This is a genomic window from Formosa sejongensis, from assembly GCF_033447105.1.
Taxonomy (GTDB): Bacteria; Bacteroidota; Bacteroidia; order Flavobacteriales; family Flavobacteriaceae; genus Formosa.
Genome location: NZ_JAWQUN010000014.1, coordinates 1 through 57,671 on the forward strand (window position 1 = coordinate 1; position 57,671 = coordinate 57,671).

Consider the following 57,671-nt stretch of genomic DNA (forward strand, 5'->3'; position numbering starts at 1 on the left):
TGTTTGTTAACAGATCATGTCACTTCGAGTGAATTTGTGGAGCGGAGTGGAACACATTTTTATCGAGAAGTTGTTATTGGTGTAGGTTCTCGATACACCTTCTTCGTCGGCACTCGAACTGACGTACGGTTGTTTTAGATTTATGTTGTGGCTTGATGGTTTTGGCTATCGCGTGTTGTTTGTTAACAGATCATGTTACTTCGAGTGAATTTGTGGAGAGAAGCGAAACACATTTGTATCGAGAAGTATTGGTTGGTGTAGGTTCTCGATACACCTCCTGCGTCGGCACTCGAACTGACGTACGTTTATTTTAGATTTATGTTGTGGCTTGATGGTTTTGGCTATCGTGTGTTGTTTGTTAACAGATTATGTCACTTCGAGTGAATTTGTGGAGCGGAGTGGAACACATTTTTATCGAGAAGTTGTTATTGGTGTAGGTTCTCGATACACCTTCTTCGTCGGCACTCGAACTGACATACGGTTGTTTTAGATTTATGCTGTGGCTTGTTGGTTGTAATTAAGTTCGAAGTACCTGATTGAAGAACCATTGGTACATTAAAAAAAGGCTACCAATATGGCAGCCTTCGTTTTTATATGATAGTATATCTTAGATTATGCTCGGACATGTCCGTCTCCAAAAATATAATATTTATTGGTAACCAATTCTTTCAGTCCTAACGGACCTCTATGGTGTAATTTATCTGTACTAATCGCAAGTTCTGCGCCCACTCCCATTTTTCCACCATCGGTGAAGCGGGTAGAGGCATTTTGATATACAGCAGCACAATCTACGTTTTCCATAAATTGAAGTGCTTCTTCTTTGCTACTCGTCATAATAGTTGCTGAGTGTCCGCCTGAATAGATATTGATTTTTTCAATAGCTTCATCTAAGTTGTTCACAGTACCTATGCAACATTTTAAAGCAAGAAACTCTTCGTGCCAAACGTCTTCATTCGGAATTAAAGGTTCGTCTTTAAGAGTTTTTTGAGTTTCAGAATCTACCAAGATAGAGACCCCTTTATCTTTAAGAATAGCTTCTAAATCTTTCAATTTTGCTTCGTAATTTGGAATGTCTTTATGAACCAAAATCTTATCTAAAGCATTACAAGCAGATATTTTTTCAGTTTTAGCATTTAAAATCACCTTTATGGTTTTATCCCAATCGGCAGTTTTATCAACCAAAAGGAAATTGTTTCCTCGTCCGCTAACCAAAACTGCGCAACGTGCATGCTCCTTTACAAACTGAATTAAACGTTCGCCACCACGAGGTACCACTAAGTCTAATTTTTCTGAAGGGTTTTTAAGGAAATCCTGAGTTTCCTGTCTGTTTAAAGTTAATAGCTGAATGTAACTGGTGTCTAAGCCATTTTCTATTAACGCTTTGTGCCAAAATTCGACTAATACTTTATTGCTGTGAATGGCTTCTTTTCCACCTTTTAAAAATATTTTATTATTGGCTTTAAAGGCTAGCACAGCGGCTTCTATAGTGACATCTGGACGCGATTCATAAATAATCATAATCGTGCCAAATGGTGCCGTTTTATTGGTAATTTCTAACCCATCGTCTAAAACGCGATGCGAAATGGTTTGACCAATAGGGTCTTCTTGTTGCATAACTTCCGTCACAGCGGTTATCATGCCTTCTATCTTTTTGTCATCTACGATTAATCGATCGTACATGGCTTGGTCGTCTTTACTAAATGCTTCTAAATCTTTTTTGTTCGCGCTTAAAAGTTCTGCTCTATTAGTATCCAATAAATTAATCATGGATTGTAAAACATTATTTTTTAAGTCTGTTTTTAATAACTTCATCTGTGTTTTTTAAATTTCTACTTTTGTTCCTACAGCTTTACCGTCGATAATATCGATGATGGTATTTTCGCTTTTTCCGTTGGCAATAATCGTAGGTATATTTTTTCTAGCTGATTGTTTGGCATAGTTTAATTTCGATAACATACCACCTCGGCCTTCAGCTTCACCTTTAAGTCCATCACTTATAAAATGATTCACGTTTTCGTTAATACCTACTTCTTCAACTAAAGAAGAACCTGCGGCATCTGGATGTCCATCATACAATCCATCAATATCTGTTAAGATAATAAGTTTATCGGCATCAATCATTTCAGCAATTAAACAGGCTAACTCGTCGTTGTCTGAAAACATGGCGTGCGATAAGGATACGGTATCATCTTCGTTCGCTATAGGAATAACACCTTCTGCTAATAAATTTTCGTAACAATTTTGCATGTTTCTGCGATGTTCTCCCGGGTTGAAATCGTTCTTAGTCGGTAATACCTGGGCACATTTCATACCATAATCATGAAAAATGTTATAGTATAAACGCATCATTCTTGGTTGTCCAATGGCAGAATACACTTGCCTTCTAGACGCTTTATCCTTAATATCTGTATGTCCTAAAACTTCCATTCCTGCAATTACAGAACCGGAAGACACGAGTACAGTGATAATATCGCGCTCGTATAATTCGGCAATTTGCTTCACTAAACGATCTAATACAGGTCTTACAATTCTGTTATCTCTATTTGTCATTACGTTGGTACCAACTTTAATGACTATACGTTGTTTATATTTCTTATTTTTCTTTTCCAAGTTCTATAGCTCTATTGAAGGCGGCAAATGCAGCCTCTTTTATTAATTCACTTACATTATTGTCGTCCATACTATCTAAAGCAGCGCGTGTTGTTCCGCCTTTTGAAGCGACCAGTTCCATCCATTTGTTTGGCGAAATGTTGTCTTGATTAAACAAGTCTACTGCACCAGTAAACGTTTGGCTCACCAATACTTTCGAAACGCTTTCCGAGAAGCCCATTTGTAAAGCCGCTTCCATCATACTCTGCATAAAGTAGAAGACGTAAGCAGGACCACTACCTGAGATTCCTGTTGAGGCATCGATGAAGTTTTCGTTACTCACTTTAATCGATTTTCCAGTGGTGTTTAATAAATTTTCAATAGTTAAAAGTTCAATTCTAGACACGCTGTCTGATGCTGTATACGACGTTAATCCTTTCCCTACTTTGGCAGGTAAGTTTGGCATGGTACGCACTACTTTAGCTAAATCTAAAGCGGTTTGAATGTGGCTAATAGTGACTCCAGCCATTAAAGAGATTACAATTTGACCTTTAGTGACTAAAGGAGCCATTTTGCTAAATAAATCGTCTGCGTGATACGGTTTTACCGCTAAAAAAATTAAGTCTGCTTGAGGGACGCAGTCTTTTGGTTCTTTGAATACGTCGAAATGGGAGATTTTATTTAAACTCTCGATTTTCTCGTCGGAGCTGTCTAAAATCATAATGTTTCTTTTTTTAAGAAGTTTCGATTTCGACATCGCTTCGGCATAGGTTAATCCCATGTTTCCCGCTCCAATTACTAATAATTTCATTATGTTATTTTTATGATTAAAATAAATGATAGGTACAAACTAGTTAAATATATGAAATATCAAAATCTGAATAGTTTAATGTCTTTTTAAAGGCTGTTTTTATGTGATTCGTAATATCTATCTGATAAATTGTGAATTTTGTAATAGCCTATCTTTATAGTAGATATAAGTAAACTCTATTTTGGAGGGTGTTTTTTAGTTGAAAAATGACAGTTATTCAATGAATAATTAACAATGAAAAATTAATAATTTAGGTGGTTAAAAGGTGGGATTTTGATGCTTTTTTTAAGTTTCAGAGTTTCAGAGTTTCAGAGTTTCAGAGTTTCAGAGTTTCAGAGTTTTGAGGGAACTTGTAATGTTAAACTGAATTTAATTTAGCTTTTTCTAGTTTTAGGATTTTTTACTCTAATGTGACCCTGAAACACGTTCAGGGTGACGATTGGGGACTTAAAATATGATGGAATTCGCAACGTCATGTTGAACTCGTTTCAACATCACATAACCGTTGGTTTTTCATTCTGTAATTTGCTGGCCTGGAAGTTTAGCTTAGAGGCTTTGAAACTTTGCGTCTTAGAAACTAAAAAATGAAATTACAATTGATACAGAATAAGTTTCTCAAATAGTAGGTTTCTCTTACTCTAATGTGACCCTGAAACGCGTTCAGGGTGACGTACTCAGGGACTTTTCAATTGACAATTAATAATGAACAATTAATAATTTAGGAGTTGAAAACGTGGAATTTTGAAATAGGTTTGGAATGCTTCAACATCACATCACAGTGCATTTTTCATTCTGTAATTTGCTAGATTAAAAGTTTAGTTTTGAAACTTTGCGTCTTTGAAACTTAGAAGTAACCTTAAACAAAAAAATCCCCCACTACAAGTGTAGTGAGGGACTTCTTAAAAAACGGGTTGCTATTAATCAGTAATTAATTTTTTACAAACTTAAAGTTAGAGCTCTTATCGTTAGAAGTTGCTTTTACAAAGTAAACGCCGCTTGCTAATTTAGAAACATCTATTGCTGTAGTATTTACAGCCTCTACATCTGATTTAAGAATTAATTGTCCGTTAAGGTTATACAATTCGATAGTATCGATTTTAACACTAGCGGTAATGTTTAAGACATCCGACGCTGGGTTCGGGAATACATGTAATCCTAAAACATTATTATCGTTAATACTTAATGTCTGTCCTACATGAATGGTTATATCATTTTTAGTAACATTTCCAAAATCATCAGTAGCTACTAAATGTAAAGTTGTAGTTCCTTCTGCTATTGTTTGAAACACAAAAGTGTCTCCAGAAATATACAATGCTGCTAAAGAAGGATCTGCTATAGTCGCTTCAAACGTCATAGCGTCTCCGTCAGGATCCATAAAGAATTGACTGAAACTTTCGTTGTAATATGCATCAATATCTTCAAAATATATATCTTCTGTAACTATAGCTTCTGGCGCTCTGTTTGTGTCCATAACTTCAATAGTTAACATTTCTGAATGTGATGCTTCATTACTGTCTGTAAATATAGCTTCAACATTGTATACACCTTCACTATCGTAATCCGGAGACATTGTTAGTGTAAGTACATTGTTTTCTAAAGAGTGAGTTAACCAAACAGGAGCGTCTTTTAAAACAACAGTTATATCGTTGTTTTCGTCGTCTACTATCGTTAATTCAGAAGTTGATGTTTTTCCTTCTGTTGCAATAATTAACTCTGGTTTATCGCTAATACTTGGTGCTTTATTTACGTGTAGAGTAACAGGTATTTGTGCAAGAGTATTTAGCGGATCGTTAGTTTGAATAACTAATTTTGCATATTGATTTCCACGTTCTGCAAGTTCTGCAAAGAAATCTAATGATACATTTTGTGTTGCTCCAACCTCAACAGTTTTACCATCTAAATCTTGTAAAACGACCCAAGCACTAGAAGAATATGTTTCTTCCATAGCTCTAACCATCCAACCATTACCGTTGTAGATTTCTTGTAAATCTAACCACTCATTTTCAGCAAAAGTTGTGAATCTACCTACAGCAGTTTCAACACCTGTTGCGACACCTTGTGGGTATGTTAGTTCGAATGGGTAGGTTAAAATAATGTAGAAATTTTCGTTAGGATAGATTTCGTAAGTATCCATAAGCTCGAATGTAATAATTTGTTCTTCTAGCCCATTTGTTAGGTCATAAGTTACAGAACCAGAACCTAAAATTGTTGCATCTGCAATGCTTATACCTCCTGCACGAATTTCGTACTGAATGTCTCCTTCTAACAATTCAGTTGCTCTAATAGCTGTTTGCACATGAGAAAGTGAAAAGCCATTAGGACCTGCGTTAAATTTAGTTCCCGCATTAAAATCTGCAGTACCACCATATCCAATATATGTATCTGGTGCTTCCTTTTCGTCGTAGGCTAAAACAGAGTTAAAATCACTACTTGTTTGAATACTTAGCGATTCAGTGCTTGTTCCTTTTACAGTATGTAATGCCATATTTTTATGAGTTGCATAAGAACCCATAGTTTCTGTTACTGCACTTGTAGTTAAAGGTGCTCTTAGGTAGTCTAAACTTAATTCGAAAGTCAATTCTCCTTCACCATTCGTATTATTAAATGTAGCTGTTTGAGAATCTGTACCTGATGTTGTCGCAATACTACTATAAACTGCTTCCGTATCTACTGCAAATACAGGCGGTGCTGTTACATTAGCAGTTACAGGAATTACTAATGGATCTAAAGCACTTGTTACAATTACGTTATTAGATATTTCTCCAATAGTTTCTGGAGCATATGTAATTCTAAATTTAGCAACTCCGTTTGGCGCTAAGCTTGGCCATTCCCATAAGTAATCGATATTAGACCAATAATAAAATCCGAACCAACTGTCATAAACAAACATTTCGATCATGTATTCTTCTGGATTACTTTCCATTGCCATACCTGAAAGTTGTAAGGTTGAAACTCCAGTGTTTAAAACATCAAATTCGCGTAAATATGTTTTTTGAGCATCGTCTATTTTATAAGCCATTACATCCCCAAACTCGATAACCGCTATAGAAGAATCTATTGCAGGTTCGCCAACTACTGTTAAGGTTACGGGTTTTTCTAAAGCTTCTTTATTAGGCACATTAGTTCTTAATTTTAAAGCGCTAGCATATGTTCCTGCATAAACTGAACCTGCATCAATATTGATGTATGTCGTTAATGTTTGTCCAGCTTCGATAATTTGCTTTTCGGCAGGTGTTAATACATAAGCTAATCCTGCACCATGGTTTAAATTTATTTTATTCGAAATTAAAACATAATCTAAATGGTCTGTATCTGTAGAGTTCTGAATCCCAACTGTAGAAAACTGAGATGTTAAGTCTAAACCACCAATAACTTTATATTGGAATTTCATAGTTCCGTTATTGTAAAAAATAACTTGAGCAGATATTGGGTCGCCCATTGCTCCGAAATTATTTGTTAAATAATCCCAAGATATTACCGTTTTATTTTCGTCTGTGTATAAGAATATACCAGAATCATCAGGGAATAAATATGAGTTAGTACCTCCAAATGTCCAATACGGCGCAATGATTTTGTTATACAATTCAGAAGGAATGTCATCACTTGAAAACAATACTGAATCTGGTTTTTCTAACATAATAGCACCGTTTTCAGCAATGTAGATAACATCATATTCTTCGCCATAAAAACGAATAGGGTTTTCTAATAATGTTTCTCTGTAGTATTGTTCCGGATCGGTAACATCGTCTGTAATAAGAGGAATTTGTGTCCCCATTTCACTAATATCTAACCAGTCGTAATTTTCGCCAGTGTTATATGTTTCTACAGTATATGTAAAATTAGGAATATCGTCGCTAACTACTATTTGGTCTCCTAAAGACAACCATTCTGTTCCCGTAGCTACAATTTCTAAATCTGCTTTTCCAGTATTTTCAATAGTTAATTTATGAGACGCTGTTTCTCCGAAGTTAAGTGTTTCTTCGATAGCTGTTAAGTCTACTACAATTGCAGGTGGGGCTGTAACAGATCCTTTTAAGATCACTTCAAACATAGTACCTTCATCATTTGTAATAGTTACCAGGTCTTCAAAATCACCAATTACATCTGTAGGTAATTCTATATCGAATATTAAAGACGATCCAGCAGCGATTTCTCCATCTTTTTCACCCGTAATTACAAAACTATCCGTGCTTTGTTCGAAAGATGTTAGTGTACTTATAGCCGTTCCGTCGTTAGATAAGAAAAAACTTTTAGATGCTATCGCGCCTTGGAATACAGTTCCAAAATCTAATGCTGTAGTAGAAATTGATACATCTGTTGTTCCACCGTCGGTTACATTTAATTTAATTAATGCAATTTTTTGGCTGTTTTTAGGGTCGTTAGAAATAAAACTAATGTAACGATTAACTAAGCCTTCGTTAAGTAAGCTCCCGTCCATTTTAATTTCTAATTCTGCACTATCACCAGGTAATAAAATTCCACTTCCATTACTAATAGATGTAATGATATCTGGACCTGGATAATCGTACCCTATAGCCATTCCTGAATAAACAGGCTTTGTATCTGTATAGTCGTTATATAAAATGCCTTCTACTTGGTCGTAATCTTCGATAAGTATATTTAAGTATTTTGTATTAGATTCTGAGTACGTGATATTACTATAATAGAAACGAATATCTCCATTACTATGCAATACCATTTGTGCGCTTAAATTACCATTATAACCATCGGTAACGTTTTCGTATTGTACAATAACACGATCAGGTTGTACTTCATAATAAATGTTTCCACCGAGACTTAGATCCATATATGTTCCTAAAACAGAAATATAACCTTTTGGAGTATATGGTGCTCCGTTAATTTTTGGGAAATTAATAGGAGATACTTCGTCTGAGAAGGTAGTAAAACCACTTTTAGCGACATATAACTGATTGAAATCTCTTTTAAAGTAAGGGAAATTAAAGCCCATATCGACTTCTAAATAGCTATTGTCATTTTCCTTGAAAAATTGAGTGATTTGCGTACCACTTGCAGAAATATCTTGGTATGCATATTCAATAGGTTCTGTATCGCCTTTTTGGTTAGATCTGAACTTGTATCCAGAAGCATTATAACCGTCTTCCCAATTATCACTAATACCTTTAGTATCGTAACCTGGAATAAAATATTTTAAAGTAGTTGCTCCTGTGTTTTCAACTGTGATATTCGCAGAAATTTGGTCTCCAATAGTGATATTATCTACAGTTTGCGTTTCTGGAGTTATAGTAATTTCTGCAGGTGCTGTATTTACACCAAATAAAATAATATCTGCAGTTTCTTCATTACTTGAAGATGTAATAGCTAATATACCATTATCGTTTCCTATCGTTTCGCCTGGTGTATACAAAATTGTAACATCTACGGCATCTTGAGCAGAAATTTTCCAAGGTGCATATCCTACAATTTCGAATTGTGGATTTGAGCTTGTAACAGTAATATCGCTAAAGTTTCCGTAACCGATGTTAGATACGGTAAAGGTAAGTTCTTTAGATTTTCCTTGAAATACATTTCCGAAATTTAATTCTGAAATTGCACTTAAAATAGGTTGCTGATTTTCTACCGTTAACGTGACAGGTAACCTTAACTCTGGATTAGTACCATCGTTAGATTCTAAAATCACATTGGCGTTATACGTCCCATTTATTAAGGTTTCTGCATTAGCTGTTAATGTAGTTAGTGTTTGATCGTTTCCTGCAATTTCTCCAGACACTGGATCTAAAGTTAAATAGACTCCTAAATACTCGTTATAAGTAGAAGCAGATATACCCCAAACGTAATCTTCAGATTCAAGTAATTCAGGTAGAGATGCCCAAGAAGATCCCATATCGAAAGACATAAAGCAGTTTTGGTCTGAATTGTCTGTGGCATCCAGTTTCGGTCCTATTCCTAATGGATATAAATTCCCAGCAGGGACGTGAAATACTACAAAAAATGACTCTCCATTTTCGAAAAATAATTGTTCGTCTAAAGCAATATAAGCAAAGTGTTCTGTTGTACCCCAAGAGCTATAATTTTGAGTATACATTAGGTTTTCTTTGGTTAATTGGTTTTTGTAAATTTCAACAATAACCTCTCCTAAAGCAGGGTCGTGTTTTAAATATCCTTTTACATTGGTTAAGTTGAAACCTTCTTCTGTATTAACCGTAAATTTGGTGGCAGAAGAATTCGGAACTGACACATCTTCATCACCAATAATATTAGACATATACCAATAGTATTCTAACGTATTAGATTCAAAGCTCATAGGAGATGCAATTGCATTTGCTATAGATCCTGTTCCTGGCAAGTCTTGCATGATAATTTTAGCACTTGCAGTTGTTTTTGTATTACTTGTTGGGTAATTTGTAGTCACCGCTCTGTTGTAAGATAAAGATGTAGCTTTGTGTCTCGCTACAAATTCCCATCTTAAAATACCATCTGCTTCATTAAGAATGTTAAGGTCGTGAGTTTCTGTTACCGAGGTAATAGCATCAACATTAATGTTAATGTCTTTACTAGCTTCATCTACATTAATTGCTGGACCCGCATTTGTAGTTCCTATAGTAATATTAGAAAGCGAAGATATATTTCCCCATCGGTCTAAAGCGGTAACCGCGAAGTAATACGTTGTTAATCCATAAAGATCTTCTACATTAAAGGTAAATGTATCACCAGCATTCGCTGTGTTTTTTATTTCAATTTTATCTGCAGTATTAAAATTTTCAGTAGTGATTTCATTCTGGCTGTAATATACTGCGTAAGATACAGGAGTAGTATCGTCTTTATCAGTAGGTACAGACCAAGATAAATTAGCAAATTCTTGAGCCATTCCATCGACAGTTAAGTCTGAAATAGCTAAAGGAGCTATACCTTCATCGTTTTGAATCGCTAAGTAAGCATCAGAAAGCTCACCAAGTTTGCCTATATAGTCTGGGTTTAATTCATCTATATTAGTTGTACCTGTTAGTAATTTATTTAATAAAATTTCAGGCGTAATTTGAACAGGACTGTTAGCTAAAGCTAATGCACTAATACCAGAGACATGAGGACAGGCCATAGATGTACCGTTTAAATATCCGATTTTATCATTTGGTAAAGTACTCAATACACCATTATTGGTTCCGTATACTCCAGAATCTCCACCTGGTGCAGAAATATCTACCCATGTACCGTAATTTGAGTAAGTGGCTTTAATTCCTTCAGGTCCGATAGAACTTACCGTTAATACTTCAGGGTAATATCCAGGATACCATTCACCATCAGAATTAGAATTTCCAGAAGCAAATATCACAATACCACCTTTCATTGGGCTTCCAACATAGTCTCCAGCTTCTGCAATAAAATAGTTTATTGCATCGCGAACAGATTCTTCTGAATTCCCTGTAGAATTGTATCCCCAACTGTTTTGAGAAATTACCGCACCATTATCTGCTGCGTAAACATAAGAGTTCGCAGCGTTTTCGCTTCCACCAATAACTTTTAAAGACATTAATTTAGCTCCATCATTATTACCAGTTCCACCAGCAACTCCGGAAACACCAATACCATTATTATTAACGGCTGCAACAGTTCCTGCAACGTGTGTACCATGGGTCTCTGGATCGATTTCACCAGTACCTGTCGCATAATTCCATCCGTAAATGTCATCTACATATCCATTTCCGTCGTCATCTACGCCTGGCTCTCCATTTAATTCGGCATCGTTAGTCCACATGTTATCTGCTAAATCTTCATGCTCAACATCAATTCCTTCATCATGAATAGATACAATAACGTCACTACTACCAGCAGTAACTTTCCAAGCAGCATATAAATTAACATCTTTCCCATCAGGATATCCTGTCTGGCCAGTATTATTATAATGCCATTGATCTGGTAAATACGGGTCGTTAAAAGGCTCGCTTGCAAAAGTAGCCATACTTCCTAAAACCTCGATGGCTTGGTAATTAGAAATTACTTTTTGCAGTTGTGTTTCTGCAATAGTAACTTCACCAAGACCTTGATATTTTTTTGCTATACTAATAGCATCTTCGTTAGCGTTTACGGTAACCTCGTACCATAAATCTAAACCATGCTTTCGTAATTTTGCTTCTAATCTTTGATTAGGATTTTCAGGAAAAAGACGTGTAATATTTGTGGCCTGAAATTGGCTAGAAACAGCATCTATAGATGAAACTCCAGTAGTTATAACACCTCGTTTAGTTTTAAGTGAATTAGCCTTAAGGGTGTTCCCAACTGTTTTGGTGACCTTAATACGAACCACACCTTGTCTCTCGCCTCTTTCGTTAAAGGTTGCATTGCTTTGCCCATAAGTAAGAGCGGTGAAAAATAGTAGTACTGCAAAAATGCATACTCTAAAATTCGTTGTGTACTTGTCTGTCATATGTTTAATTGATTATTGATTATTCTTTTTAAGTTTTTCTAAAATCTTCTTTAGTGCAGAATTTTGATCTTCACGATCTTTAATAAAAGATTCTAATCTTTTATCTTCTAGCTTCGTTTTTGTAGTGTCTTTTTTTACATCATTTTTTCGCATTTTAATTAGAATTATAAAAGTTATAAGTGCTAATAAAGGACAAAGATGTGTAGTTAAGAAGTTTTGAGAGTTACAATGAAAGTACAAGCCTATGTAAGGTGCTTACATTTGTAATACAAGGAATCGCAAAACTCTGTTTTGTAGTGTTTTGTTGTGAAAATTTAATTATAAAAAAAGTAAGGTTCTGCTCTTAAAACAGAAGGGTTAGAGTCTTGTATATGTAAAAAGACTAGATATTTTCTAAAAAGGAAGTGAGATTTGTGTCTGTATTATTAAGTCCAAGTTTCTTTCTTAAACGTGTTCTTGCCACATTTAAACTGTTTGTAGATTGACGTGTTAAAGTACAAATTTCTTTAGAGGTCATATTCAGTTTTAAGAAGGCGCAAACCTTTCTTTCGTTAATAGTAAGATTGGGAAATTGATCGTTTAAACGTTCATAGAAATCGTTGTAAACTTGATTAAAACGGACTTCAAATTCATCCCAAATAGCATCGTCTTTTCCCGTTTGTAAATCTATTATTATCTTTTGAATGTCTTTCTGATTTTCCTTCTTTGCAGATTTTTTTACGGTAATAAGTCGCAGTGAAATTTCACTAATCAGTTCATTCTTTTTAATAAGGTACATTACATTAGTCGTTAAATCTTTACTCCTTGTTTCCAATTCGTTTTCTAAAGATTGCTTTCTAAGCGATAATTCTATGTTTTCTAAATCGACTTTATCTTTGGCAAGTTGTTGATTTTTCGATTTCGTCTTAAGAAGCGAGTATAACGTGATAATAATTAAAATACCTAAGATTAAAACAATACCTATAAAAATTGTGACGTATTGTTTTTTCTGTTGTTTAGCTTCTTTTGCTTGAGTTTCCTTATCGAACTTAAACTGCATTTCGGCTTCTGTAATTTTACGTTGCGTTTCGCTATTCGATAAACTATCGTTTATAGATGTAAACGCGAGGTGTTGCTCGTAAGCCTTTTGGTAATCTCCAGAAAGTGCATAGGTTTGGCTAAGTATTTCAATAACTTGAGCTTGAGGTTCGCTAACATTAGCTTCTTCACATTTAGACAAACCGAGTAGTAAAGTCTCTTCGGCTAATTTTAATTGACCCCGTTCTTTATATAATTTCCCTAAATGTTGATACGATTTACATTGTCCGAATGCATCGTTTTCTGCAATTCGAATTTCTAAAGCTTCATTTAAATAGCTTTCAGATAAATCGAATTTATCCATTTTTAAATACACCAAACCCATATTAGAATACAAAGAGGAAAGTGTTTTTAAATCTTCGGCAGCTTTACTATGTGTTAACCCTCTGCTATAAAATTCTAAAGCTTTATTTAGATCTCCCTCAACATCGTAAATAATTCCAATATTATTTAAAATTTTGCCTTTATTGGCTTCATTTTCTGATGATAGCGGTAAGCTTTCTCTTTCTAAAGCATCGAGTGTTTTGTTGAAATTTAATAAAGCTTCATCATGTTTTTTTTGATGCATAAATATTATCCCAATGTTATGTCGTATTTTTATAGCTTTAGTATCATGATTTGTATTTTCATATATTTTTAGAGCTTTAAGAAAATAATCCATGGAGAGATCTAGTCTACCTTTCATTAAATAATCTGTTGCGATACTGGAAGCGCTTGATGCAATTAGCGTGTCAATATTTGCATCTGTTGCAACTTTTAGAGCTTTTTTGTTGTAAAGTAGGGCTGAATCTAAATTTTGACTGGTGTAGTAGTCACCTATTTCTAACAATGCACCAACTTTATTCTCTGAAGTTTTGGTGTTTTCATACTTCAACTTTAAACTATCTAATTGTTGTGAGAAGCCAAAAGAAGTTATAATGAGAAAAAGCGTTAAAAAGACTTGTTTTATTAGGGAGGTGTTGCGTTTCATGTACGGGAGGGTAGAATACAAAGAAACGTTTTTTACATAATGTATGCAATTTTATGGCTTTTTTTAGTGTCTAGTTAATAAGGAACAACGGGTGATGAGTATATATTAAAATAAGCTCATTTTGGAGTGACATATTGTAGAATACGCAAATTTCTCACAATCTAATCGTTCTTTTATATTGAAGTTAACTTTCGTGTTGTTCTACTTTTACCACTTTTCCATTTTCAAAATAAATATCTAATACATCTGGGTCTATATTAAAAAGTCCAGGTGTAAAGCCCAAATTATATCCGATGTGATTGTCGTTATACACATAAAAGCCTGTGCCGAGTAAACCGGATATTTCTTCTTTAGTCTTTCCAATAAGCATGTTGCTTTCAATGATGTCTTTAGACATTGTATAACGCTCCTCTATATTCGTTTCCCAGTGAAATTTGCTGAATTGATGCGTAGGATAATAAGTAGATGAAGCAAACCACAACAACATAATACTTATATACAAAAACGGACTTATAATTAATGCAGGGAATACCGCAATATAGTTCCGGTTTTTATTCGTGCCAATATCTAGCCTTTTTAAAACCCATCGTGATATAAAAAAAGCGGGAATGGCTAGTATAAGGATGAATATGATGGTCATAAGTTGTTAGAAGGATTTGTTGTAAAGATTCATTATTTGGTTTGAGTCATTTAAAATATGTAAAATTATTACTAATATTTAAAATGAGATTTAATAAATTGATTTGTTGTTTTTTTAAGCCTTAAATTTAACTTAGGAAGTCTAAAATGCTGTTAATTAAAATAATTAATTACAAAAACAGGATGTAGTGCCGACCATAAAACAGTAAAACAAAATGGCCTTATGTGGTTCCTTTTTCAATATTTAATAAAAGTTATAAGTCGATAATCAAGTAATATAATCTTAAAAAACAGGAGCTTAAAATCTGTTATATTGAAAAGAAAAATACTTTAAAAATGGTTTCGGATAAAGGTTTGAGCTAGAGTGAAATAGGATGGTGTAATTGTGAAATATTATCTAAAAATTTAGAACAGGCTAAAGATTCGGAAACTATTTTAAAGAGAAATTAAGAAATTAGAGTTACCGGTTTTAATCATGTTTTGTAAATTCGGGACTTGTAATTAGAATTTTGAGATTAATTAGACTGAAGCTATTAAAAAGTGTTATTCTCAACTAAATGTCATTAAATATTTAAGTAAATAAGAAAAAATATAATTATGAAAAATGCAAAACAAATTATCAGTTTAACGGTGTTAGGAATTGTTTTAATTTCTGTAGTATCTTGTAAAGGAGACGCTAAAGAAACGGAAACGATAATAGAACAGGACGATATAACAGTAGTCGAAATACAACAAGCGAATCCAGAGTTTAAAGATGCAACTGTAGCGGCCACGTTTCAACACTATTTATATTTAAAAAATGCACTAGTAAAAACAGATGCCATAGAAGCAAAAAAAGGTGCAGAAATGATAGCAAACACTACCGAAAATTCGGAGATTAAAGCATTGGCTGTAGTCATAGCTTCAGAACCGGATATAGCGAAACAGCGTGAGCAGTTTTCTGATTTAACAACGCTATTAAAACCGATTTTAGTAGCTAGTTTATCGTCGGGTGAAATCTATGAGCAAAATTGCCCAATGGCGTTAAGCGGAGGTGCAAATTGGTTTGCTATAGAAAAGCAGATTAATAATCCGTATTACGGAGATAAAATGTTGCATTGTGGTCTTGTACAAAGCACCTTAAATTAATACAAAATACAAAGATAATTTATACAAACGAACCGTTTTATGGAACAACATATTTTTATAAAAAACATGGTTTGCGAACGCTGTAAACAGTCCGTGACAGAACTGCTTGCTGCTATGGATATTCCTTTGTATGGATTGACTTTAGGTGATGTTGTTATTGAAGAGATTGATACAGAAACCTATGCTAAATTAAAAAAGAATCTTCATGAAAAAGGTTTTGAATTAATTAAAAGTGAAGATGATATTATTATCGAGCATGTTAAAACGACACTTATAGAAGCGTTAGACACTCCGCTTGAAGTCACCATGACTATTTCTGAAGTGTTAACCACGCGCATCCCAAAAGATTATTCGGTTATTAGTAAATTGTTTAGTAAAACTATGGGGATCACCATCGAAAAATATTTCATTCAATTGAAAATTGAAAAGGTGAAGGAACTCATACAATTGGGGCAATTGCAGTTTACAGAAATCGCTCATGTTTTAGGATATACTAGTAGCAGCCATTTAGCGAGTCAGTTTAAAAATAATACAGGGTTGTCTATGAGTGCATTTAAAGCATTGCAACAATGGGATAGAAAAACTCTAGACAAAATAGTATAAGGATATCCCCGAATTGTGTAAATCAAATTCGTCTTTTAACAGTAATTTTGTAAGGTAAATAAACGATTATGAAACACAAATATATAATATCTGGAATGACTTGTAATGGCTGTCGTGGTCATGTAGAAACTATTTTAAGTCAGGTTGAAGGCGTTTTAAAAGCAGCTGTAGATTTAGAGAAATCGGAAGCTACAATAGACATGGAATATCATATTCCAATAGAAATATTTCAACAAGCATTAAAAGCAGATGGTGGGAGATATGGTATAAATCCCCGCTCAGCCTCCCCAAAGGGGAGGAGTTTAGATTCTGACATAGAAAAAAATGTAAGTAAAGTTTCTGGTTGTTGTTCTTCTAAAGCTGAGCCTCAAAAATTGTCTTATACGTATCATATTCATGGCATGACGTGTAACGGTTGTCGTGGTCACGTAGAAACTATTTTAAGTCAGGTTGAAGGCGTTTTAAAAGTATCGGTAGATTTAGAGAAATCGGAAGCTACAATAGACATGGAACATCATATTCCAATAGAAATATTTCAGCAAGCATTAAAAGCAGATGGTGGGAGATATAGTATAAATCCCCGGCCAACTTCACCAAAGGGGATGAGTTTAGATTCCGATAACGAAAATTTTGAAAGCAGAACAGATGCTTCTGAATGTTGTTCAAAGAAAGAATCAACTGGATTGATGTCTCATACGTTTCATATTGATGGAATGACTTGTAATGGTTGTCGTGGTCACGTAGAAACTGTGTTAAGTCAGGTTGAAGGCGTTTCTAAAGCATCGGTAGATTTAGAGAAATCGGAAGCTACAATAGATATGGAATATCATATTCCGATAGAAATATTTCAACAAGCATTAAAAGCAGATGGTGGGAGATATAGTATAAATCCCCGCCCAGCCTCCCCAAAGGGGAGGAGTTTAGATTCTGATAACGAAAATATTGAAAGCAGAACAGTTGCTTCTGGATGTTGTTCAAAGAAAGAATCAACTGGTTTGATGTCTCATACGTTTCATATTGATGGCATGACGTGTAACGGTTGTCGTGGTCACGTAGAAACTATTTTAAGTCAGGTTGAAGGCGTTTTAAAAGTATCGGTAGATTTAGAGAAATCGGAAGCTACAATAGACATGGAACATCATATTCCAATAGAAATATTTCAGCAAGCATTAAAAGCAGATGGTGGGAGATATAGTATAAATCCCCGCCCAGCCTCCCCAAAGGGGAGGAGTTTAGATTCTGATAACGAAAATATTGAAAGCAGAACAGTTGCTTCTGGATGTTGTTCAAAGAAAGAATCAACTGGTTTGATGTCTCATACGTTTCATATTGATGGCATGACGTGTAACGGTTGTCGTGGTCATGTGGAAAAGATTCTTAGCGCGGTTGAAGGCGTTTCAAAAGCAGCGGTAGATTTAGAAAAGTCTGAAGCGACTATTGAAATGAAGCATGATATTCCATTAGAAACCTTTCAGAAAGCATTAAAAGCAGATGGCGATACCTATACTATTCATCCGTTAGTCGTCAAAGAACACGAGTTGCCTATAAAAAAAGCAAAAGATACAGGCGCGGGAACATATTATTGTCCGATGCATTGCGAAGGCGAAAAGACGTATAATGCACATGGCGATTGTCCAGTTTGTGGGATGGATTTAGTGAAAGAGCAAAGTTTAAAAGCAACAAAAACGGAATATACTTGTCCGATGCATCCAGAAATTATTAAAGATGCGCCTGGAGATTGTCCTATTTGTGGGATGGATTTAGTGCCTTTAAAACCTGAAGCTTCTCCAGAAGAGCAAGCCTATAAAAAGCTAATAAGAAAACTAAAAATAGCAGCAGGATTTACCATTCCTATTTTTATAATCGCCATGTCCGAAATGATTGAAGGCAATCCTTTATATAACATTATGCCTTTAAAATATTGGAATTGGGTGCAGTTTGCATTTTCTATTCCTGTTGTGTTTTATGCGACTTGGATGTTCTTTGAACGTGCTTATAAAAGTATAAAAACTTGGAACTTAAATATGTTCACCTTAATAGGAATAGGTGCAGGAATTGCTTGGTTATTCAGTGTGTTTGGTTTGTTGTTTCCTGATGTTATTCCAGATCAATTTAAAACGGATTCTGGTACTGTACATGTGTATTTTGAAGCTGCAACTGTCATTTTAACTTTGGTGTTAATGGGGCAAGTTTTAGAAGCTAGAGCTCATAATAAAACGAACGATGCCGTTAAAGCACTCTTGAAATTAGCACCCAATGAAGCCATTCGTGTTAAAGATGGTAAGGAAGATATTATTGCTATAGATGATATTGTTTTAGGAGATTTGTTACGTGTTAAACCAGGAGATAAAATACCTGTAGATGGTTCTGTTTATGAAGGTGAAAGTAGTGTAGATGAATCTATGATTACGGGAGAGCCTATTCCTGTTAGGAAAACGGAGGGCGATACGGTGAGAGCAGGAACTATTAATGGGAAACAGTCTTTTATTATGACTGCCGAAAAAGTAGGAGAAGATACCTTGCTGTCTCAAATTATCGAAATGGTAAATACCGCAAGCCGAAGCCAAGCACCGATTCAAAAATTGGCCGATAAAATTTCAGGTTATTTTGTGCCCGTTGTTGTGGGTGTTTCTATCCTAACATTCATTTTATGGGTGATATTTGGTCCAGATCCAAAATATGCATTTGCGTTTATAAATGCTATTGCAGTGTTAATTATTGCGTGTCCGTGTGCTTTGGGGTTAGCAACGCCAATGTCTGTTATGGTTGGTGTAGGTAAAGGTGCCCAAAATGGCGTGCTGATTAAAAATGCAGAAGCCTTAGAGAAAATGGATAAAATAGAAGTGCTAATTATTGATAAAACAGGAACCATTACAGAAGGGAAACCTTCAGTTGAAAAGGTCGAATCTGTGTCAAGCAACTTCGACGAAAATACAATACTCCAATATATAGCTTCTATAAATATGCTGAGTGAACATCCGTTAGCAGAAGCCACCGTAAAATATGCAAAAGAACAGAATATCAGTTTTCTGAAAATTAAAGATTTCAACTCCGTTTCCGGAAAAGGTGTAACAGGTGTTGTCGATGGAAAACAGCTTGCTTTAGGAAATGCTAAGATGATGGAAGACGCAAACGTATCCGTTTCAGCAGACCTAGAACACGCAGCTTTGAGTGAGCAAAAGAAAGGAAAAACAGTATCGTTTTTGTCGGTTAATAAAACTGCAGTTGGTTTTGTAGTTATTGCAGATAAAATAAAACCGACGAGTAAACAAGCTATAAAAGAATTACAGGATTCAGGCATAGATGTAGTAATGCTTTCTGGAGACAATCACGAAACAGCCGCAGCTGTTGCAGAAGAATTAGGTCTGAAACATTTTAAAGGCGGAATGTTACCACAAGATAAATTAAGTGAAGTAGAGCGCTATCAAAATGAAGGTAAAAAAGTGGCTATGGCTGGAGATGGTGTGAACGACGCACCTGCGTTAGCAAAAAGTGATGTAGGAATTGCCATGGGAACAGGAACAGATGTAGCGATAGAAAGTGCGTCTATTACTTTAGTAAAAGGTGATTTACATGGAATTGTAAAAGCGCGAAAGTTGAGTGAAAAAGTGATGAAAAATATTAAACAGAATTTGTTTTTTGCCTTAGTCTATAATTCTGTTGGAGTGCCGATTGCAGCAGGTGTATTGTATCCGTTTTTCGGTATATTATTATCACCTATGATTGCAGCTTTGGCAATGAGTTTTAGTTCGGTTTCTGTTATTGCAAATGCCTTGCGATTAAGAACAGCTAATATTAATTAACTATAAAAGAGACGATAAAAAGTCATGAAATATTCGATATACTAAACTTGTTTAAGTACTTATAATTAAACGTCATGCTGAAATGAGTTAAGCATGACGTTTTCATTGTATTGAGACACAAAGCAAGTGCGTGTACTGCTTGTGTGGTAATTTAACGGATATAAAAACTTTTCATTTCATTTAAATATAAAGTGTCATTATATTTAAAACTACTTATAGAATTGTATGGAATAACTCCAAAAGCTTATGTTCTGTTTCTTGAAATGGATAACCAAATAAGGATGGATATTGGTTAAGTTTAAGGAGAGTAATTAAGAATTCACTTTATGATAAAGTAATGTTAAGTTGTGGTGAAAATGATAAAATCATAGATTAAAATAAGGTTCCGATTTCTTTTAATATAATTTCTTGATTCTTTTTTTAAGAATAATTTAATGCTCGAAAAAATAAAATCTAACGATTATCTGCTTGTGTTTTAATTTTTAATGTTAATTTGCGAGCGTATTAATATTTTAATAATCAAAAACAATTCATGGAAATCTTATTAGATAATGTAATACCTGAGGATCATCCGCGAACTTTTACAACAAATGCTTCGGAGCATAAGGATGTAATTAAAGTTAAGCAAGCGGTTATGGCGATTGATGGGGTAGAATCTATTGAGTTTATGGATATTATTTTTCCTAAACAATTTAAGGTTAGTGTATCCAAAATGATTGAAGTCCGGTTTGTAGAAGAAGCCGTTAATGAAGTTGGTTTTAATGCCTTACCTAGAGAGTTCTTATCATTCTAAAACATAAAAGCTAGTCATTTAAATGACTAGCTTTTATGTTTTTTTTACTAATTAGCAGATGTATAGTTACTGAATTAACGATCCCTGAGCGGTTAATTTGCCTACATTTCTAAATAATTTTTTTAATGACACGTAATTTATGGGTATGCATATTTCTATCTGCATTATAAATTCCGGAATGGTCTAATCTGTCTATTCTTATTTTTCCGTGGGCGTGTATAATATAATTGTCATTCATAATAATTCCTACATGAACAATTTGTCCGTCATTATTATCAAAAAAAGCCAAATCACCAGCTTCACTTTCTTCAATAAAACTTAGAGGTTCGCCTTGTGTGGCTTGTTGCGAAGCATCTCTTAGAATTTTATATCCATTTAGTTTATAAACCATTTGTGTAAACCCCGAACAATCAATCCCAAAAGGTGTTTTTCCACCCCATAAATAAGGCGCATTTAAATACATAAATGCGGTATTTATAAGATTGGTTTTTGGTTGAATTTTATTAGATACATCTCCGTCGTGCGTGTGCTTTAAAATGTGTAAGCTATTTAAAGTAGAACCTAATGGAATAGGGTAGAGTTGGTCGTTTGCATCGTTAACAAATTCGACTAAATCGGTAGCGAGTTTAGGCTGTTCAGAATCCAATCCGATATAAATTTCTTCTGAAATTTCAACATATTGTTTGTTGTCTATCCAACCTTCATAAGTATCGAAAGCCAATCGGATTTTACTCCAGTTTTTTCGTTGTTCTAACACCTTAAAATGTTCGCCATAGAGTACTTGTGAAATAAGTTCAGAAGCATCAGCTGGTTCAATTCTTAAAGGGACAATGCTTAAATTACAAACGCCGTATTGCATTAATTAACTATTGAATTTTGCTCTAAATATAGAATTTAATGAGTTTTTAAAAAAGATATTTTCAATTAAAGGCGTTCCAACACCATTGCCGAAGCTCCGCCACCACCATTGCAAATCGCAGCAGCACCAAGTTTAGCGTTGTTTTGTTCTAGAACATTTAAAAGTGTAATAATAATACGAACTCCAGAACATCCTAATGGATGACCCAAAGAAACAGCACCTCCGTTAACGTTTACATTGGCATCTGTTAAACCTAAAATTTTCATGTTGGCTAAGCCGACTACAGAAAATGCTTCATTAAATTCGAAGAAATCTACATCTTCAAGTTTTATGCCCGCTTTGTCTAAGGCTTTTGGTAATGCTTTTGCAGGAGCCGTAGTAAACCGTTCTGGTGCTAATGAAGCATCAGCATAACTTTTTATAATTGCTAAAGGTTTCAAACCTAAGGATTCTGCTTTGTCTCTGCTCATTAAAATTACAGCTCCAGCACCATCGTTTATAGTCGATGCATTAGCAGCTGTTACCGTTCCGTCTTTGCTAAACGCAGGACGAAGCGATGGGATTTTATCTAACTTCACATTCTTGAATTCTTCATCTTGACTAAAGATAACAGGTTCGCCACGACGCTGAGGTACTTCTACAGGAACCACTTCATTATCGAATTTTCCAGCCTCCCAAGCAGCAGCAGACCGTGAATAAGATTGCATTGCATATGCATCTTGATCTTCGCGAGAAAACTTATACTCTGTCGCACAAGCATCAGCACAAACACCCATTGCATTGTCATTATAGGCATCCATTAAACCGTCTTTTTGCAGACCGTCCATTAGAGTTGCAGGTCCAAATTTTGTACCTGTTCTTGCGTGCATATAATGTGGAATCATACTCATGTTTTCCATACCACCAGCAACAACAATTTCGGCATCGCCTAAAGCAATAGATTGAGCCGCCATCATAATCGCTTTCATGCCAGAAGCACATACTTTATTTACTGTTGTACAAGGAACCGTATTCGGAATTCCTGCGTAAATGGCCGCTTGTTTTGCAGGCGCTTGTCCGGTACCAGCTTGAACCACATGTCCCATAAAAACTTCGTCGACTAAATTAGCATCAAGATTTATTTTATCGAGCGCACCTTTAATGGCTACAGCACCTAATTTAGGGGCAGGAATTGTAGAAAGTGAACCTAGAAAACTTCCGATTGGAGTTCTCGCAGCAGAAACAATAACGACTTCTTTACTCATAACAACACATTTACGATTTATTGTTGCGAAATTAATGAAATTAATAGGATTTAAGAAGGATTCCTCACTTATAAACCTGTTAAAACGCTTTAATTTTTATTACATTTGATTTACTTAATTCCATTTATGAAAGACTTTGTAAATACCCTATACAGGAACCATACCTTGTTATATAAAGTATTGCTTTTTATATGCACCACATTTTTAATTGTGTATTTGTTTCCTAAAAGCGGGCGATTTAAATACGATTTTGAAAAAGGAAAACCTTGGCAATCTGAAAATTTATATGCGCCTTTTAATTTTGCGATTAAAAAAAGTAATGAAGAAATTTCGACTGAAAAGCAAGTCGTGACTTCTGATGCAATTCGTTATTTTGATATTGATAGCGGTATAAAAGAACAGGTTTTTAAAGATTTTGAAATCACCTTTAAGAAAACTGTTCCCGACACTATTCCTGGTCGAGATTCAAAAGCGTTGTTTGATGAAGGCACAAAGATTCTTAATTATTTTTATCATTATGGAGTGCTTCATGAAGATTACAGTTTCAATGCAAAAAGTACGGTTGTTTTATTAGAAAACCGTGTTGAAAAGGTAAATGCTGAATATTCAAACCTCGTCAAGCAAGAAAATATAAAGCCACTATTGATTAAAACTTTAGGCGATCATAAGCTAAGCAATTATGAGAAATTATTTTTGTCCGTTTTCTACGATGTTATTCAGCCAAACTTAACTTACAATAAGGAATTTACAGAACGTGCTTTAGAGGAAGAATTAAATAAAATATCTTATACAAGAGGTAGTGTAGAAAAGGAAACACTTCTTATTTCTAAAGGAGAAGTGGTTGAAGGTGATAAATTTCAAGTCTTAAAATCGTTAGAGTCTGAATACGAATCGCAGGTTTGGAACGCTTCAAATTACAACTGGATTGTTTTTGCTTATACAGTGTTAGTGTCCCTTGCGTTGCTTATGTTGTTACTGTTTTTAAGAAAATACAGACGCGATGTTTTCGAGAATAATAATAAAGTAACGTTTATTTTCTTTAATGTATTGTTTATGGTTTTTATAACCTCGTTGGTTGTAAATTATAATGCGCATTACATTTACGTGGTACCTATTTGTATCCTTCCGTTGGTTTTAAAAGCATTTTTCGATGCCAGATTAGGACTCTTTACACATGTGGTTACGATGTTGTTATTGGGATCTATTGTTCCGAATAGTTACGAGTATATGTTCCTTCAGATTATAGCAGGAATTGTTACTATTTTAACGGTTTCAGAATTATACAAGCGAGCTAATTTATTTATTTCGGTAGGTCAAATTACTGTTGTTTACATCATTGCTTATTTTGCGTTTTTCGTAATCCATGAAGGAAGTATAGATAATTTAAAATGGGAAACGTTTTTAATGTTTATTTTATGTGGATTGGCAACGTTGTTTGTTCAGCCTTTAATTTATGCCTATGAAAAAATGTTTGGATTGGTGTCTGATGTTTCTCTGTTGGAGCTTACAGATACAAATACGAAGTTGTTAAAGGAATTAGCTGAAAAGGCACCCGGAACATTTCATCATTCGTTAAACGTAGCCAATTTAGCTGAAGCTTGTGCAAATGAAATTGGAGCTAACAGTATGCTAATGCGTGTAGGGGCATTATATCATGATATTGGTAAAATGAAAAACCCGACATATTTCACCGAAAACCAATCTACAGGCATAAATCCGCATGATGAATTAGCGCCTAAGGAAAGTGCTAAAATTATTGTAGATCATGTTTTAAATGGGATTGAAATAGGGAAAAAGAACAAATTACCAGACCGTGTTATCGATTTTATAAGAACGCATCATGGAACTAGTGTGGTGTATTATTTTTATATGATGGAAAAGAAATCGCATCCAGATGATGTAAATATTGATGATTTTAGATATTTAGGTCCGAAGCCCTTTAGTAAAGAAACTGCTATTTTAATGATGTGTGATAGTGTGGAAGCTGCATCGAAAAGTTTAAAAGAACCAACGTCTACAAAAATAGATGCTTTTGTAGAAAGTATTATAGATAAGCAGATGGACGAGGGACAATTTTTAAATTCTAATATTACGTTTAAAGATATTCAGTCCATAAAAAAAGTGCTAAAACTCAAGTTAGCAAACATTTACCACTTGCGAATAGAATACCCTGAATAATTTTTATAAAAAAAGTTCAAAAAAGGTTGTAATATTTAATAACAAGTCCTATTTTTGCACTCGCAAAATTATTGCAACGTTCATAGTTTTTAGGAGAGGTGCCAGAGTGGTAATGGAGCAGATTGCTAATCTGTCGACGCGTAAGTGTCGCCAGGGTTCGAGTCCCTGTCTCTCCGCTAATTAAAGTCTTTAAATATTAATATCGGGAATTTAAAGATAAACATACACCTCGGGGTGTAGCGTAGCCCGGTTATCGCGCCACGTTTGGGACGTGGAGGCCGCAGGTTCGAATCCTGCCACCCCGACGAAAAAAAAGCTTTGCAGTAACTGCAAAGCTTTTTTCGTTTTATATATCTTGTTTTTCTAAATTACTTGAATGTGGTGTAAGGTTCGTTGAGTTAAAAGAGGGTCCGTGCTTACATGCTAATCAAATAATTTTTCTCGAACATCTTTTCATATACATCTTTGCTAAACATATAAAGTTGTGCAGGTTTTTTTGAAACTCCTACTTGTTTTTCGTCTAAAGGAATGATGTACTTTTTGTTTATTAATTTCCGTCTAAAATTACGATTGTCAATTTCAATTCCTAAAATAGATTCGTATAAATCCTGAACTTCATTTATAGTAAATTTATGAGGTAATAATTCAAAGATTATAGGTTCAGAAAGACATTTTATTTTTAAATCCTCATAAGCTTCTAAAATGATGCTTTTGTGATCGAAACCAACTTCTGGTAATGCACTAATAGGAAACCATTTTGCATTGTATTTGTTTTCTAAGAGATTAACAGCTTCAGTTTTTATTAAAAAATAATAGGCGATTGTTACTGTTCTGGTATTAAAGTCTTCATTTTTAATCCAAATCAGATCTTTCTCGTTTAATAATCGGTTAGGATCTCCAAAAGCCCTAAATTGTTTCTTGTATAAACCCGTTAATCCGGTCAATTCTTTTAATGCCCTAGTTGCAGTGTCGTCTAATGTTTCATTATTGTTAACGTGGTAACCTGTTAAAACATAGTCGTCTACAATTATTTTTGGATCTATTCCTAATTCCAAATAACGCTTTATAAGTAAAACATTGAGTGTTTTTTCGATTGTATTATATCCAAAAACAACGCAATCTACAGATACATTTCTTATTTTTTGTGATTCCATAAGCTAGTTTAAAAGGCTAATTTAATAAATTAATCTTCAAGTTTGTAAAATTAAACGTAATAAATACATTTTATTTTTTAACAATTATCTAGTGTTTTAGGAATACTTCGAAAGGTAATTTAGCATATATTTGTATGTAAATGAGTTAATATAGAATATTTTACAGATTTATTTTGATATTTGATTTTTTTGAATAACTTTGAAATCTCGTTAAAAGCGTAAAAATGACGTTTGTAGAATATTACAGATTAAAATTTATTTTTTTTGAGTTTTTTTAATACTATTTACAACAAACAACAAAACTATCTGAATATGAAAACAACCAATAATTTTCAAGAGTTCGAAAACCTAGACGAAGAGCAATTACCAGTGTCTAAACATAAACTGCATGATTGGACTCATTTTGCAGGCTTATATGCTGCCGAACATGTTGCTGCTACCGAATTTGTAATAGGAGCAACCTTTGTCGCTTTGGGTGCAAAAACAAAAGACATCCTTTTAGGGTTATTAATAGGAAATATTCTTGCTGTTTTAAGTTGGACCTTTATTACTTCTCCAATTGCAGTCGACACCAGATTGAGTTTATATACGTATTTAAATAAAATTGCTGGAGATTCAATGACGAAGCTCTATAATTGGGCTAACGTAATCATTTTTACTGTAATATCTGCAGCTATGATTACCGTTTCGGCTACAGCTGTTCGTTTTGCTTTTAATATTCCTGCGCAACTGGATTGGTACCCAACTAACCTTTGGTTTGTATTCATCGTATTATGTGTGGGTTTGGTAGTCGTTTCTATTGCCATATATGGTTTTAAAGCTGTTTCCGAATTTTCTGGAATTTGTGCGCCGTGGTTATTTGTTATGTTTATTAGTGGTGCCTTTGTGCTTCTACCAGCATTATCTATTGTAGAATTGGGCGAAACGATGCCTAGCAGTTGGAGTGATTTTGTAACGTTAGGAAATCATTCTATTTGGACAGGGATTAATAGTGATGGTGAGCCAGGAATAGGGCTAGTAGAAGTTATTGGTTTTGCCTGGGCTGCGAATACCATTACGCATTTTGGTTTGATAGATATGGCTTTATTGCGTTTTGCGAAAAAGAAATCTTACGGATTAACAACTAGTACGGGGATGATGTTTGGACATTATGTAGCATGGATTTCTGCTGGAATTATGGGTGCCGGTGCTGCTGTTATAATCGGGAAACCTATTGTAGCGCTTGATCCAGGAGATGTTGCGTATTATGCATTGGGTTGGTCGGGATTTGTAATTGTAATTGTTGCGGGTTGGACTACAGCTATTACTAATTTATATAGAGCAGGATTAGCTGCACAGGCCATTTTTAAAAGTCATTCACGAAAAAAAACAACTATTGTTGTAGGAATTGTGACTATGATTGTTGCATGTTTTCCTTTTGTTTTTGGTCAAATTTTACCCTTATTAACGTACGCTGGATTGTTAGTTGTACCAGTGGGTGCTATTGTATTTGCAGAACATCAAATATTTCCTAGAATTGGATTCACGAGGTATTGGTCGCATTATAAAAATCTGACATTTAGCACGCCTGCCATAGTATCTTGGGGATTAGGATTGGTATTTGGGTTCGGTTTAAACTTGCTTAATGTGATGTCTTTCTTTTATCTATTCATACCTACTTGGATTTTTACTATTATCGTTTATACATTAATAGCATCTAGATATGGCGCTAAAGAATCATATCCAGTAGAAGAGTTAAAAGAGAAAATACGTAGTGAAAATATTGTAAAGTATCAAGATGAAAAAGCGAAGCAAGAAACAGATCATATAAAAGATTCTTCTGTGTTTTCAAAAGTATTAACAGCTGTATCTATGATTGCCTTAATAATAACCTTAATCCTTGCGACTATTGTATTATTTGGTAGTGCTAATGAAAGTGTGTACTTTGAAAATCGTGAAATATTTTATCGCTATGCATTTGTATGTACCGTTACCTATTTTGTTACTGCATATTGGAAATTAAAAAGAGTAAAAAATCTAAACAAATAAAAATCGTGGAAAATTTAATTAAACTTAATCAGAAGAATTTGGCAGAAATCGCCAAAAAAATATCTTGTCCAACTTACGATCGATCTAAAGTTAAAGCAGGTATTGTACATGTGGGTATAGGTGGTTTTCATAGAGCACATGAAGCGTTTTATACAGATCAATTATTACACGATTCCAATGTTACAGATTGGGGTATTTGTGGTGTGGCATTACTAGATTTCGATACTAAAATATATAATACTTTAAAGGAACAAGATGGTTTATACACCCTTGTTGTAAAAGAGTTAGATGGTACGTTAACTAAGCGTGTTATTGGTTCTATAGTCGAGTGTTTGTATGCGCCGGAAAACCCAATGCAGGTTATTGATAAAATGGCGAATCCAGATATTAAAATTATTACGTTAACAATTACCGAAGGCGGATATAATTATAATGAAGCGACAGATGCATTCGATTTCGATAATCCTCAAATTCAATATGATATAGAGCATCCAAACGCTCCAAAAACCATATTCGGATACCTTACTCAGGCGTTAAAACGTCGTAAAGAAAGTGATTTAGCGGTTACTATACAGTCTTGCGATAATATTAAAGGAAACGGAGATTTAGCAAAACGCATGTTGTTAAGTTATGTTGAGAAAGCCGAACCAGACTTAATGTCTTGGATAGAAGCTAATGTGTCTTTTCCGAATAGTATGGTAGATCGTATTACGCCTGCAACATCTCCAATAGATATTTCAAATTTAAATGGGTCTACAGGAATCAATGATGCTTGGCCAGTAGTTTGTGAACCATTTCACCAATGGGTTATCGAAGACGAATTTAAAGCAGGAAGACCCGCTTGGGAAACTGTTGGTGCGCAATTTGTTGAAGATGTAGATCCTTACGAAAAAATGAAATTAACACTCTTAAATGCTGGACATACTGTGTTAGGGATTTTAGGTGCATTAAGAGGTTATGCTACAATTGATGAAGCCGTTTATAATCCTGAAATTAGTGCGTTTTTAAGATTGTATATGGATCTGGAAGTTACACCTACGTTATCCGATCTAGAAGGTGTAGATTTAGATAAATATAAAGAGACGTTACTTAATCGTTTTGGAAATATTTATATGAAAGATCAAATAGATCGTATCTGTTCAGAGAGTTCTGCAAAATTTCCAATATTTGTTTTGCCAACTGTAAACTCTCAATTGGAAAGTCAAGGCTCTGTAGAATTTGCTGCTTTTGTAGTTGCTGCTTGGGCTATTTATAGTTTAGGGAAAGACGAACAAGGACACGATCTTATTATAAAAGATGCCATGGCAAGTGCTTTAGCTAAACAAGCGGTATTGGCTAAAGACGTTCCTGCTAAATTTTTAGAATTAGAATCTGTTTTCGGAAAACTTAAAAATTCTAAAACCTTTGTAAATGCATATACTAAAGCGTATAAAGCAATTTCTGAAAACGGTATAGAGCACAGTGTGATTGCATGGAATAATTCGGATTTAAAAATTAGTTAAATGAAAAATATAGTTTGTTTTGGCGAGGTATTATGGGATGTGTTTCCAACGCATAAAAAAATTGGTGGTGCACCTCTAAATGTCGCTTTAAGATTACAGTCTTTCGGAAATAATGTGTCTATAATTACCAGAATTGGTGATGATGCTAAAGGCTCTGAAATATTAGAATTTATCAAAACGAATCATGTGAATGCCACTAATGTTCAAGTTGATGATAAATTCGAAACAGGAGAAGTAGATGTTATTCTAAATGAAAAAGGATCTGCATCTTATACCATTAATTTAAATCGAGCTTGGGATAATATTCAGATAACCGAAAGTGCAAACGAACTCACTAAACATGCCGATGCCTTTGTTTTTGGGACTTTGGTAGCTAGAGATCAAACGTCACGACACACATTGTATGAGCTTTTGAAAGTGGCTAAATATAAAATTCTAGACATAAATTTAAGAGCTCCGCATTATACCGCTGAAGTTTTGAATTACTTAATGCAAGCAGCCGATTTTATTAAATTTAACGATGATGAAATTTTTGAAATCGCTAAATCTTTAGGATTTGAATCGCAGTCTCTAGAGGATAATATTTTGTATATCTCAGAACAAACACACACGAAATCTATTTGTGTCACTATCGGATCTCGAGGTGCAATTTATTATCACGAGAATACGTTTTACCATAACAAGGGCTATAAAGTTAGAGTGGCAGATACGGTTGGTGCTGGCGATTCTTTCTTAGCATCCTTAATTAATAAACTGCTTAAAGGTACTTCACCACAAGACGCTATAGATTTTGCGTGTGCAGTTGGTGCTTTGGTCGCAAGTCATGAAGGTGCTAATCCAAAGCTTGATGAATCCGATATACTAGCGTTTATAAATTCTTAAACGGAATTAATTATTGATATTAAAAAAGCCTCAAGTTTATATTTGAGGCTTTTTTGAGTTTTAATTGAATCTGCTTTTTCTCACGTGTAAAAACAGAACTGCATTATTTTTTATGATATAAAACTTCAATTCCCATTAATGGAATAGACATTTCTGCATTCGGTTTTTTATAATATTTATGTTTTAAGGTCAATAGCGTCTTAAATGATTAGTCTCTTTTTTTTTTTTAAGATTTACCGCTGCAGACTTTATGGAATCACTTGTGCTGAGGGAGGTACTTTTTCTGTATAAGCTGAATTTTGTTTTTTATGTTGGCCTATCGAAAATTTATCGTAAAATTTAAACCTGCCCGCCTGCTGGTAGGCAGGTTTGAGCTAAACGAATGTTTCTATATTGTTGATTTTTAGTAGCGAGTTCTTTAAATTTAGATGCTGAACGAAAAATCTAGATAAAAGTTCGTAAGCCTAGATTTTTTTGGCTTGGTTTATCCAGAGCCAAGTCGAAGGGTCTTTTTATCAATGAAAAAATAACATATAATAATGTTTAGTACACGATTGTTTTAAGGTGTTTAATTCCATTCAGAATTATTATAATTACTCCGTATTTTATATGCGTTATCTACATCTAAAGTGTTTCGAAACTTGGGGGTTGAAATTGTGGCGTTTCTCTACTTTTCTATACGTTTTAAGAATTTCAAAATCCACATAAATACTGTTTTTAGGAAATTCAATTTCAAAACCCTTTAATATATTTAGAGTTATTAAAAAGTAGTGCGTTTCATAGTCAAATATAATATGTAACCAATATTAGATTTCCTTAGTAACCAAATAGGTTGTGTAAATCAAATAAAAACTTAGCAGAATAAATGCTTCCCATCTGTCAAGTTTTTTTCGTTTTCCGGTAAACATTGCAATTATTAAAAATACGGTTCCGCCAATTAAGATAAACAGATCTTGGTTGAAATTTGAATTGTATTTTATGGGATTTACAAACGAACTAATCGCAAGAATTAACAGTATGTTAAAAATGTTTGAACCAATTACATTTCCAATTGCGATATCGCTATTCTTCTTTAAGGCAGCAACTATAGATGTTACTAATTCAGGTAATGATGTACCAGCAGCGATTATAGTTAATCCAATTATTTTTTGGCTAACACCTAACTCGGTCGCAATATCTATACTATTATCAACTACTAATTTTCCGCCAATTATTAGTCCAGAAATACCAAAGATTACTAATCCCCAAATTTTATAATTCGATTTGTTTTCAAAGGCAATCACCTCTGTTTTTTCTTGCTTTAATTGGTTAAATACATAATATAAAAAACAAAGAAAAGATACGAGTAAAATGATTCCGTCAAGTCTAGAAATTTCAAGATTTTGATTAGTAAAAAAATTGTTAGCGAGAACGAATAACAATATCGCACCAATAAGAGAAATAGGGATTTCTCTCCAGGCGGTCGATGATTGCACTGTAATTGGATAAATTAAACCTGCTATCCCAAGTATTATAAACAAGTTAAAATTATTACTTCCAATTATATTTCCAAAAACGATATCTGAAAGGCCATTAAATGATGCTACAGAATTAACAACTAATTCGGGTGCAGAGGTACCAAAAGCAACTATGGTTAATCCAATTACTAAGTCAGAAATATTGTGCTTTTTCGCTAATGATGATGCACCATCAACAAGCCAATTCGCTCCAAAAATCAAGCAAGTAAATCCTACTATTATTAAAATTGAAGATATTATCATGGTTTAATGTCGCTGTTATTTAAGTCTACACTGTATCGTTAACTCATTTGTTCTGAGATGATTTCAAGGAATAACAGTGTGTCCTTAACTTGTGTTTTAATGTATCTAATGTAATTATTCCGTTTTATATTAAGCTTCCTAATATTTAAAACTTTTAAACAAAAGTAGTTACGTGATCAAGCATGACATAAGAGTTCTGTAATAGCTAAAAAGTCCACAAAAAGTCTTGGAGCATTAAATTGGATCTCAATTAAAAATCCTCAGGAAAATAGACGTTAGCGGCGGTGAGTAGAATTCTGTATGCTTAAATTTGTTACTTTTTTTTCTCAGTGAACTAAAAGTGATTTTTTATAAAAAATAATGAAAGGTATTCGTATTAAAAACGATTAAACTTGGAGTATACTATAAAAACATATTGATGCACACTCTAAAATTAGTTTTATTCATTTTTACCGTAGGATTATTTACATCTTGTAATACTAAAGAAAAGAAGATTGAACCTCAGGAAATAGAAGAAGTAGTGACGTTTTCTGAAGAACCTATGTCGTTATCAAAATCTGAAAACATCTTAAACGAAGCGATTATAGCACATGGTGGAGATTTGTATAAATCGGCTCATTATTCATTCGTTTTTAGGGGAAACACCTATCAATTTAAAAACAATGATTCTAATTACGAATACACAAAAACGTACAAAAAAGGAGATTCGCTAATAATAGATGTTTTAAAAAATGGTGATTTTTCTAGAACGTATAACAATCAACCCATCGCATTGTCAGATAAATCAATTGCAAGCGGAACAGGATCAATAAATTCTGTAATCTATTTTTCTACGCTTCCATTTAAATTAAACGACAAAGCAGTTAATTCTAAACTTATAGAAAATATAAATATTAAAGGTGAAGATTACGCTGTTATTGAAGTTACATTTAATAAAGATGGAGGAGGAGAAGACCATGACGATGAGTACTATTATTGGGTAAATACCAAAACTAAAAAGATAGATTATTTAGCCTATAACTATAGCGTAAATGATGGCGGCGTTCGGTTTAGAGTCGCTTATAATAAAAGAGTAGTAGGCGGTATTACGTTTCAAGATTATACAAATTATGAAGCTAATGTAGGTACGCCTCTAAAAAATTTACCAGTGCTTTTTGAAGCTGATAAATTACAAGAACTTTCAAAAATAAAGACTGAAAACGTTATTAATCTGGATTAGAATCCCAAGTGTTTAAAAAAAAATAAATGTAAGTGTAGGTAATTTTAAAGCTTCCAAAAATGGTTAATCCAATTTAACTTTAAATCATTTTTTAATTCTATTTTTAGATTCAGAATTTTTAAAACTTTCGCTTATCCTTAATCCAAAATCAGACACTCTATTCCAATCTGTAAATTCAATAGGATAGTCAGATTTTGTTGGACCATCGGTTAATCTCATAATTAGTTTTATCATTATCCGGTCTATTAAGGAACAAGATTTATAATCTAACTTACCTGCAAACACGTCTAAAAAATCTGGTTTCCAATTTGTCTTTTTTAAGAATTTAATTAGATAAGGATTGGTCTCTGGCTGATTTTTTGTGTCTTTTCTTGCTATAAGGTTAACAGAGAAAAAGGCAGTTTTTATGTTTCTAAGACTTACCTTGTTGTGGTTTATAAAAGCATGTACATTTTCGTTGTGTTTACCATAGCGAATGCTAGCCCCAATAATTAGGATGTGAAATTCTGATAGGTTTCCATGAAAATTATCAATAGCACTTAGTTCCGTTTGTATGCGTTGTTCCTGGAAATAGGTTCTAAGTGTCTCACAAATCTTTAGCGTTTGGCCATCTACAGAAGAATACAATATTCCAATCTTTTTCTGCATAACATTAGTTGTTTTAATACGTTTTATGTCGTTTTTACAATGTATTTATTATCCTTCTTTTTCGGTGTATTAATATAGCTTTTTATAAGTTGATTTATGCGTTATATATTCTAATTAATGTGGGTTATTCTTCTTTAAATTATGGACTCTAGAGTACCGTTTTTATATGCAATTTCACTAATTATCATAAGTTTCTATTAGTAAAATACCAGTTGTTCTTGTAACTAATCCATCCCGTATATTTTATGTTTTTTTACAGTTTTATTATACGATTGTTGAGTCGTTTATTATATGATAATAGTCAGTAAACCTATAACAATCTATGTGTTAATAGAGATATAATTCAACTTTAAAAATAATTATTCTCTTAAAAATCAAGATTTAAAACTTCACACAAATGCATAATAAATCGTGTCTCAAAAAGGCAGTCTATACGGTGTGCTCTATATTTAGTTACATTATCGATTAAGAATAAAGAAGTGAGATTTTGTAATAGGTTTGAGCGTATTTGTTTAGCTTTTAGTTTAATACGGTTGAAGGTACTGTGTCTGAAGTTTCCCGGTCTTTAGTAATTATATTCGGTATTATCTATCTCCTTTTAAGGTTATAGGAGCAAGAAAATATTTAGAATAAATTATTGGAAACTAATAATTGTCAGTGATCATGTGAAAAATAATAAGTACATTTACACAATACAGCACAGTACAGGACGGTTTGCTTTTGAAACTGATTTATTTTAGAATGTGTAAGTTGAAATTAATTAAAAGTATTAAGAGATATGAAGAATTTATTTGATGTAAAAAACAAGGTCATAATCATTACTGGAGGCGGTGGCGTTTTAGGTGGTCAGATGGCAGAATACCTATTGCAAAATGAAGCTACAGTTGTTATTTTAGATTATAAACAAGATATTATAGATGCCGCCTTAACACGTCTTAAAACAGATGCGAATACGGTTGCAGGTTATGTGTGTAATGTTTTAGACGAAGACAGTTTAAAGGAAGCATGTGCTAATATTATCTCAGAATTTAAAACTATTGATGTCCTTATTAATGCCGCTGGTGGAAACATGCCAGGTGCAACTATAGGTGAGGATCAAACAATTTTCGATGTTAAAATAGACGATTTTAAAAAGGTAGTCGACTTAAATCTTTTTGGAAGTGTTTTACCTTCTCTTGTGTTCGGTAAAGAAATGGCGAATAACAAACAAGGAACTATTATTAATATTTCATCTATGACGGCTCAAAGTGCAATTACTCGTGTGGTTGGATATTCGGCTTCAAAAGCAGCGATAGATAATTTTACAAAATGGTTGTCTGTAGAATTGGCTTTAAAATATGGCGACGGATTGCGTGTTAATGCAATTGCTCCAGGCTTTTTTATCGGAAATCAGAACAGAGATTTATTAATTAATAAAGAAGACGGGTCGTATACAGATCGTGGGAATACCATTATTAAAAATACACCTATGAAACGTTTTGGTGAAGCAGAAGAATTAAATGGTTCAATTCATTTTTTATGTTCGGAAGCATCAAAATTTATAACTGGAATTGTCGTACCAATCGATGGTGGATTTAGTGCATTTAGTGGCGTATAAAAATTAGATAATATGGAACAAACATGGAGATGGTACGGACCAAAAGATCCGGTAGCCTTATCAGATATAAAACAAGCAGGTGCAACAGGTATTGTATCAGCATTACACCATATTCCTAACGGAGAAATATGGACTATTGAAGACATTAAAACACGAAAAGAGACTATAGAAAATGTAGGATTGACTTGGAGTGTTGTAGAAAGTATTCCTGTGCACGAAAATATTAAAACGCGCTCTGGAGATTTTCAGAAATACATAGATAATTACAAACTAAGTATAGAAAATTTAGCGGCCTGCGGTGTTCATATCGTATGCTATAATTTTATGCCAGTTTTAGATTGGACACGTACCGATTTAAGTTATGAAGTTGCAGACGGATCTAAAGCATTACGTTTTGATGCCACTGCTTTTGCAGCGTTCGAACTACATTTGTTACAACGTCCAGGAGCAGAGTCTACGTATTCTGAAACAGAAAAAGTAGCAGCTAAAAATTATTTTAAAGCGATGACCGAGGCAGATAAAACCCAGCTTGTAAATAATATTATAGCAGGTTTGCCAGGCGCAGAAGAAGGTTATTCGTTAGAGCAATTTCAAACGGTTTTAGATACATATGCAAATGTAGATGCCGATATATTAAAACAAAATTTAGTAGCGTTCTTAAACGAAATTATTCCAGTAGCATCTCAAAACGAGGTGTTAATGTGTATTCATCCAGACGACCCACCATTTCCGATTTTAGGATTGCCACGTGTTGTAAGTACGGAGGCAGATTACGCGTATTTGTTTGAACAAGTACCAAACAGATCAAACGGAATTACATTTTGTACAGGTTCTTTAGGTGTGATAGCATCTAATGATTTGGTCCAGATTTTTAATCGCTTTGCAGATCGTGTTCACTTTATACATTTAAGAAGTACGCAACGGGACGAAGTAGGGAATTTCCATGAAGCGAATCATTTAGAAGGCAATGTGCCGATGTACGATGTTGTAAAAGCTATTGTTTTAGAAGAACGTAAGCGTAAAGCCGATGGGAAAAAAGATTGGAATATGCCAATGCGCCCCGATCATGGTCACCAAATGTTAGACGATTTGCATAAGAAAACGAATCCAGGATATTCCGGAATTGGTCGATTAAGAGGGCTAGCAGAATTAAGAGGATTAGAATTAGGAATCTCAAAAAGCATATAAAATGAAGTCCATAGATTCTGAACAGTTTATTAAAGATAATTTCTTGTTGAATTCTGAAACAGCAGAGATTTTATATCATAAGTATGCGAAAGATATGCCGATAATAGATTACCATAATCATCTGTCGGCGAAGCAAATTGCAGAAAATAAACCCGTTGCAAATATTACAGATGCCTGGTTACAAGGCGACCATTATAAATGGCGTGGTATGCGTGCAAATGGTATAGAAGAAGCGTTTATTACGGGATCAACGTCGAAAGAAGAGAAGTTTAAAAAATGGGCAGAAACAGTGCCTTATACTTTAAGAAACCCTTTGTTTCATTGGACACAATTAGAGCTGAAACGCTACTTTAATATCGATTTAATATTACAACCAAGTACTGCTGAAACCATTTATAAGCAGGCAAATACTATATTAGAAGATAAAACACCAGCTCAGCTTTTAGAACACATGAAGGTTGAGGTGGTGTGTACCACAGACGATCCTACAGACGATTTATCGGATCATAAAAAGATAGCTGAAAGTAACTTTTTCACGAAAGTATATCCAACTTTTCGTTCGGATGAATTATTTTTTATTGGCGAATCTAAATACACGAATTATCTCGAAAAGTTAAGTGCTAGTGTTCATTTTGAAATCACGACTTTATCAGAATTGCAAAAAGCGATAGATTTAAGAATTGAGTATTTCCATGAAAACGGCTGTCGTCTTTCAGATTTTGGAGTAGGAGGGCCGTTTGTTATTGAGTCTTATACTGAAGACGAAGTGGCCAACATTTTTAATAAAAAAAGGAATGGAGAGACACTTACAACTTTAGAAATAAATAAATATAGATCGTGTATATTGATTTATTTAGCCGAAAAATATTTTGATAAAAACTGGGTGCAACAATATCATTTAGGCCCAATTCGGAATAATAACGACCGTTTGCAAGCGTTGTTAGGTGCAGATGCTGGTTGTGACTCTATTGGAGATTACAGTATGGTAGATGGTATGTCTAAGTTTTTTAATAAGCTAGACTCCAAAAATAAATTAGCAAAAACGATTACTTATAATTTGAACCCATCGCAAAACGAAGTGTTTGCGACCATGATGGGAAATTTTAACGGTTCCGGTATTCCAGGCAAAATGCAATGGGGATCTGGATGGTGGTTTTTAGACCAAAAAGATGGTATGGAAAAGCAACTAAATACATTGTCGAATATGGGGTTATTAAGTAGGTTTGTAGGTATGTTAACCGATAGCCGTAGCTTCTTATCGTTTCCAAGACACGAGTATTTTAGACGTATTTTATGCGATTTAATTGCAACAGATGTGAACAACGGGTTGCTTCCGACTGATTTGAATTTTTTAGGAGATATGATTCAAAATATCTGTTATCACAATGCTGTAAACTATTTTAATTTCAAAGAGTAACGGATTTCATATTATTGCAAACAGAATTCTTTTCATATAAATTGAAGATGTTGCCTTGGTGATTTATCTGTTTTCTAAAACACAATATATTTTAGAATGACCAAAGAAAAACTTTGGTTTAGTTCCCATAATGAATATTTTTTTAGTTGTAATAATTAATAAAAAGCCTTTTAAAAACGCACATTAATTTATGTTAGACAATAGAATTGTTTTAAGAAATTTAAATGATAATGATCTTCCAAAGTATAAGAGGATCTTCAATATATTTAAAGAATCTATTGAAACAAATGCGCTTAAAACAGGTGATGATATACCTTCTATAAATGAATTTAGCAAGACTTATAAGTTTTCTAGGGATACCGTTTATAAGGCATATTCTTTATTAAAAACGCAAGGTTTTATAAAATCAACTCCAAATAAAGGCTTCAATATTATAGACAGTCGTGTAAAAGTACTTTTGCTAATAAGTACGTTTAAAGCTTATAAAGAAGTGTTGTATCACGCCTTTATGGAAAATTTACCTAAAAATGTCATAGTCGATTTACAGTTTCATCACTATAATGCTAGGAATTTTAAATCGATGTTAGATTTAGACCATGGTAACTATTACAAATATATTGTCATGGGTTTCGAGCACCCAGAAGTAGAAGAGGCACTATCTCATATAGATGATGATAAATTACTCCTTATAGATTGGAAAATGAATTCGAGCAGTCATCGGAATTATGTCTTTCAGGATTTTGGTCAAGCGTTTTATAACTGTTTAAAGGACGCATCGCACTTATTTAAAAAATACAAAGCTATCCATTTTGTGTATCCTGAATATTCTTATCACCCTTGGGAAACGGTAGAATCATTTGAGAAATTTTGCGAAGATTACGGATTTAAGTTTAGTGTTATAAAGAACTCTAAAGCATTTGTGGTGCAAAAACATATCGCTTATATTTCTATAAATGATAGAATTCTATATGATTTTCTAAACCAATGCCGTCTTTCAGATTTAGAAGTGGGAGAGGATGTGGGCATATTATCGTACAACGAAACACCTTTAAAAAAATTGACTTATAAAAGTATTTCTACAGTGTCTATAGATTTCGCAGAGTTAGGTTTAAAAGCAGCCCAGTTTGTAACTTCGAATAAAGCCATGCAAACCTATATGCCAACAAAATTGATTATTAGAGAATCGTTGTAAAGTTAGGTTTTTTAGAACGCAACTAAATCTATGTTTGTTTTCGTATGCTTTGGACTTCGGTCTAAACGTTCAATTTGCTGTCCCAAAGCTATTTCCCTTTCGGTGTTTTTAAAATATGTTTGTTCTTTGATTTGCTTCTGCAATATCGCCTGCGTTAGATAAAAGGATGTTTAGAAACTTGATCATATCTGCCGTGTTCGATTTTAGTAAACCTGCAGGAGCGACCAAAGTATTCCAGTTAAAAAACTTCTGAGCAACACCATTAGAATCAGATCCTGTCACTTTATTTTCGACATTAAAATCTGTGGTTAAGGTTTGTTCCATGTTTGCAGGAACAAGAATGTTCTCGGTAATAATAGTGTTAAAACCTTTATTATAAACAGTCTCAAGTATAAGTCCCAGTAAAATAAAGTTAATATTGGAATATCTGTACATCATAATCAAGTAAGGTTGTATTTAAGAGCATGTATAGTCTCTTCGTCAATATCTAAAGGCTGCTTTGGGTTTAGAGCGATGAGTTTTTGTATGTCAAGATCGGGTAAGCCAGATGGATGTGAACCAAGATCCGAAATTTTAATTTTTCCCGCAATGTCTTTAGAGAGTATATAATCCTCTGGTAAATAATCGTCGATAAAAGCGTCAATTTCTATTAGTTTTGAGTGAATAGCTTGTGCCATTTAATGGGCAGTGAAAAGTTTGGTAACAGACCCGATTTCGTAAATAGTTTGGTTGATTACAGCCACAGTACTTTCTCGACCGATGCTTCCATAATTGAAAAAAAAGATGGTGCACCGATCTATAAATCCGATGCTTATCCCAAAGTTTGGTTGGTTTATTATAAGACGAGAAACCGGTAAGCTTGTTACCAGAAATTGTTTTATGTCGTTCTGCCTTTTGTGTTTAGCAACCAAATAGATCGCGGAATGTAAATAAAATTATGTTTTGGTTAGTGTTAAGTACTCCTTAGGTGTGAAGAAAAAGGAGTGTTAAATTTGCCTATAAAAAGAGTGTTGTTCATGCAACTACAATCGTTTTTATCTGAATATAGTATGTATGTGTCAGATTGTTTTTTTTATGTTTACAAATTAAAAACATTCAACAATTAGTTTATCTTAAAATTAATTTTTTTACTAAGTCCTTACCTAGTTCTTCGTTAAGCATTTTTATTATTTTTTCTTTCCCGTAGCTTAATTCTTCACGTAATACACTAGAACTTAGTTGTACATAAAGAGTGTCTCGCTCTAGACTAATAGATGTGGTGTAGTTATTAACGCCGTTTCCCATAAGTGAAACCCATGCATCTCGAACATTTACTTTGTCTAAACCACGTTCTAATTTATTGGTTTCTACAAATTCTTTTAAGACGTCAGAGATGCTTAAATTTTCGTTGTTTCGTTTAGCCATGATTATAAATTTAGTGGAATATATCGTTTATAAATATATACGTTTTTATGCTGATTTACGACTTTTAACTGGTCGGTATTTAATTCTAATATGGTTTCTTTCCAATCCGAAAAAGGGGTGTGGTACTCTATTTTTAAACTGTCGTTTTCAACAATAATTTTAATCTGCTCTTTAGTTGTTACAGGTGTGTAATTATTATCGGCATCCGTTTTCATTTTTTGCCTGTAACCTGTAAGACTATCATTCACTTTAATTAAATCTACAGTTTCATTTATTCTAAAAACGTGAGATGTGCCATCGGGAAGAATAACTTTTTCTATTTCCCAATAGCCATTTAAATCCGAAATTTCTGGCGCTTGGGTGCAACTACTTAAAATGATAAAACTAAAAATAGCAATAAGATGTTTCATAAGACTGGTTTTATGCTCCAATATTAAAAATTTGGTAGGTTTGATGTACTTGTTTAATCGCATTTTCGGTACGATCGGCGTGGGTGTCGCTAATGAATAATTGACCAAAATTAGAGTCGTCTACTAATTTAATGATTTGTCCAACACGTTGTTCATCTAATTTGTCAAAAATATCATCTAATAGTAAAATAGGATTTACGCCACTTTGTGCTTTTATAAAATCGAACTGTGCTAACTTTAAAGCGATTAAAAATGATTTTTGTTGTCCTTGGCTTCCAAATTTTTTAATAGGGTGTCCATCAATTTCAAATAATAAATCGTCTTTATGTATCCCTGTAGTGGTATATTGTACGGCTCTATCTTTAGCTAAGTTTTGCTCTAAAAGCTGTTTTAAATCACCATCAAATAAATCACTTTTATAATTTAATTCTACAGGTTCTTGGTTATTACTAATCACTTTATGACGTGATTTAAAAATTGGAATAAACGTATCTAAAAATGATTTTCGTTTTTCAAAAATTGTTGTTCCTAAAACATTTAATTGGTCATTATAAACCTCTAAAGTGTCCCTGTTAAAGGTATGATTTATGGCAAAATATTTTAATAACGCATTACGTTGCGATACGGTTTTGTTGTAATTAATCAAGTCGTTTAAATAGGTTTTGTCACTTTGTGAAATCACACTATCTAAAAATTTTCGACGTGTTTCACTCCCTTCAATAATTAAATCACGATCGGCAGGCGAGATAATTACAAGCGGAATAAACCCAATATGATCACTAAATTTCTCGTAAGCTTTCGCGTTGCGTTTAATCACTTTTTTTTGTCCGCTTTTTAAACTCACCACAATTTTTTCTAAACGTTCATGTTTTTCAAAATCGCCATGAACCACAAAAAAGTCTTCATTATGTCTAATATTTTGCGATGCAATTGGATTGAAATAGCTTTTTCCGAAGGATAAATGATAAATTGCGTCTAAAATGTTAGTTTTTCCTACTCCATTTTGTCCAACAAAACAATTAATTTTGTCGTCGAACTCAAAAGATTCACTTTCAAAATTTTTGTAATTAATTAGAGATAAGGATTTTAGGATCATAAAAAGAATAATATGAGTTTATTTGAAAGCACTGTTTAGAAAGTCTCGCAAATTATTGAAAAATAACAAATAAATAACCTTTTATTTCTGCAGAAATATTTTATTTTTGCGCCGAATAATATAGAATATATGGCAACTTATAAAAAGAGAGGTTACAAACCTACTGAAAAACCAGAAACGGACATCGATAATGAAAATTTAGGGAATGTTGAAGAGAACTCAACAACAGCTGAAGTTTTTAATACGTTAGACGAAACCGCTTCTAAAACAGAAGACTGGGTGGCTAGTAATCAAAAATATATCTTTATTATTATAGGTGTCGTTGCGGCTCTTGTTTTAGGGTATCTAGGTTATAACGAATTTGTAGCTCAACCTAAAGAGAACGAAGCGATGAACGATATGTCTCAAGCTAAAATTTATTTTAACGAAGCTGTAAATGGGACTGAGAAAGATTCTCTTTATACTTTAGCTTTAAACGGTGGAGAAGGTAAATATGGTATGTTAGATATCATTGAAAATTATAGCGGAACTCCTGCAGCTAATTTGGCTGAGTATTATGCTGGAATGGCTTACTTGAATTTAAAAGATTATAAAAAATCAATAGAGTATTTAAGTGATTTTTCTAGTGAAGACGAAGTGTTATCACCTTTAGCTAAAGGCGCAATTGGAGATGCATTTGTACAGTTAAATCAATTAGATGATGCTTTAGATTTTTACAGACAAGCAGCAGATCTTCGTAGCAACGAATTCACTACACCAATGTATTTAAACAAAGCAGGATTAATTTCTTTAGAATTAGGGAAAGCTAATGATGCTTTAGGTTACTTTGAATTAATTAAAAAAGAGTATCCAACATCTACTGAAGCATTAACTGTAGATGTGTTTATTGGTAAAGCTGAAGTTTTAGCAAATAAATAAGATGGCAACAGCTAACAATAATTTATCAGAATACGATAAAACATCAATCCCAGACGCGAGTAATTATCGGTTTGGGATTGTTGTTTCAGAATGGAACGATACCATTACCGAAGGCCTTTATAAAGGTGCCTACAATACATTACTTGAAAATGGAGTAGAAGAAAGCAACATTAAGCGTTGGAATGTTCCTGGAAGTTTTGAATTGATTTACGGATGTAAAAAAATGCAAGAACAAATGGTAGATGCTGTAATTGCTATCGGAAGTGTTATTCAAGGTGAAACGAAACATTTCGATTTTGTTTGCGAAGGTGTTACTCAGGGAATAAAGGATTTAAATATCGTTAACGATGTTCCTGTTATTTTTTGTGTACTAACCGATAATAACATCCAACAGTCTATAGATCGTTCTGGAGGAATTCATGGCAATAAAGGTACAGAAGCAGCAGTAGCAGCTATTAAAATGGCCGAATTACGTAACAACTCTTAGGATTAGATAATCCAGTTTAAAATATTTAAAACTCTCAACTTAGGTTGGGAGTTTTTTAGTTTATAGCAGCAAGGATTTCCGATAAGAAAGTGTTGTAACTAAACTTAGGGTCTTCAACCAATCCAAATCTAACAATTACGACATCTTTAGAGGGAATAATACTTACTTGCTGACCTTGGTAACCATTGCAAGAAAACAGGTCTTTAGGAACGTCTGGATAACGTCCGCCAGCATTTAACCAAAATTGTGCTCCATATACGCCATCGGAAGAATATACTGGTTCTCCATCTTTATAAACCATTTCATTTTTACCGGAAGTATTAGTTGGTGTTTTTGTGTAATCTACCCAATCTTCAGTTAAGATTTTTTCGCCATTCCAATTTCCGTTATGCAAGTATAACAATCCAAATTTACTCCAATCTCTTGCCGTAGCCCAACCGTAAGACGAAGCCACAAAATGCCCTTTTAAATCGGTTTCTATCGTCATGGAATGCATTCCTATTTTATCAATTAATTCGGCATACCAAAAGTCTAAATACTCTTGTTCTGTTTTAAATTGATTTCTGATGAATCCAGAGATTAAATTTGTGGTTCCAGAAGAATAATTCCAACTGGTATTGGGTGTGCTTTCAAGTTGTTTTTCTCTTGGTATTTTAGGCATGTCTTCCTTTAAAAATAGCATTTTTGTAACATCGGATATGATTTCGTAATTTTCTTCCCAAGCCAAACCGCTATTCATTTGTAGTAGATTGTTTAAGGTTATATTTGCTCGCTCGTCGTTTTCCCACTCAGTAAATAAGTGCGACTGGTTTTTATTTACACGACCTTGTTTTTCTAAAATGCCAACAATAGCATTAGTGATGCTTTTTGTCATAGACCATCCTAAAATCTTGGTGTCTTTATTAAAATCTTCAGCATATTTTTCGGCTATAATTTGGTCTTTATAAACTACCAAAACGGCTCTGGTGCGCTTCAGTTTTTCATCTTCAACATCAAATGCATTTGCGACTGCTTCATTTAAAACAGTATAATCTATATTAGAAAAAACGGTATCTTTTTGTGGTAATTCGCCATAAGGAAATGGCATGTTTTTAGGTGTTGTATTTCGATTGGGTTTTACTATTAAAGCGGAATGGTCTGAGTCTTCCGGTATTAAAATGCAGCCTAAACCTTCCTTGTATACAGCTGTTCTTGCTTTTAATCCGAATACTGTCGAGGTTACAGATTTGTTTTCAAAATCGATGGTGTTTGTGGCTAAATTGATAGGAGAAAAATCGTTGTCCTGGGCTTCAACAGTTGCTAATGTTCTATCTGCAATAAAGGTGCATGAACATACACTTTTTGAAGCAAAACCAGTAATGAAATTTAATTTCGGATAATTTGTAAAGATGCCATATGCTAATCCTATTACCAGTAAAAGACCGATTATTTTTAAAATTCTTTTCATGTGAATCAATTTTAATACAAGTTAACAATTTATAGGAATTATAGGTTTTTAACTGCTTTAGAAATGCATAGTAATAATTAGCGAAAATATAAAGGTGTAACTTTTGTTACATTCGAAACCTTATCTTCTCCTATATTTGCCACCTCGTAGCGATATATTGTACGTAGCATTTTAATCAATAAAAAATATATATGGATTTTATTTTACAGCCATGGCATTGGTTTATTTCGGGATTTTTAATTGCACTTTTTATGCTAGTGCTTTTGCTTTTAGGAAAAGGTTTTGGTATGTCGTCCAATCTTCGTGCATTTTGTAGCATTTGTGGAGGTGGTAAATACAGTTCATTTTTTAATTACAATTGGAAAAAAGACAGCTGGAACTTATTTATAGTTGTAGGAGCAATGTTAGGAGGTTATGTAGCATCTCATTATTTATCTTCTGCACCGATGCCAGATATTAGTAAACATACAAAATTAGCACTTCAGAGATTAAATATTTCTAGTGTTAATGGTTATTTGCCAACAGAATTATTTTCGTTGGAAGCCTTATCTGATGTAAAAACCTGGTTGATTTTAGTTTCCGGAGGACTTTTAATTGGATTTGGAGCGCGATATGCTGGAGGTTGTACTTCTGGACATGCAATTTCAGGTTTAAGTAATTTGCAAATACCATCGTTAATTGCTGTCATAGGCTTCTTTATTGGAGGTTTATTTATGGTTCATGTATTATTCCCTTTTATATTTTAAGAAGATGAAAAAAGTATTATATATCCTATTAGGATTAGTTTTTGGAGTTGTTATGTATAAATCTGAAGCCGCATCTTGGTTTCGTATTTACGAGATGTTTAGATTCGAATCATTTCACATGTATGGTATAATCGGTACGGCTTTAGTATTCGGAATTATATTTGTTCAACTTATTAAGCGTTTCAATATTAAGACGTTTAGCGGAGAACCTATTATTATTGCCGATAAGGAAAAGTCCGTATCTAGATATTTAATTGGAGGAATTATTTTCGGGTTAGGTTGGGCTTTAGCTGGCGCCTGTCCAGGTCCAATTTTTGTATTGGTTGGAGCAGGTTATATTCCTATAATTGTCGTCTTAGTTTCTGCTGTTTTAGGAACATTTATTTATGGACTTGTAAAAGATAAACTACCTCATTAAGATACGTTTGTAACAAAAGGAGTTGTCTTTCGTCTTATAAGTATCAATCAAATCAAAAAATCATGAGAGAAGATAAACAACTTTTAATTCTTGCACATTTAAGTCAGTTAGCAACCCTAGCATTAGGGTTCGGAAGTCTATTAATTCCGTTAGTATTATGGATTACACAAAAAGATAAAGTGATTGGAATGGATACGGAAGGAAAGAAGATTTTAAACTTTCAAATTAGTTTAGTAATATACTGGATTATCTGTATTCCGTTAATTCTGTTCTTCGGATTAGGACTTTTAGGTTTTCTAGTTTTAGCGATAGTAAGTGTACTTTTCCCTATAATAAATGCGATTAAAGTCAGCAATGGAGAATCGCCAACTTATCCTTTATCTTTCAATTTTATTAGTTAAGAATTTAAAAGATAAAAACGAAAAACGCCCACGTGAGTGGGCGTTTTTTATGCTTATATGTTTCTTAAATTATGCAAGTATAGCTTCTGCTTCTACAGGTATTTCGTGTAATTCCGTTTTTAAGTCTGCTAAAAAAGTATCAATCTGACTAAAAGTTACTCCTGGAATACAAATAATATGAGCGATATCTTCTTGAGAAGCTAACTGATATTTTTTACAAATACGATCGCTAGGTGTTGGGAAAATAACGGTTAAACCTTCGTTGTTTCTCCATGCTTTAATGCCTAGTAAATTTAGTTTATGTTCGGTGTAAGCCGCAACTTCTTGACATGCTTTAACACGGTTTCTTAAACCTTGGTGATCATGTTTCTTTATAAAATCCCAAATAAATAAAGGGGTTAATCCGTTTCGAGATCCTGTAATGGTAGTATCCATTGTACCAACATAAGATACTGAGTTTGCGATACGATCTCTGTGTTTACGTTTTACTAAAACAGCACCACAAGGAATTGGGCTTCCAATAAATTTATGTCCAGAAATTGAAATACTATCTATGCCTTCAGCAAAATCGAATTTTGGTTTTGCATCGATGTATGGTGCAATAGTTCCTAAAAAAGCAGCATCGCAATGAATGTAATAATCTTTAATGGCGTACTTTTTTATGATGCGTTTTATTTCGGTAATTTTATCTACAGCTTCGGTCATGGTGGTTCCGATATTCAAAAAGAAAATAGCTGGTTTATCACGACGGTACGATATGGTTTGTTCTAAATCTTCATAATCCATTTCACCATTCTCCTGAGAACGAATCACGATATTTGGAATATTTAATAAGTGTAAATTCTTTTTCACACTATAATGTGTGCTTTCACTATAATATACCATCGCATTAGGGAAACTTTCTCTAGCGACATATAAACCGTACAAATTACCTTCTGTACCTCCGTTAGTAATATAACCCCAAACGTCCTTGTCGTTGCTTGAAAGCATCTCTGCAAAGAATGAAATACACTTACGCTCGATATCTTTTGTGTCTATAGCAAATGTTGAAGGGCTTTCTGGGTCGCCAACATTATTAATACAGATATCTAGGAAAGGTGCATAGTCGCTATATGAAAAATCTTTAGCAACTGGATAGCCTAAAAAAGATTCTGAATGTGCTTTAATTCTATCGTAAACTGCTTTTATTTCGGGTGTGTTCATGTCTTAAATATTTCTTCAGCAAAGATACTATTTAATTAATTTGTTTTATATAATGTGTAATTATTGGAAAATTATACTTTTAATATGTATTTTTGTAGAATTTATTGCTTTTGAAGATTGCAATGTGTTAAACTTTTAGAAATTCTTACCATAATGAAATTAGATGCCATAGATTATATGCTTATTGAAGCTGTTCAAAAAGACAGTAAACAGTCCATAAAACAACTTGCCGAAGGTGTGAATTTATCCATAACACCAGTACACGAACGTATAAAAAAGTTAGAAGCCTCTGGAATTATAAATGGATATACCGCGATTATAGATTATAGTAAATTGGGAAAAACCTTAGTCGTATATTGCCAGGTAACATTAACGACGCATCAAGATGAACCGTTCCGTAATTTTGAAGCTTATGTAAATACGCTAGACGATGTTATTGAAGCTAATTATATTGCAGGAACTTACGATGTACTACTGAAAATTTTACTGAAGGATATGAATGAATATCAGGAGTTTATTTTGAAACGATTTTCTAAAATGACTATAGTCTCTCACATTCAAAGTTCGTTCGTGATTAAGAACATAAAGGATGGAAAAAATAAAGTCATGTAAATTCTAGGAATCTACATGACTTACTTGGAAGGGATTTAATTAAATAATGTATTAACTGTTTAGCATAACAGGCATAACAAGCATAGTTACTTGCTCACCTTCGTCTAAGCCATCTATAGGGGTTAAAATTCCAGCACGATTTGGCAAACTCATTTCAAGTTGTACATCGTCCGAATTTAAGTTGTTAAGCATTTCTGTTAAAAAACGTGAGTTGAATCCGATTTGCATATCGTCTCCTTGATAATCACAAGTTAAACGCTCTTCAGCTTTATTACTGTAATCTAAATCTTCAGCAGAAATATTTAATTCTGCACCTGCAATTTTTAATCTGATTTGGTGAGTAGTTTTATTCGAGAAAATACTAACACGTTTTACAGAGCTTAAAAACTGATTTCTAGCAATAGTAAGTTTGTTAGGATTTTCTTTAGGAATTACGGCTTCGTAATTAGGATATTTCCCATCAATTAAACGACAAATTAATTCTACATTATCAAACGTAAATTTTGCATTCGAATCGTTATATTCAACAATAACTTCGTCTTCACTTCCTGCTAAAATTCCTTTTAATAAGTTTAAAGGTTTTTTAGGCATAATGAATTCAGCAACTTCAGAAGCGGATACATCTTCACGTGTGTATTTTACTAATTTATGAGCATCGGTAGCAACAAATGTTAAACCTTCTGTAGAGAATTGAAAAAACACACCACTCATTACTGGGCGTAAATCGTCGTTTCCTGCTGCAAAAATAGTTTTGCTAATTGCTGTTGCTAAAATGTCGCCAACAATAGTTGTTGTGCTTGGTTTATCTAAAGATACAGCTTTAGGGAACTCATTTCCGTTGGCGTATGCAAGTGCATATTTACCGTGATTAGAACTGATCTCAATCGTATTATTTTCTTCAATAATAAACGTCAGTGGTTGTTCTGGAAATGTTTTTAAAGTATCTAAAAGTAATCGTGCAGGAATAGCTACATTACCTTCACTATCGCTTTCTACTTCTAACGTTGCAGACATTGTTGTTTCTAAATCGCTGGCCGAAACAGTAAGTTTAGAGCTGCTTAATTCAAAAAGAAAATTATCTAAAATAGGTAAAGTGTTCGAACTATTAATTACGCCTCCTAGAACTTGTAATTGCTTTAATAAATAGGTGCTTGATACTATAAACTTCATCTGTATCTTATAAGATTATTTTAATAATTACAAATATATCTTTAATAGCCCTAAATAGGAAACAAACTTATTAACATTTAAGAGGTGTACTTTCTTTTGCGAATATAATTAAAAATAAATCCGAAAGCAGCTAATAATGCTAGTGGTACCAACGTATTAAGTAATTGCCAGCTTAATCTAGATTCGGCTATTTTTTCTTGATTTAAAAATGGAACTGTAATTTCCTTAGAGCGAATGTTTATAAGTCCATTATCGTCTAAGAGGTAATTCACCGAATTTAATAAGAATTCTTTATTTCCGAAAAGTTGCCCTGTCCAACGATCGAACCCTAATTCTTGTGGTACATTTTTAATCACGTCGTTTTTAATAAGGTCACCGTCTGCAATAACTATCATTTTAGTAGGTATACTAACCTCCTTGTTTGACGCTAATTTAAATGGTTTAATTCTATTGTTATATGCTGAAGTAAATTCACCTTCAATTAAAACGGCTAATGGCTGACTTCCTTTATCAAATTGTTGAGGGTCGGGTTCTTGAGTAACAATGTCTAAACTAATCTCTCTAGGTGTACCTTCTAATTTTGTTAGTTTAGCACTTTCTAAAAGAATCGTTTTTCGAAGATTGTTTTTTAAAGTATCTATAGGATTCGCAAAATCGAATTTTATAATATTTACATTATTTACAATCGGGTGCGTATTCGTTGTATTTACTAAAGGGGAATAGGGCCAACGTAAATTTTGAAATTGAGAATTACTACCTTCACCCAATGCTAATGTAATTGGGGCAGAGTAGGGCGTAGCGACCAAATATGGATTTACACGAACACCATATTTAAAAAATAAATCGGTTAGATTTAAATCTATTGGTAAGGCAATGGCGCTCCCGGATTCGTTATATAGACTGTCTTTTTCCATTGCAACAGCATCAATAAGCCAAAGACTTTTTCCGCCGTTCATAATGTATTGATCTATAACTAATTTTTCGTCTTCGGTAAATGCTTCTGTAGGTTTCGCTGCAATAATTAAATCGTATTCTTTTAGTTTATTTAGTGTGTTTTCTGGCTGACTAGCCACACTGTCTAAAGTAAATGGTGCAATAAAGTAATAGTCTTTAAGCGTAGTTAAAAAATTAGCTAAATACTGATCTTCTAATTCACCATTTCCTTTTAAAACGGCAATCTTCTTGCTTTTTCCGTGTATTAATTTACCAATCCCATCGGCAAATGCATATTCTAAATGTTGTACAGAATTGGTGACTAATTCTTGCTGAGAAGCTCCTAATTTGTTTTTTACAAGTGGAATATTAACTGTAGCACCATTATAACTAGCCAATGCCCAAGGAAAGATAATTTCCTGACTGCTTTTACCATTTTCCTGAACGGTAAGTTGCATAGGAGTAAGGCCGCTATTATTTAATTGTTGAATGATTTGATCGCGATTAGTATCGTCTTCTAACGGATTTATAAAATTGAATTTAATGTTGCTATTTTGTGCATAAAATTCTTCTAAAAGTTGTTTGGTCTCTGCTTGAAGGCGTCTAAATTCCGATGGAAATCCTTCACCTTCTAAAAACACATCTATAATAACTGGTGCGTCTACATCTGCAACAATGTGTTGTGTAGCTTCACTTAGTGTGTAGCGTTGGTCTTGGGTTAAATCGAAGCGTTTATATATGCTGTTGCCTATTATATTTAACGCAAAAATTCCAAGAACGATTAGTATGGTATGTTTAAGATTTTTACTCATTAAATTTTTGTTCTAATTGATAGTACTCTAAGCGTGTTGCAATATTATTTTCAAATGTTATTTTAATACATTCTTGGGTGGTATTAAATGCCCCAGGCTTAATTCCTAAATTATAATTCCAGAAATTAGAATCGTTTGCTTTTATCGCATCATTCCAACTAAACCATTCTGGCTTACCTAAAATGGTGGTAATTTCTGATTTGTTTTCTCCTAGTAATACATCAGACTGTTCTAAATCTTTAGCCATTTCATAACGAAATGCCGGTGATTTTTTCCAAGCTTTTGCTTCAAAATATTTTTCATGATGGTAATCGCTAAAGATATTTATTAACGGAAACAAAACATAAAAGTATATTATAGGTGTTAGTACGAAAGTGATTATTAACGCCACCCATATACGCTTATCGATTGTTCTGGAAAATATAAAAAGTGCTACAAAAAGTAGGACGATTATAATAGCGAAAGGTATAGTGAAAATCATGCTTTCTTTTTATTAATGTTGAATTGAGTTAAGGCTAAAAATATAGCAGCAACACTTACAAAATAGATAATATCTCTAGTATCTAAAACACCACGACTCATGCTTTTAAAATGAAAACTCATACCTAAACTATCTATAAAATTGTTTGATAGTGCATCTGCAATACCTTCAAATCCGATGTAAAAAAAGAAACATAGAAACACAGCAATAATAAAAGTTACAATTTGATTATCGGAAATGGTAGATGCAAAAACACCCATTGCAGTATATGCCGCGACAAGAAATAAGAGTCCAAAATAGGATCCTAAAGTACTACCCAAATCTAAATTACCTTCCGGATTTCCTAATTTGTAAACGGTAAACACATATAGTAAAGTAGGCAGTAATGCGATAATGATTAAAATAAAAGCGCCAAAATATTTTCCTAAAACGATTTGAAGTTTTGTAACCGGTTTTGTTAGAAGTAACTCTAAAGTCCCTTGTTTCTTCTCGTCTGCAAAACTACGCATAGTTACTGCTGGTATAAGGAAAATAAAAACCCAAGGGGCTAATAAAAAGAATGATGATAAATCTGCGAAACCATTATCTATAATGTTGAATTCCCCTTTAAAAAACCATAAGAACAATCCGTTTAACAGTAAGAATAAGGCTATCACCAAATAGCCAATAGGTGAGGCGAAAAACGAATTTATTTCTTTTTTTAAAATGGCAAACATCTGTCTCTATATGATTTGAAATTGAAGCAAATAACTATTTATGGTAAACTCACCATTTTATCTACACTCCAAGCTTCAGGTTTATTGTTAAATAATTTTTTTGTTTCTGTCCAAACCGAAATAAATAAATCGGAATGTCTGTAGTTCTCTAAATATTGTTCTTCTGCCCAATAACTATAAGTAAAAAATATATTATCGTGTTGTTTGTCGCGATATAATTCTAGGAACTCGCAGCCTTCAAAATTTCGGATTAGTTCTTTTTTAGAATCAAATAAGTTCAGAAATTCATCAACCTTAGTTGGTTCAAAACTCATTTTTACAATCCGTACAAACATAATTTAATCTTTTAAAAAGTTAACCGTAATAGTATCCATTAGTTTTAATCCCATTAACGTAGAAGCGCCACCAACCGTTGTTGTGTTACTCTTGTAAATGGCAATTTCTAAATAATTAGAAGAATTAAACACCACTAAACCTTTGCCTTCAGCTTGTCTATCTGAAGCGGGTTTAGTAAAGTCTACAACCTCACTATATTTGTTATATATAGTATTAAACGAGTGATTTCTAGCAGATATTTTATAAGTCCGTCCTTTTTGAATGTTTTCAAAAAATTTGCGTTTAATATTGGTAATCACATTCCCATAATTGTCTATGTAAATAATACTACCAATAATTTGAGACTGTTCTTCGTTTACGTAGGGTTTTAAATTTTGAATTGGTTTTATGTCTTCAATACGTTTTCCGATAACATCTAAAGTACCGCCTCGAGCAATATGGCAAGCAACTTTTACAAAGACGTCTAAAACAGGAAAACTACTAACTATGTTTTCGTGGATATTAATTTGTACAATACGTTCCGGATTAATTTCCGTACAAATCATACTCATAATACCATTGTTAGCACAGATAAAATAGTGTCCATCTAACAGCACAGCTATATGTTTGTTTTCAGGATTTAATTCGGCATCAATACCTATAATATGAATCGTTCCTTTTGGGAAACTTGTGTATGCATTTTGAATAATATATGCCGCTTCAGGAATACTAAATGGAGAAATAGAATGCGAGATATCAACAATTCGGACATCGTTTAGCTCACTATATATAGCCCCCTTAATCGCCCCAGCGAAGTGGTCTTTTTCACCAAAATCAGTAGTTAAAGTTATAATAGCCATACCTGAATTGTTGATATGTTTTTCACATATCTGAAGTAAAATTGATTAGATTTGTTAGAAGCACAAAACTAATAAAACTTAACTGATAAATTTAATTAAATCGACTAGCTTTTGAACGAAATAATTATTGAACTGGAAGAGATTACTCCAAAAGAATTTTTTGGAGCACAAAACGTAAATATTGAACTTCTTAAAAAGTATTTTCCCAAATTAAAAATTGTTGCTCGCGGAAATAAAATTAAGGCTTTTGGTGATGAAGATCTCTTAGAAGAGTTCGATCGTCGTTTAACAATGTTGCTAAATCATTTTGCGAAATACAACAAATTAGACGAAAATTCTATTGAGCGCGTTCTAACAAGCCAAAGTAGCGACGATTATGCCACACCTAAACATACTGGCGAAGTAATTGTACATGGTGCAAGCGGAAAATTAATTCGCGCACAAACGGCAAATCAAAGAAAATTAGTGGAAAGTATGCGTAACAACGATATGGTTTTTGCTGTCGGTCCTGCGGGAACTGGTAAAACATATACGGGTGTTGCTTTGGCTGTTCAAGCGTTAAAAAACAAAGAAGTTAAACGTATAATTTTAACACGTCCTGCTGTTGAAGCTGGTGAGAATTTAGGATTCCTTCCAGGAGATTTAAAGGAGAAACTAGATCCGTATATGCAACCGCTTTATGATGCTTTGCGAGATATGATTGCTCCCGAAAGATTAGCTATGTATATCGAAAACGGTACCATACAAATTGCGCCTTTAGCCTTTATGCGTGGTCGTACGTTAGATAATGCTTTTGTTATTTTAGATGAAGGACAGAATACAACGCATGCCCAGATGAAGATGTTTTTAACACGAATGGGTAAAAATGCTAAATTCTTACTAACCGGAGACCCGGGACAAGTCGATTTACCGAGACGTACAACTTCAGGTTTAAAAGAAGCATTATTGGTTCTTAAAAACGTAGAAGGTGTAGGCATCGTTTATCTCGACGAAAATGATGTAATTCGACACAAACTTGTGAAGAAAGTGATTGAAGCTTATAAAAGTATTGAAAATAGAGAGTAGGCTTAGGTCTACTCTTTTTTTTGTTTTAATAATATGATTAAGTGTAATTTAGATTTCAGTTAAAACGAATTACATTATAATTAAATCTGTAACAGCGATTTTTCAAACAGGAATTACTGTTGGATATTGGATTAGAGAATTTGAATTGTTCTAGGTTATTACTCATGAAATTAAAACAGAACGTCCACTAAGACATCAATTTAAATGGGCTTCAATTTTTAATTCAGAAATAGATACCATAAGATTGTAAAATTAATATTTAAGTAGGGACTTACTTATATTAGTCTTAAATTTCTTATCATTCTTCTAATTATATACTATAACGTAATAGTTTAGTTTATAAGACTTTTACTTTAAAATAACCTGTAGTTTATAGCATGGCTAATCTAAAGTTGTATCTTTATCGTAACCAACACTTATGATAAACAATACCTCCAAGTATTATAAAATTTAGATTTTATGAAAACTAACCGTGTTTCATTAATACTAACAACTTTATTAATCGCTCTGTTTTTAACAAGTTGTATAGATGGAATTAAAAAGGAATCTACGCCACAATTTATCCACCCAGATTTATATATTGAACATTCAGATCGATCTGCATCTAAGGGTATAGGTTATGTTAAAGAAGTTAAATTGACAGATTCATTAAATGATGTTTTTGTCGAAAAAGGAAAGTTTATTTTTGAAAATAAATGTTCTTCTTGCCATAAATTAACCGATCAGCGACTTGTTGGTCCAGGTTGGACGGGAATAACAAATTCGAGACGTCCGGAGTGGATTATGAATATGATTACGAACACCAATGAAATGTTGGAGAAAGATGAAGATGCGAAAAACTTGCTAGACGATTGCTTAACCAGAATGCCTAATCAATATGTTTCTACGGCAGAAGCACGCACTATTCTTGAATTTATGAGGAAAAACGATATGGATCAAGTGCAGCGTAAAGATGGTGCCGTTACTACAGAGAATTATTAAAATTCTTGTTTGATTACTAACTTATCCCGTTTTCAGTTTTTTAGATTTTTAATGCAAGTCGCTGGACTTTTGTGTTACGGTTTGAATGATAGTAATGCAGGTAGAAAAAGATTACATCACTTCAATGTTTAAAGAAAATATTTTATTATTTTAGAAAGTCCGATAAAAATATTTCGTGAATAATTCCTTACTTTTACCCTTTAAAATTTATCATTTTTATTAATAATTAAAGCATCTCAAGCTTTTAAGGATGCAATTTTACAGACCATGACAATTACAGATACTAATTTCAATTTTCCGGGACAAAAAAGTGTTTATAAAGGAAAAGTTAGAGCGGTTTACAATATTAACGACGATTTATTGGTAATGATTGCCACAGATAGATTGAGTGCTTTCGATGTTGTAATGCCAAAAGGAATTCCTTTTAAAGGTCAGATTTTAAATCAGATTGCAACTAAATTTATGACACAAACCGAAGATTTGGTTCCAAATTGGTTGGTGGCAACACCAGATCCAAATGTTGCTGTTGGTCATTTATGTGAGCCTTTTAAAGTTGAAATGGTGATTCGTGGATACATGTCGGGCCATGCTGCTCGCGAATATAAAGCAGGTAAACGTATGCTTTGTGGCGTAGCAATGCCAGAAGGTATGACCGAAAATGACAAATTTCCAGAGCCTATAATTACACCTGCAACAAAGGCAGAAATGGGCGATCATGATGAAGACATTTCAAGAGAAGATATTATTAAAAGAGGAATTGTTTCTGAGGCAGATTATATAGTACTTGAGGATTATACTCGGAAATTATTTCAGCGCGGAACAGAAATCGCAGCAAGCAGAGGCTTGATTTTAGTCGATACTAAATATGAATTTGGTACAACTAAAGACGGTAAAATCGTTCTAATCGATGAAATTCATACGCCAGATTCTTCACGTTACTTTTATACTGAAGGGTATGAAGCACGTCAAGAAAGTGGAGAATCTCAAAAACAATTATCTAAAGAGTTTGTACGTCAATGGTTAATATCTGAAGGATTTCAAGGTCTAGAAGGGCAGAAATTACCAGTTATGAGCGATGAATATATTGAGACCGTAAGTGATCGTTATATTGAATTATACGAAAATATTATGGGTGAACCATTTGTAAAAGGAGATGTTACAAATATACAAGAGCGTATTAAAACCAATGTTGAAGCGTATTTAGCGGCGGTATAATTTTATGCGGTCCGCCGTATTTATTTTTATAAAAAGCAAAGCCTTTCGAATGTTCGCATTTAGGAAGGCTTTTATTTTGCCTTCATGTAACACAATAAAACTAACAGAAATTACGAAAGCAAAAGTTCCAAAAATTGCAGGCCATGGTTCTAATTCATTGTGTAAATATTGGTAGAGACCAATGCCCGTAAAACTTCCGTAAAGGATAATAAAGTGCACAACATAAATAGAAAGTGTATTGTTCCCTAATTTTGAAATTAAAGGATGTTTTAAATACGATTCTAAAGCATAAAAAATAC

General features: G+C 33.5%; 48 protein-coding genes and 2 tRNA genes (1 of these 50 running past the window's edge). 24 read left to right on the forward strand and 26 right to left on the reverse strand.

Annotated elements, in window-relative coordinates; all coding sequences use genetic code 11:
• Nucleotides 1-612 precede the first annotated feature (612 nt).
• From R6X41_RS13115 to R6X41_RS13145, 7 genes are all read right to left on the reverse strand, one after another.
• Nucleotides 613-1,812 carry a glutamate-5-semialdehyde dehydrogenase gene (locus R6X41_RS13115; protein WP_318500795.1) on the reverse strand — a complete coding sequence of 400 codons (1,200 nt, stop codon included), beginning with the start codon at nt 1,810-1,812 and terminating at the stop codon, nt 613-615.
• A gap of 9 nt (nt 1,813-1,821) precedes the next feature.
• Nucleotides 1,822-2,550, reverse strand: coding sequence for a glutamate 5-kinase (gene proB / locus R6X41_RS13120; protein ID WP_412176268.1), 729 nt, complete (start codon nt 2,548-2,550; stop codon nt 1,822-1,824).
• A gap of 43 nt (nt 2,551-2,593) precedes the next feature.
• Nucleotides 2,594-3,400 (reverse strand): pyrroline-5-carboxylate reductase, encoded by an 807-nt coding sequence (proC, locus tag R6X41_RS13125; protein ID WP_318500797.1) that lies wholly within the window; start codon nt 3,398-3,400, stop codon nt 2,594-2,596.
• A 928-nt stretch (nt 3,401-4,328) separates the two neighbouring features.
• Nucleotides 4,329-11,801: a S8 family serine peptidase gene (locus R6X41_RS13130; protein WP_318500798.1), complete on the reverse strand. Its 7,473-nt coding sequence runs from the start codon at nt 11,799-11,801 to the stop codon at nt 4,329-4,331.
• 12 nt (nt 11,802-11,813) lie between these two features.
• Nucleotides 11,814-11,954 carry a hypothetical protein gene (locus R6X41_RS13135; RefSeq protein WP_318500799.1) on the reverse strand — a complete coding sequence of 47 codons (141 nt, stop codon included), beginning with the start codon at nt 11,952-11,954 and terminating at the stop codon, nt 11,814-11,816.
• 229 nt (nt 11,955-12,183) lie between these two features.
• Complete coding sequence (locus tag R6X41_RS13140) at nt 12,184-13,848, reverse strand: tetratricopeptide repeat protein (RefSeq protein ID WP_318500800.1); 1,665 nt, start codon at nt 13,846-13,848, stop codon at nt 12,184-12,186.
• 184 nt (nt 13,849-14,032) lie between these two features.
• On the reverse strand, nt 14,033-14,488 hold the full coding sequence (locus R6X41_RS13145; RefSeq protein WP_318500801.1) for a hypothetical protein: 456 nt from the start codon (nt 14,486-14,488) through the stop codon (nt 14,033-14,035).
• A gap of 596 nt (nt 14,489-15,084) precedes the next feature.
• Here R6X41_RS13145 and R6X41_RS13150 point away from each other — a divergent pair.
• The 4 genes from R6X41_RS13150 to R6X41_RS13165 all read left to right on the forward strand — a co-directional run bounded on the left by R6X41_RS13150 (nt 15,085) and on the right by R6X41_RS13165 (nt 20,814).
• Nucleotides 15,085-15,615, forward strand: a complete 531-nt coding sequence (locus tag R6X41_RS13150) for a DUF3347 domain-containing protein (RefSeq protein WP_318500802.1) — start codon at nt 15,085-15,087, stop codon at nt 15,613-15,615.
• A 39-nt stretch (nt 15,616-15,654) separates the two neighbouring features.
• Nucleotides 15,655-16,218, forward strand: coding sequence for a helix-turn-helix domain-containing protein (locus R6X41_RS13155; RefSeq protein ID WP_318500803.1), 564 nt, complete (start codon nt 15,655-15,657; stop codon nt 16,216-16,218).
• Nucleotides 16,219-16,286: 68 nt separating this feature from the next.
• Nucleotides 16,287-20,021: a heavy metal translocating P-type ATPase gene (locus R6X41_RS13160; protein WP_318500804.1), complete on the forward strand. Its 3,735-nt coding sequence runs from the start codon at nt 16,287-16,289 to the stop codon at nt 20,019-20,021.
• Between the two features lie 532 nt (nt 20,022-20,553).
• Nucleotides 20,554-20,814, forward strand: coding sequence for a hypothetical protein (locus R6X41_RS13165; protein WP_318500805.1), 261 nt, complete (start codon nt 20,554-20,556; stop codon nt 20,812-20,814).
• A 109-nt stretch (nt 20,815-20,923) separates the two neighbouring features.
• Here R6X41_RS13165 and R6X41_RS13170 read toward each other — a convergent pair whose 3' ends face one another.
• Together R6X41_RS13170 and R6X41_RS13175 are read right to left on the reverse strand one after the other, a co-directional pair.
• On the reverse strand, nt 20,924-21,673 hold the full coding sequence (locus R6X41_RS13170; protein WP_318500806.1) for a C40 family peptidase: 750 nt from the start codon (nt 21,671-21,673) through the stop codon (nt 20,924-20,926).
• A 65-nt stretch (nt 21,674-21,738) separates the two neighbouring features.
• On the reverse strand, nt 21,739-22,917 hold the full coding sequence (locus R6X41_RS13175; RefSeq protein ID WP_318500807.1) for an acetyl-CoA C-acyltransferase: 1,179 nt from the start codon (nt 22,915-22,917) through the stop codon (nt 21,739-21,741).
• Nucleotides 22,918-23,043: 126 nt separating this feature from the next.
• Between R6X41_RS13175 and R6X41_RS13180 the strand changes: the two genes are divergently transcribed.
• The 3 genes from R6X41_RS13180 to R6X41_RS13190 all read left to right on the forward strand — a co-directional run bounded on the left by R6X41_RS13180 (nt 23,044) and on the right by R6X41_RS13190 (nt 25,400).
• Nucleotides 23,044-25,095 (forward strand): HD family phosphohydrolase, encoded by a 2,052-nt coding sequence (locus R6X41_RS13180; RefSeq protein WP_318500808.1) that lies wholly within the window; start codon nt 23,044-23,046, stop codon nt 25,093-25,095.
• Between the two features lie 92 nt (nt 25,096-25,187).
• Nucleotides 25,188-25,271, forward strand: a tRNA-Ser gene (locus R6X41_RS13185).
• 54 nt (nt 25,272-25,325) lie between these two features.
• A tRNA-Pro gene (locus tag R6X41_RS13190) sits at nt 25,326-25,400 on the forward strand.
• A gap of 111 nt (nt 25,401-25,511) precedes the next feature.
• On the opposite strand, the gene R6X41_RS13195 is transcribed toward R6X41_RS13190, so the two are convergent.
• Entirely contained in the window at nt 25,512-26,249 is a 738-nt protein-coding gene (locus tag R6X41_RS13195; protein ID WP_318500809.1) for an NUDIX hydrolase, read from the reverse strand.
• A gap of 312 nt (nt 26,250-26,561) precedes the next feature.
• Here R6X41_RS13195 and R6X41_RS13200 point away from each other — a divergent pair, with 312 nt between their 5' ends.
• The 3 genes from R6X41_RS13200 to R6X41_RS13210 are packed head-to-tail and all read left to right on the forward strand — an operon-like array spanning nt 26,562 to nt 30,661.
• The gene (locus R6X41_RS13200; protein ID WP_318500810.1) at nt 26,562-28,277 is read left to right on the forward strand and encodes a purine-cytosine permease family protein; all 1,716 of its coding nucleotides are present in this window, start codon (nt 26,562-26,564) and stop codon (nt 28,275-28,277) included.
• Between the two features lie 5 nt (nt 28,278-28,282).
• The gene (locus R6X41_RS13205) at nt 28,283-29,779 is read left to right on the forward strand and encodes a mannitol dehydrogenase family protein (protein ID WP_318500811.1); all 1,497 of its coding nucleotides are present in this window, start codon (nt 28,283-28,285) and stop codon (nt 29,777-29,779) included.
• Entirely contained in the window at nt 29,780-30,661 is an 882-nt protein-coding gene (locus R6X41_RS13210; RefSeq protein ID WP_318500812.1) for a carbohydrate kinase family protein, read from the forward strand.
• Between the two features lie 806 nt (nt 30,662-31,467).
• Here the strand turns inward: R6X41_RS13210 and R6X41_RS13215 are convergent.
• Nucleotides 31,468-32,421, reverse strand: a complete 954-nt coding sequence (locus R6X41_RS13215; protein WP_318500813.1) for a calcium/sodium antiporter — start codon at nt 32,419-32,421, stop codon at nt 31,468-31,470.
• A 418-nt stretch (nt 32,422-32,839) separates the two neighbouring features.
• Here R6X41_RS13215 and R6X41_RS13220 point away from each other — a divergent pair, with 418 nt between their 5' ends.
• On the forward strand, nt 32,840-33,640 hold the full coding sequence (locus R6X41_RS13220; RefSeq protein ID WP_318500814.1) for a DUF6503 family protein: 801 nt from the start codon (nt 32,840-32,842) through the stop codon (nt 33,638-33,640).
• Nucleotides 33,641-33,724: 84 nt separating this feature from the next.
• Here the strand turns inward: R6X41_RS13220 and hemG are convergent, their stop codons facing one another.
• The gene (gene hemG, locus R6X41_RS13225; RefSeq protein WP_318500815.1) at nt 33,725-34,288 is read right to left on the reverse strand and encodes a menaquinone-dependent protoporphyrinogen IX dehydrogenase; all 564 of its coding nucleotides are present in this window, start codon (nt 34,286-34,288) and stop codon (nt 33,725-33,727) included.
• A gap of 778 nt (nt 34,289-35,066) precedes the next feature.
• On the opposite strand from hemG, the gene R6X41_RS13230 reads away from it, so the two are divergent.
• From R6X41_RS13230 to R6X41_RS13245, 4 genes are all read left to right on the forward strand, one after another.
• Entirely contained in the window at nt 35,067-35,885 is an 819-nt protein-coding gene (locus R6X41_RS13230) for an SDR family oxidoreductase (protein WP_318500816.1), read from the forward strand.
• Nucleotides 35,886-35,897: 12 nt separating this feature from the next.
• A complete protein-coding gene (gene uxuA, locus R6X41_RS13235) occupies nt 35,898-37,073 on the forward strand; it encodes a mannonate dehydratase (RefSeq protein ID WP_318500817.1) in 1,176 nt (391 codons plus the stop codon).
• 1 nt (nt 37,074) lies between these two features.
• Nucleotides 37,075-38,490 carry a glucuronate isomerase gene (gene uxaC / locus R6X41_RS13240; RefSeq protein WP_318500818.1) on the forward strand — a complete coding sequence of 472 codons (1,416 nt, stop codon included), beginning with the start codon at nt 37,075-37,077 and terminating at the stop codon, nt 38,488-38,490.
• A gap of 190 nt (nt 38,491-38,680) precedes the next feature.
• Nucleotides 38,681-39,682 carry a GntR family transcriptional regulator gene (locus R6X41_RS13245; protein ID WP_318500819.1) on the forward strand — a complete coding sequence of 334 codons (1,002 nt, stop codon included), beginning with the start codon at nt 38,681-38,683 and terminating at the stop codon, nt 39,680-39,682.
• Between the two features lie 108 nt (nt 39,683-39,790).
• On the opposite strand, the gene R6X41_RS13250 is transcribed toward R6X41_RS13245, so the two are convergent.
• The 5 genes from R6X41_RS13250 to recF all read right to left on the reverse strand — a co-directional run bounded on the left by R6X41_RS13250 (nt 39,791) and on the right by recF (nt 42,592).
• Nucleotides 39,791-40,120: a serine hydrolase domain-containing protein gene (locus tag R6X41_RS13250; RefSeq protein WP_318500820.1), complete on the reverse strand. Its 330-nt coding sequence runs from the start codon at nt 40,118-40,120 to the stop codon at nt 39,791-39,793.
• Between the two features lie 2 nt (nt 40,121-40,122).
• Nucleotides 40,123-40,359: a hypothetical protein gene (locus R6X41_RS13255; protein WP_318500821.1), complete on the reverse strand. Its 237-nt coding sequence runs from the start codon at nt 40,357-40,359 to the stop codon at nt 40,123-40,125.
• A 430-nt stretch (nt 40,360-40,789) separates the two neighbouring features.
• On the reverse strand, nt 40,790-41,086 hold the full coding sequence (locus R6X41_RS13260) for a DciA family protein (RefSeq protein ID WP_318500822.1): 297 nt from the start codon (nt 41,084-41,086) through the stop codon (nt 40,790-40,792).
• Between the two features lie 2 nt (nt 41,087-41,088).
• Nucleotides 41,089-41,496 (reverse strand): lipocalin family protein, encoded by a 408-nt coding sequence (locus R6X41_RS13265; protein WP_318500823.1) that lies wholly within the window; start codon nt 41,494-41,496, stop codon nt 41,089-41,091.
• 10 nt (nt 41,497-41,506) lie between these two features.
• Nucleotides 41,507-42,592: a DNA replication/repair protein RecF gene (gene recF, locus R6X41_RS13270; protein WP_318500824.1), complete on the reverse strand. Its 1,086-nt coding sequence runs from the start codon at nt 42,590-42,592 to the stop codon at nt 41,507-41,509.
• A 129-nt stretch (nt 42,593-42,721) separates the two neighbouring features.
• Here recF and R6X41_RS13275 point away from each other — a divergent pair, with 129 nt between their 5' ends.
• On the forward strand, nt 42,722-43,510 hold the full coding sequence (locus tag R6X41_RS13275; RefSeq protein WP_318500825.1) for a tetratricopeptide repeat protein: 789 nt from the start codon (nt 42,722-42,724) through the stop codon (nt 43,508-43,510).
• 1 nt (nt 43,511) lies between these two features.
• Complete coding sequence (gene ribH, locus R6X41_RS13280) at nt 43,512-43,997, forward strand: 6,7-dimethyl-8-ribityllumazine synthase (RefSeq protein WP_318500826.1); 486 nt, start codon at nt 43,512-43,514, stop codon at nt 43,995-43,997.
• A 55-nt stretch (nt 43,998-44,052) separates the two neighbouring features.
• On the opposite strand, the gene R6X41_RS13285 is transcribed toward ribH, so the two are convergent.
• The gene (locus tag R6X41_RS13285) at nt 44,053-45,444 is read right to left on the reverse strand and encodes a serine hydrolase domain-containing protein (protein WP_318500827.1); all 1,392 of its coding nucleotides are present in this window, start codon (nt 45,442-45,444) and stop codon (nt 44,053-44,055) included.
• A gap of 191 nt (nt 45,445-45,635) precedes the next feature.
• Between R6X41_RS13285 and R6X41_RS13290 the strand changes: the two genes are divergently transcribed.
• The 3 genes from R6X41_RS13290 (at nt 45,636) to R6X41_RS13300 (ending at nt 47,009) form a co-directional block, all read left to right on the forward strand.
• Nucleotides 45,636-46,190, forward strand: coding sequence for a YeeE/YedE family protein (locus R6X41_RS13290; RefSeq protein WP_318500828.1), 555 nt, complete (start codon nt 45,636-45,638; stop codon nt 46,188-46,190).
• 4 nt (nt 46,191-46,194) lie between these two features.
• The gene (locus R6X41_RS13295) at nt 46,195-46,608 is read left to right on the forward strand and encodes a DUF6691 family protein (protein ID WP_318500829.1); all 414 of its coding nucleotides are present in this window, start codon (nt 46,195-46,197) and stop codon (nt 46,606-46,608) included.
• Nucleotides 46,609-46,670: 62 nt separating this feature from the next.
• A complete protein-coding gene (locus R6X41_RS13300) occupies nt 46,671-47,009 on the forward strand; it encodes a DUF4870 domain-containing protein (RefSeq protein ID WP_318500830.1) in 339 nt (112 codons plus the stop codon).
• A gap of 69 nt (nt 47,010-47,078) precedes the next feature.
• Here R6X41_RS13300 and R6X41_RS13305 read toward each other — a convergent pair whose 3' ends face one another.
• A complete protein-coding gene (locus R6X41_RS13305) occupies nt 47,079-48,212 on the reverse strand; it encodes a histidine decarboxylase (RefSeq protein WP_318500831.1) in 1,134 nt (377 codons plus the stop codon).
• Between the two features lie 150 nt (nt 48,213-48,362).
• Here R6X41_RS13305 and R6X41_RS13310 point away from each other — a divergent pair, with 150 nt between their 5' ends.
• Complete coding sequence (locus R6X41_RS13310; protein ID WP_318500886.1) at nt 48,363-48,824, forward strand: Lrp/AsnC family transcriptional regulator; 462 nt, start codon at nt 48,363-48,365, stop codon at nt 48,822-48,824.
• Between the two features lie 51 nt (nt 48,825-48,875).
• On the opposite strand, the gene dnaN is transcribed toward R6X41_RS13310, so the two are convergent.
• The 6 genes from dnaN to R6X41_RS13340 all read right to left on the reverse strand — a co-directional run bounded on the left by dnaN (nt 48,876) and on the right by R6X41_RS13340 (nt 54,111).
• On the reverse strand, nt 48,876-49,994 hold the full coding sequence (gene dnaN, locus R6X41_RS13315) for a DNA polymerase III subunit beta (protein WP_318500832.1): 1,119 nt from the start codon (nt 49,992-49,994) through the stop codon (nt 48,876-48,878).
• Between the two features lie 77 nt (nt 49,995-50,071).
• Complete coding sequence (gene gldG / locus R6X41_RS13320; RefSeq protein ID WP_318500833.1) at nt 50,072-51,739, reverse strand: gliding motility-associated ABC transporter substrate-binding protein GldG; 1,668 nt, start codon at nt 51,737-51,739, stop codon at nt 50,072-50,074.
• On the reverse strand, nt 51,732-52,220 hold the full coding sequence (locus tag R6X41_RS13325; RefSeq protein ID WP_318500834.1) for a hypothetical protein: 489 nt from the start codon (nt 52,218-52,220) through the stop codon (nt 51,732-51,734). Before R6X41_RS13325 ends, gldG begins: the two co-directional genes overlap by 8 nt.
• The gene (gene gldF / locus R6X41_RS13330) at nt 52,217-52,936 is read right to left on the reverse strand and encodes a gliding motility-associated ABC transporter permease subunit GldF (protein WP_318500835.1); all 720 of its coding nucleotides are present in this window, start codon (nt 52,934-52,936) and stop codon (nt 52,217-52,219) included. Before gldF ends, R6X41_RS13325 begins: the two co-directional genes overlap by 4 nt.
• Nucleotides 52,937-52,974: 38 nt before the next feature.
• Nucleotides 52,975-53,271, reverse strand: coding sequence for a putative quinol monooxygenase (locus R6X41_RS13335; RefSeq protein ID WP_318500836.1), 297 nt, complete (start codon nt 53,269-53,271; stop codon nt 52,975-52,977).
• Between the two features lie 3 nt (nt 53,272-53,274).
• Nucleotides 53,275-54,111, reverse strand: coding sequence for an SAM hydrolase/SAM-dependent halogenase family protein (locus tag R6X41_RS13340; RefSeq protein WP_318500837.1), 837 nt, complete (start codon nt 54,109-54,111; stop codon nt 53,275-53,277).
• A 111-nt stretch (nt 54,112-54,222) separates the two neighbouring features.
• Here R6X41_RS13340 and R6X41_RS13345 point away from each other — a divergent pair, with 111 nt between their 5' ends.
• From R6X41_RS13345 to R6X41_RS13355, 3 genes are all read left to right on the forward strand, one after another.
• Entirely contained in the window at nt 54,223-55,176 is a 954-nt protein-coding gene (locus tag R6X41_RS13345; RefSeq protein ID WP_318500838.1) for a PhoH family protein, read from the forward strand.
• 459 nt (nt 55,177-55,635) lie between these two features.
• Entirely contained in the window at nt 55,636-56,157 is a 522-nt protein-coding gene (locus tag R6X41_RS13350; RefSeq protein WP_318500839.1) for a c-type cytochrome, read from the forward strand.
• A gap of 267 nt (nt 56,158-56,424) precedes the next feature.
• On the forward strand, nt 56,425-57,372 hold the full coding sequence (locus R6X41_RS13355) for a phosphoribosylaminoimidazolesuccinocarboxamide synthase (protein WP_318500840.1): 948 nt from the start codon (nt 56,425-56,427) through the stop codon (nt 57,370-57,372).
• Here R6X41_RS13355 and R6X41_RS13360 read toward each other — a convergent pair.
• A protein-coding gene (locus tag R6X41_RS13360) for a heparan-alpha-glucosaminide N-acetyltransferase domain-containing protein (protein WP_318500841.1) crosses the window boundary here: on the reverse strand, nt 57,358-57,671 show its end. The gene runs 808 nt beyond the window's last position; only the last 314 of its 1,122 coding nucleotides appear in the window; its start codon lies beyond the right edge, outside the window; the stop codon is at nt 57,358-57,360. The genes R6X41_RS13355 and R6X41_RS13360 overlap by 15 nt on opposite strands.

Bases quoted from the DNA above. Each gene is read 5' to 3' on its own strand.
- R6X41_RS13200 (WP_318500810.1), top strand. From the start codon at position 26,562: ATGAAAACAACCAATAATTTTCAAGAGTTCGAAAACCTAGACGAAGAG.
- R6X41_RS13255 (WP_318500821.1), bottom strand. From the start codon at position 40,359: ATGGCACAAGCTATTCACTCAAAACTAATAGAAATTGACGCTTTTATC.
- R6X41_RS13215 (WP_318500813.1), bottom strand. From the start codon at position 32,421: ATGATAATATCTTCAATTTTAATAATAGTAGGATTTACTTGCTTGATT.
- R6X41_RS13350 (WP_318500839.1), top strand. From the start codon at position 55,636: ATGAAAACTAACCGTGTTTCATTAATACTAACAACTTTATTAATCGCT.
- R6X41_RS13340 (WP_318500837.1), bottom strand. From the start codon at position 54,111: ATGGCTATTATAACTTTAACTACTGATTTTGGTGAAAAAGACCACTTC.
- R6X41_RS13265 (WP_318500823.1), bottom strand. From the start codon at position 41,496: ATGAAACATCTTATTGCTATTTTTAGTTTTATCATTTTAAGTAGTTGC.
- R6X41_RS13175 (WP_318500807.1), bottom strand. From the start codon at position 22,917: ATGAGTAAAGAAGTCGTTATTGTTTCTGCTGCGAGAACTCCAATCGGA.
- R6X41_RS13245 (WP_318500819.1), top strand. From the start codon at position 38,681: ATGTTAGACAATAGAATTGTTTTAAGAAATTTAAATGATAATGATCTT.
- uxaC (WP_318500818.1), top strand. From the start codon at position 37,075: ATGAAGTCCATAGATTCTGAACAGTTTATTAAAGATAATTTCTTGTTG.
- R6X41_RS13115 (WP_318500795.1), bottom strand. From the start codon at position 1,812: ATGAAGTTATTAAAAACAGACTTAAAAAATAATGTTTTACAATCCATG.
- R6X41_RS13135 (WP_318500799.1), bottom strand. From the start codon at position 11,954: ATGCGAAAAAATGATGTAAAAAAAGACACTACAAAAACGAAGCTAGAA.
- R6X41_RS13170 (WP_318500806.1), bottom strand. From the start codon at position 21,673: ATGCAATACGGCGTTTGTAATTTAAGCATTGTCCCTTTAAGAATTGAA.
- proB (WP_412176268.1), bottom strand. From the start codon at position 2,550: ATGACAAATAGAGATAACAGAATTGTAAGACCTGTATTAGATCGTTTA.
- R6X41_RS13295 (WP_318500829.1), top strand. From the start codon at position 46,195: ATGAAAAAAGTATTATATATCCTATTAGGATTAGTTTTTGGAGTTGTT.
- R6X41_RS13275 (WP_318500825.1), top strand. From the start codon at position 42,722: ATGGCAACTTATAAAAAGAGAGGTTACAAACCTACTGAAAAACCAGAA.
- R6X41_RS13145 (WP_318500801.1), bottom strand. From the start codon at position 14,488: ATGACCATCATATTCATCCTTATACTAGCCATTCCCGCTTTTTTTATA.
- proC (WP_318500797.1), bottom strand. From the start codon at position 3,400: ATGAAATTATTAGTAATTGGAGCGGGAAACATGGGATTAACCTATGCC.
- gldF (WP_318500835.1), bottom strand. From the start codon at position 52,936: ATGTTTGCCATTTTAAAAAAAGAAATAAATTCGTTTTTCGCCTCACCT.
- hemG (WP_318500815.1), bottom strand. From the start codon at position 34,288: ATGCAGAAAAAGATTGGAATATTGTATTCTTCTGTAGATGGCCAAACG.
- gldG (WP_318500833.1), bottom strand. From the start codon at position 51,739: ATGAGTAAAAATCTTAAACATACCATACTAATCGTTCTTGGAATTTTT.
- dnaN (WP_318500832.1), bottom strand. From the start codon at position 49,994: ATGAAGTTTATAGTATCAAGCACCTATTTATTAAAGCAATTACAAGTT.
- R6X41_RS13305 (WP_318500831.1), bottom strand. From the start codon at position 48,212: ATGAACACACCCGAAATAAAAGCAGTTTACGATAGAATTAAAGCACAT.
- R6X41_RS13165 (WP_318500805.1), top strand. From the start codon at position 20,554: ATGGAAATCTTATTAGATAATGTAATACCTGAGGATCATCCGCGAACT.
- R6X41_RS13300 (WP_318500830.1), top strand. From the start codon at position 46,671: ATGAGAGAAGATAAACAACTTTTAATTCTTGCACATTTAAGTCAGTTA.
- R6X41_RS13130 (WP_318500798.1), bottom strand. From the start codon at position 11,801: ATGACAGACAAGTACACAACGAATTTTAGAGTATGCATTTTTGCAGTA.
- R6X41_RS13285 (WP_318500827.1), bottom strand. From the start codon at position 45,444: ATGAAAAGAATTTTAAAAATAATCGGTCTTTTACTGGTAATAGGATTA.
- recF (WP_318500824.1), bottom strand. From the start codon at position 42,592: ATGATCCTAAAATCCTTATCTCTAATTAATTACAAAAATTTTGAAAGT.
- R6X41_RS13210 (WP_318500812.1), top strand. From the start codon at position 29,780: ATGAAAAATATAGTTTGTTTTGGCGAGGTATTATGGGATGTGTTTCCA.
- R6X41_RS13160 (WP_318500804.1), top strand. From the start codon at position 16,287: ATGAAACACAAATATATAATATCTGGAATGACTTGTAATGGCTGTCGT.
- R6X41_RS13250 (WP_318500820.1), bottom strand. From the start codon at position 40,120: ATGATGTACAGATATTCCAATATTAACTTTATTTTACTGGGACTTATA.
- R6X41_RS13355 (WP_318500840.1), top strand. From the start codon at position 56,425: ATGACAATTACAGATACTAATTTCAATTTTCCGGGACAAAAAAGTGTT.
- R6X41_RS13150 (WP_318500802.1), top strand. From the start codon at position 15,085: ATGAAAAATGCAAAACAAATTATCAGTTTAACGGTGTTAGGAATTGTT.
- uxuA (WP_318500817.1), top strand. From the start codon at position 35,898: ATGGAACAAACATGGAGATGGTACGGACCAAAAGATCCGGTAGCCTTA.
- R6X41_RS13155 (WP_318500803.1), top strand. From the start codon at position 15,655: ATGGAACAACATATTTTTATAAAAAACATGGTTTGCGAACGCTGTAAA.
- R6X41_RS13195 (WP_318500809.1), bottom strand. From the start codon at position 26,249: ATGGAATCACAAAAAATAAGAAATGTATCTGTAGATTGCGTTGTTTTT.
- ribH (WP_318500826.1), top strand. From the start codon at position 43,512: ATGGCAACAGCTAACAATAATTTATCAGAATACGATAAAACATCAATC.
- R6X41_RS13230 (WP_318500816.1), top strand. From the start codon at position 35,067: ATGAAGAATTTATTTGATGTAAAAAACAAGGTCATAATCATTACTGGA.
- R6X41_RS13220 (WP_318500814.1), top strand. From the start codon at position 32,840: ATGCACACTCTAAAATTAGTTTTATTCATTTTTACCGTAGGATTATTT.
- R6X41_RS13290 (WP_318500828.1), top strand. From the start codon at position 45,636: ATGGATTTTATTTTACAGCCATGGCATTGGTTTATTTCGGGATTTTTA.
- R6X41_RS13140 (WP_318500800.1), bottom strand. From the start codon at position 13,848: ATGAAACGCAACACCTCCCTAATAAAACAAGTCTTTTTAACGCTTTTT.
- R6X41_RS13180 (WP_318500808.1), top strand. From the start codon at position 23,044: ATGAAAGACTTTGTAAATACCCTATACAGGAACCATACCTTGTTATAT.
- R6X41_RS13335 (WP_318500836.1), bottom strand. From the start codon at position 53,271: ATGTTTGTACGGATTGTAAAAATGAGTTTTGAACCAACTAAGGTTGAT.
- R6X41_RS13260 (WP_318500822.1), bottom strand. From the start codon at position 41,086: ATGGCTAAACGAAACAACGAAAATTTAAGCATCTCTGACGTCTTAAAA.
- R6X41_RS13325 (WP_318500834.1), bottom strand. From the start codon at position 52,220: ATGATTTTCACTATACCTTTCGCTATTATAATCGTCCTACTTTTTGTA.